The organism is Variovorax sp. OV084 (assembly GCF_900111625.1).
Classification (GTDB): Bacteria; Pseudomonadota; Gammaproteobacteria; order Burkholderiales; family Burkholderiaceae_C; genus Variovorax.
This window is the reverse complement of sequence record NZ_FOII01000007.1, coordinates 1-56,203: the sequence shown is the minus strand read 5'-3', so window position 1 is coordinate 56,203 and position 56,203 is coordinate 1. Positions and strand designations below refer to the sequence as shown.

Sequence of the window (56,203 nt, the reverse complement as noted above, 5' to 3'; positions counted from 1 at the left end):
AGCGCCTCGACACTGAGGGCCAGGTCGAGTCCGCAAGCCTTTGCAAGCAGGTAGCTTTCATCGTCCACATGCCGGCCGCCCTCGATCTCCGACAACAACGTCGGGCCGAGTTCCTCGGCTTGAGCGCTGCATCGCTCAGGCAGCAGCGATCGGCCCATTTCGTAGCGGGAGATGGTGCGATGCCAGCCGAGGGACTGCTCAAATCCAACCGGGCACCCGAAGCTGCGAACCGTCGCACCGGCGCGGCTGCATCGAGCGGCCACCTGGTCCAGCACCGCCGCAGCGGCAGGGTCCGCCCGGTTCGCAAACGGACCAGGGAAAAAGCCGATGCGGGGTGCGAGGCCAGCACATGACAGCGGTGCCGATTCCTTCCGTCCTCGCAGCACGTCGAAAAACAAGGCGACATCAGCCACACAGGTTGCAAAGGCGCCCACCGTATCGAGCGACCACGAATAGCCTTTGGTGCCCGCGGGCGAGAGCGAACCGAAGGTCGGTTTGAAACCGACCGCGCCGCAGAACGCCGCCGGACGGATGATCGACCCCCCTGTCTGCGTGCCAGTGGCCAGCAGAATCTGGCCGTCAGCAACAGCAGCCGCCGAACCGGCTGAAGACCCTCCGGGTGTGTGCAGCTTGTTGTGCGGATTTGTCGTCGCACAGGGGCGCGTCGCACCGAACTCCACGGTAGCCGTCTTGCCAAGAATCACTGCGCCCGCCGCGCGCGCCAGGGCCACGCACGCGGCGTCCATGAACGGACGATGGCCCGCATAGGCCGGCGATCCATACGCCGTTGGTAGCGCCTGGGTGTCCGACAAATCCTTGATGCCGATAGGAAGACCGTGCAACAGCCCGCGAGTCGGCTGCCGATCTCGTTGGCGCGCTTCCTCCATGGCCTCCTCCACACCGAGGCAGGCCCAGGCATGGAGCTCCTCTTCTCGAGCCATTGCTCTTTCAAGGCTTGCTCGCACGACCTGCTCGGAAGTCCACTGGCCGGACCTGATGCCGCGCACACAGTCAATGGCAGTGGAGGCAACGGCCCCAGAGGACGGAGAAGAGGCGGTGAACATGTGAGGAAGTCTAGAAATCTCGGCCTATATCCACAAATGATTTGTCGCCACACCTCTATTCGCATTTCACATACATTCGACGCATCGCCATCCCACCGGAGTTGTCATGGGCCGCCCTTTGAATTCCCGCCAGATCGAAGCCTTTCGCGCCGTCATGCTCAGCGGCACCACCACGGCCGCCGCGCAAATCTTGCACACCACACAGCCGGCGATCAGCCGCACCCTGGCTCAATTGCAGTCGGCCAGTGGGATTCGGTTGTTCGAGATCCAGCGCGGGCGGCTGCTGCCGACACCAGAAGCAAAGGAACTGTTCGACGCAGTGCAGCGGCACTTCCTCGGCCTTGAAAAGGTCGAACAGACCATTGCGTCGCTGAAGCACTCCGGCGTGGGGCTGCTGCGCATTGCGTGCACGCCGGTCCTGGGCTTGGCCGTGCTGCCTTCGGTGGTCTACGGTTTCAAACTCGACTACCCGAGCGTGCACGTCACACTGCACACCATCGGAACGCATCTCATGCGCGACGGCTTGCTCAGCGGCATGTACGACATCGCGCTGTCAACCAGTGACATCCGCACGACCGGCCTGGAGCCCGTGCTGATGCACCAGGATCGATCGGTCTGCGTCATGCACAAGAAGCACCCGCTGGCAGGCAAGTCGAACGTGCATGTGCGCGATCTAGCGCACTACCCTCTGCTCGCCCACCACGCGGACGACGCGCAACATCAGATGCTGCAGCAGCTCATGACAAAGCATGGCGTCGTGCCGCCATCGATCATCGAGACCAACTACTCAGCGACGATATGCACGCTCGCGGCAGAAAGCGCCGGCATTGGCTTGGTGAGCACCTATGCGGCTTCGGTATTCGCGAACCTCGTCCGTGCCGCGCCCTTCACGCCGGCCATCGCAGTGCAGACACACATGGCCTACGCGCCCAACGTGGCGCCGTCGAAGCTCACCACCGATTTCGTGGAGCGTCTGAAGGCTCACTTCAAGGCAATGAAAGGCTGAAGCACGCGCGGCGATTCCGCACCGCTGCTCGCGTATACCAACTTCACATGGAAGTGATGCAATAGATCATTTGTGGACATTCATCCTCACTCCTACACTTTCCTCAAGGAACAGGAGTCCACGAAATGATTGTCGATCTCTCTCATGTGTTTCACGACCAGATGCCCGGCGTGCGCTTCAAGAATGATGCCGGCGAGCCGGTGGAACTCACGGCTCGCATGCGCCCGTTCATGACCCACGCTCAGTCATGCGCGCATTACGAGGGCAAGGCATCCTTCGAGATCACCGATGTGGCTTTTCAGACCTCGGTGGGAACCAAGATGGATGCACCACGCCACCGCTTCGAGGGTGCGGCCGATATTGCCTCTATCGAGCTCGACCGCCTCGTTCTCGAAGGCGTCATGATCGATGCGCGCCATGCAGCTCCGGAACAGGCACTGGGCCTGGCAGACCTGCGGATCCCGGACGACATCGCAGGCAAAGCGGTTTTGTTCAATTTCGGATGGGACCGCCACTGGGGAAGCGATGCATACCGTGCGCACCCTTTCGTGTCGCGGGACGTGCTGACACGCCTGTGCGACGCAGGCATTGCACTGTTCGGCGTCGACTGCTCGAACGCCGATTCGACCAAGGACATGGAGCGCCCGGCCCACACATGGTTTCTTGAGAAGGACATCCTGATCGTGGAGAACCTGACTCAGCTTGAAAAGCTGCATGGCGCGTCTTTCGACTTCTTCTCGATTCCGCTGAAGGCGCGCGACGCGGCGGCCTTCCCTGTTCGCGCATTTGCTCAGCTACGTGGACAGCCGTCAGGCGACAACGCCGCGAGCGCCGGCGCGATGTTGTCATGAGCGCGTATTGGTCCACCGGCGTCGACCTGCCGAACCTGCAACAACCTGCCCTCGCGCGCTTGACCGACTTTGTCACCCCGCTGGAGCATGTCTTCTTTCTGCGCCACATGGCCATGCCCGAGATCGATAGGGCAAGCTGGCGACTTGCTATTGGCGGGTTGGTGGAGCATGAGTTGTTGCTCTCTCTGGCCGACCTCGAAGCCATGCCGCAGACCGAGATCTGTGCGGTTCATGAATGCGCGGGGCATCCGTTGCACCCCACGGTGCCGGTGCGCCGTGTGGCGAACGTTGTCTGGCGCGGCGTGCGTTTGTCCGAGGTGCTGAAACGGGCGCGCGTGGCGCCTGACGCGCGGTTCGTCTGGTCCTACGGCGCCGACAAGGGTGACTACCACGGCGTCGATATTCCTGCCTATGTCAAGGACATGCCGGTTTCGGAGCTGCATGGCGAGGCGATGCTCGCGACGCACATGAACTCGGAGCCGCTCAGCGGCAAGCATGGAGGGCCGGTGCGCCTCGTCGTGCCCGGCTTCTACGGAACGAACTCAACCAAATGGTTGGTACGACTCGCGCTGAGCGACACGAGATCTCCGGGTTACTTCACGACAGTCATGTACAACGACCGCGTCGTCAAAGACGGCCTGGAGCAGCTTTCTCCCGTCTGGAGGGTGGCACCTCACGCGGTGATGGTCCAGCCAGCTGAGCAGGCACGTCTGACCCCCGGCAAACAGAAGATCGTCGGTTGGGCGTGGGGCGCCGATGCGATCACGCGGGTCGAAGTCAGCACCGACGCGGGTGCAAGCTGGGCAGCCGCACAGCTTGATGCGCGCGAAGACCACGCATGGCAGCGGTTCGAGTTCGAGTGGACACCGCCATCTTTGGGTACTTACCAACTGCGTTGCCGTGCATTCGACAGTACCGGCGTCGGTCAGCCCGAGCATGGTGTGCGCAATGCGGTTTTCTCCATCTCCATCACCGTCGAGTAGCCGACATTCAACGCGTTCCACCCTCTAGGATTCAGAATGAAGAAACAACTATTGGCCGCCGCGCTCGCCGCGATGACAGCGGGCTGCGTGTTTGCGCAGACAGGCGACACAGTCGCAAAAATCAAAGCTTCCGGCACCGTTACGCTGGGCGTGCGCGACTCTTCGGGCGCCCTTTCGTACATGATTGGCGACGGAAAATACGCAGGCTTTCACGTGGACGTTTGCCACCGCGTTATCTCGAACCTGGAGCGCACAATTGGCAAGAAAATTGATGTTCGTTACCAGCCAGTGACCTCGCAAAACCGCATCCCGCTCGTACTTAACGGCACGGTAGACCTTGAGTGCGGCGCAACCACCAACAACCTCACTCGCCAAAAGGATGTCGCCTTTGCGCTCACTACTTACGTCGAAGAAGTACGCGTTGCAGTAAAGATCAACTCCGGCATTGACTCGCTCACGCAATTAGCGGGCAAGGTGATCGTCACTACGACAGGCACGACATCCGTTCAACTGCTGCGAAAGCACAACCGCACCGCAGAAATCAAGTTCAAGGACGTGTTGTCGGGCAAAGACATGGCGGATAGCTTCCTGCTCCTGGAGTCGGGCCGTGCGGACGCCTTCGTTATGGACCGCCAGGTGCTGGCCGGCAATATTGCAACCTCGAGAAACCCCGCCGACTACCGGATCGTCGGCGAGCCGATCAGCGTCGAGCCGATCGCGATCATGCTACGAAAGGACGATCCAGCATTCAAGATGATGGTCGACAACACCATTCGCGAATTGATCAAGACCGGAGAGTTGGCAAAGATGTATGACCGCTGGTTCATACAGCCCATTCCACCCAAAAACATCAGCTTGAACGTCGCAGCTAGTGCGGCGACACGGGCCGCATGGGCCGATCCCAACGACAAGCCGCTGGAATCATATGTGTGCAGCCCGCCTTCGTGCGTGGCCCCGGCGCCGGGCCAGTAACCCCGGCTTCCGAGCTTATGCAATGAGACGGCACGATTGAGAAACTACTTCTCGCGAGTACCTCGCCGGCCTACCCGCATTCGGACATGCTCGAAGCTTGCGGTCGGCTCAGCCAGAGGTACGATTGACTTCCCATCCGTAGGCCGTCCATGCTCCTCCACGTCGACGAAGAGATCACATTCCGCAAGCTCGAGATTCTCTTGGCATTCATGGAGACTGGCAATCTTGCCCGCGCGGCGGAAAAGCTCGAGACCAGCGCGGTGAGCGTGCACCGCGCCTTGCATTCGCTTGAGACGGGGCTGCGTTGTGCGTTGTTCCGGCACGAGGGCCGCAATCTGCACCCGACCGAGGCGGCACAAGCACTGGCGGAGGTGGCACGCGATGTCTTGCGCGCGATGTCCGAGGGCATCCGCGCAACGCGGGAAGTCGCCGGCTACTCGTCCGATCGAATCCGGATCGGCTCACTCTACTCCTTGACAAGCCGCACGGTGCCGCGGCTGATCATGGGATTGAAGCTGCGCATGCCGGACCTGCACACCGAGCTCGTGCTGGGGTCCAATGCCGACCTGCTGCAGAAGCTGCGCGATGGCGTGATCGATGTCGCCCTCATGGCGGTCCCCGAAGGGACCTCCGACGTCGAATCGGAGCCTCTGTTCGAGGACGACATCCAGTTCGCCGCACCAGTGGACTCCCCCTATTCAGCGCAAAAGGAGATCGATCTTGGGGCGTGCGCCAGCGAACGATTCGTCAGCCTGAGCGAAGGCTTCATCACGTACAGCGGTTTCGTGGAGTCGTTTCGCGTGGCCGGCTTCACGCCGAACGTTGTGATGAAGACAGGGGACATCTTCTCGCTCATGAACCTGGTCAGCGGTGGCGTCGGCTACACGCTGCTGCCGGGCAGAGTACGCGGCGTCATGCCGCAGAACGTGCGATTGATCCCATTACAGCCCAGGTACCTGATGCGCCAGACCATCGCGCTCAATTTCCTCCGCACGCGCGAACGCGACCCCAACCTGCTCGCGCTGCTGACGCTGTGCCGCACCTCGAAGGCCGAACTGTCTTAAGGGTTTACCCGCGACCGTTTCGCGCGCCGTAAGCATCGCCACCCTCGGTTAATTGATCACGAGGGACCCCGCCGATACCGTACGTCTCCAGAACGCCGCGCACCTTGCGCGGCACAAAAACAGGAGACGTACATGATCATCCTCGGAACCGCCCTGCTGGCCGTATGCCACCTGCTGGGTATTTTCCTTGGCGATCTGCTTGGGCAGGCGCTTGGCGTGAAGACTAACGTTGGCGGCGTGGGCATCGCCATGCTGCTGCTGATCTTCGCGCGGCTCTACATGCAAAAGCGCGACATCCTGCCGAAGCTCACGGAACTGGGCGTCGAGTATTGGGGCGCGATGTACATCCCCGTCGTCGTCGCCATGGCGGCGCAGCAGGACATGGTTTCGGCGCTGCGCGGCGGCCCGGTCGCGGTGCTTTCGGCCATCGCCGCCGTCGCGGTCTGCGCCTGCGTGATCGCGGTGATCAACCGCACGGAACGGCTCCCCGCTGAAACAGAGGGCCCGCCCCGGTTGCACGACAACCCTCTGCTGACCGAAGCGGAGTGAGCGACATGCTCGAAATCCTAAAAAAAGCCGCCATCGAGAATGGCCTCGTGACCGCCTTCGCGGTGGTCGGCCTGATCATCCTGCTGTCGGGCCAGATCTCGCGCCGACTGACCTTCGGCCGCGTGCACGGTTCGGCCATCGCGATCGTGATCGGCCTGGCGCTCGCCTACTGGGGCGGCACGCAGACCGGCGGCCACAAGGGGTTGGCCGACATGTCGCTGTTCGGCGGCATCGGGCTGATGGGCGGTGCAATGCTGCGCGACTTCGCGATCGTGGCCACCGCCTTCGAAGTCCAGGCCACCGAGGCGCGCAAGGCGGGGCTGGTCGGCGCGGTGTCGCTGCTGCTGGGCACCGTGCTGCCCTTCATCGTCGGCGCATGCATTGCACGCGCCTTCGGCTACTCGGACGCGGTGAGCATGACCACCATCGGTGCGGGCGCCGTCACCTACATCGTGGGCCCGGTGACGGGCGCGGCCATCGGCGCGAGCCCGGACGTGATGGCGCTGAGCATCGCCACGGGACTGGTCAAGGCCATCATCGTGATGGTGGGCACGCCGATCGCGGCGCGCTTCCTGGCGTTGAAGACGCCGCGCTCGGCCATGGTGTTCGGCGGGCTTGCGGGCACCGTGAGCGGCGTGTCCGCCGGACTCGCCGCCACCGACCGAAAGCTCGTGCCCTACGGCGCGCTCGTCGCGACCTTCCACACCGGCCTGGGCTGCCTGATGGGGCCGTCGGTGCTGTTTTTTGCCACCAAGGCATTGGTGGGTTGAGGATCTCCATGGACCACATGAACTGGAACACCAAGGCCGAGAACCGCGCGGCGCGTCTTGCGCGAGCGGCCAACGCGCTCGGGGCCGACCTGGCGGGCAAGCGTGTCGCCACCGAAGCCATCGGCAAGCTCCTGGAGGCTGTCCTGGCACCCGGCGACCGGGTCTGCCTCGAAGGCAACAACCAGAAGCAGGCCGACTTCCTCGCGCAGGCGCTGGTGAACGTGGATCCGCAGCGGGTGCACGGCCTGCACATGGTGCAGTCGGTGCTGGCGCTGCCCGAGCACCTGGACGTCTTCGAGAACGGCGTGGCGGCCCGCCTGGACTTCAGCTTTTCGGGCCCGCAGGGCGCCCGGCTGGCCAAGCTCGTGTCGGCCGGGCGCATCGAGATCGGGGCGATCCACACGTACCTTGAGCTGTTCGCACGCTATTTCGTCGACCTGACGCCCAAAGTCGCGCTGGTCGCGGCGCAGGCGGCCGACGCCGAGGGCAATCTCTACACCGGCCCCAACACGGAAGACACGCCGGCCATCGTCGAAGCCACGGCGTTCTCGGGCGGCATCGTGATTGCGCAGGTCAACGAAATGGTCGACGGCAAGACCACCACGCTGCCGCGCATCGACATTCCCGCCGACTGGGTGAGCTTCGTCGTCAAGGCGCCGCGCCCGAACTTCATCGAACCGCTGTTCACGCGCGACCCGGCGCAGATCAGCGAGGTCCAGATCCTGATGGCGATGATGGCGATCAAGGGCATCTATGCCGAATACGGCGTGCAGCGCCTGAACCACGGCATCGGCTTCGACACCGCGGCCATCGAGCTGCTGCTGCCGACCTATGCCGAGTCGCTCGGCCTCAAGGGCAAGATCGGCAAGCACTGGGCGCTGAACCCGCACCCGGCACTGATCCCCGCCATCGAGGCGGGCTGGGTGGAGTCCGTGCATTCCTTCGGATCCGAGCTGGGCATGGAAGACTACATCCGCGCGCGCTCCGACGTGTTCTTCACCGGCCCCGATGGCAGCCTGCGCAGCAACCGTGCGTTCTGCCAGGCGGCGGGCCACTACGCCTGCGACATGTTCATCGGCTCGACCTTGCAGATCGACCTCGACGGCAACAGCTCCACCGCCACGCTGGGCCGCATCGCCGGTTTTGGCGGCGCCCCCAACATGGGCGCCGATGCGCGCGGCCGCCGGCATGCGAGCCCGGCCTGGCTCAAGGCCGGGCGCGAGGCGCGCGCCGGGCGCACGGGTGCAGCCGGCACGCCGCGCGGGCAGAAGCTGGTGGTGCAGATGGTCGAGACTTTCCGCGAGCACATGCAACCGGCCTTCGTCGACAGGCTCGACGCCTGGACGCTGCAGGAGCAGGCCGGCATGGACCTGCCGCCGATCATGATCTACGGCGACGACGTCTCGCACATCCTCACCGAGGAAGGTATTGCCAACCTGCTGCTGTGCCGCAGCGATGCGGAGCGTGAGCAGGCGATCCGCGGCGTGGCCGGCTATACCGCGGTGGGCCTGGCGCGCGACAAGCGCGCGGTCGAGAACCTGCGCGACCGCGGCGTGATCCGCCGACCGCAGGACCTTGGCATCGACCCCCGCCAGGCCACGCGCAACCTGCTGGCCGCACGCAGCATGCGCGACCTGGTGCGTGCCTCCGGCGGCTTGTACCAGCCGCCCAGGCGCTTCAGAAACTGGTAGCAGGAGATTCAACGATGAGCGACGTTCCCGCAGGGCTCGAAACCCTGGACTTTTCCTTTTCCGGCGGCCGACCGGCCGGTGCCTTTGCGCCGGTGCTGGTCGGCGTGGTCGGCTCGGGCAACCTCGAGGTGCTGCTCGAGCCCGCTGGCGGCCATGACTGCGCCGTGCGTGTCGAAACCTCGGCACGCGGCTTCGGGCCGATCTGGCAGGCGGTGATGAACGACTTTCACGCGCGCCATCCGCTGGCCGGCGTGCGCGTGTCGATCAACGACATGGGTGCCACGCCCGCGGTCGTGAGCCTGCGCCTGGACCAGGCGGTGGCCGAGATCGCCGGAGGCCGGCCATGATCAGCTATGCGGAATGCTCGGCGCGCGAGCGGCTGGCCTTGCTGCTCGATCCCGGTAGTTTTCATGAATGGCTGCCTCCGGGCGAGCGGGTCATGAGCCCGCACCTGGCGCAGCTCGGCGTGCCCTGCGCGTTCGACGACGGTGTGGCAGTCGGGCGCGCGATGCTCGATGGCCGCAGCGTGTTCGTGGCCGCCCAGGAGGGCGCGTTCATGGGCGGCGGCGTGGGCGAGGTGCACGGCGCCAAGCTGGTCGGCCTGCTGCAGCGCGCCCTGCGCGACCGGCCGGCCGCCGTACTGCTGCTGGCCGAATCGGGCGGCGTGCGATTGCACGAGGCCAACGCCGGCCTTATCGCGGTGTCGGAAGTGATGCGCGCCCTGCTCGACGTGCGCGCCGCGGGCATCCCCGTCGTCGTGCTGATCGGCGGTGCCAACGGCTGCTTCGGCGGCATGGGCATCGTGGCGCGCTGTGCCGACTTCATCGTGATGAGCGATGTCGGGCGGCTGGCGATGTCGGGGCCCGAAGTGATCGAGGCCTCCCATGGCGTGGAGGAGTTCGATTCGCGCGACCGCGCGCTGGTCTGGCGCACGACCGGCGGCAAGCACCGCTGGCTGACGGGCGACTGCGACGCGCTGGTCGAAGACGATGTGGCGGAATTCCGCGCAGCGGCCATCGCAGCAATCGATGCGTCGAAGTCATTGACCCTGGCCGCGTTGGAAGAGGAGCACGCATTGCTCACGGCGCGCCTGCACGCCCTGCCGGAAGACACTGACGGCCGCGACGAGGCAACGCTGCTCTGGAGCGCACTGGGCATTGCCGATGCGCAGCGTATCCCGGACCTTCCGGTGGAAACCGTGCGCACCCTACGCACCAACTAGCCAAGGAACATCAGATGCAATGGAACTCCCTTGCCACCCAGCTCTTCGGCTCCTATCACGGCATGCGCGCGACCGGCGGCTTCCTGCAGGGCGATGTGATATTCGAAGGCGAGCCGCTCACGGTGATCGGCACCACCAACCATGCACCGATCGGCGTCCAGCTTGCCCTGGCGCAGGCCCGCGTGGTGCTCGACACCATCAAGCAGCACCCGGGCCGGCCGATCCTGCTGCTGATCGACACCCAGGGTCAGCAACTGCGTCGACGCGATGAATTGCTCGGCATCAATCGTGCGATGGCGCACCTGGGCACGAGCATCGATCTGGCGCGGCGCCGCGGCCACCGCGTGATTGGCCTGGTGTATGACCAAGCCTTGTCCGGCGGCTTCATCACCTCGGGGTTGATTGCCGACGCCTGCTTCGCATTGCCGGATGCCGAAATCCGCGTGATGCGCATCCCCGCCATGGCGCGCGTGACCAAGCTGCCGGAAGACAAGCTCACCGCCCTGTCGCGATCCAATCCGGTGTTCGCACCGGGCGTGGAGAACTATGTGGCCATGGGGGGCGTGCGCGCGCTGTGGCGGGACGACTTGCAGGCCTGCCTGCGCGACGCGCTCGCCAACACGCCGACCGACGACCTGCGCGCGCGCGATGGCGCCGAACGGGGCGGACGCCGGCTTGCCGCCGGGGTCGTGCAGCGCGTGCTGGACGCGGCCTGAACGCAAACACCGCCTCGCATCGCCGCCATGCTTCCCCTGCATCGCCATCAACTCGCCCGGCTTTCCGAGCCGGGCTGGACCGCCCTCCTCGATGGCGCATGGGACACCCAGGCGCGCGACTGCCTGACGCACTGGGCGACGCATCGGCTGCCGTTGGTGGTGACGCGCCAATCACCCGATGCCGCGGCCAACGGATGGGTTGCGCTCGGCTTGCCGTCACCCGCGCGCTGGGGCCGGCGCCGGCTGGCGCTGCAGGTACCGCACGCTGCGGTGCTGGGTCTTGACGAGTTCCCGCGCCTCACCGAAGTGCTGCAACTGCTGCCGCCGTCGACACGAGGCCCTGTGCGCGATCTGTTCGGCGCACTCGATGCGTGCCACGCAAAGCCGCGTGTGTTCGGCAGCTACGGCTGGCAAGCCATCAGCGGGCTCGACCACGTGCGGCCGGGCTCCGACCTTGATCTGTCGGTCTGCGTCGATGACATGGCGCATGCGGATGCGGTGGCCGGTTCGCTGCAGGCCTTTGGCACCGAGCGGCCGCGACTGGACGGCGAGCTCCTGTTCGGCGACGGCGCCGCGGTGGCCTGGCGCGAATGGTCCGCGTGGCGCGCCGGACGCGCGCGGGCGGTGATAGTCAAGCGCCTGGACGGCGTGTCCTTGCAGCGCGATACCGCGTGGTGCGAACACGCCAGGCTGGTGGAGGTGGCCGCGTGAGGAACTTCGCCCTTTCGCAGGCACCGTATCCACCGCCGACACCGGCAGCGATCGGACGCGCCGCCACGCTCGCGCTGTACGACGAGCTGTCGCTGGCACCCAAGCCTGGTCTGGTGACGTTGATCGACTCCGGCAGCCACGGCGACATGGACGCCCATACGTTCATGCGCAGCCTGTTCTCGTTGCGCCGCTACTTCGCCCAGATCGCCGAGGCCGGATTCGGCGGCGCGGATTTCCACGGGCTGGAGCGGCATGGCATCGCGGCGGAGGCACGCATGCTCGCCGCCACCGGCGGCGTCAACACGCACCGCGGCGCGATCTTCATGCTCGGCCTGTTGTGCGCCGCGGCGGGCGCCGCGCTGCGCGAGCACGCCGGTGCGTTGCACCCCGAGTTGCTGCGCGATGCCTTGCGCCGGCATTGGGGCGATGCGCTGGCCAGGCGCACGCGGCGTGCGCCCGTGCTGCCGGGCGGCATTGCCGCGCGGCAGCACGGCCTGCGCGGCGCATCCGAAGAAGCGGCACTGGCATTCCCGGTGTTGTTCGAGACCGCGCTGCCCGCCATAAGGCGAGCCATCGCCTGCGGCCTGACGCCTTCGCAGGCCCGGCTCGACACCCTGTTCCACATCGTCGCCGTGCTGGACGACAGCAATCTCGCGCACCGCGGCGGGCTCGCCGGCCTGCGCTGGGCACAGCGCGCTGCGCGGGAGTTTTTGGATCGAGGAGGCATCGCACAACCCGATGGGCTCCGGGAGGCGCAAGCCATTGCCGACGAATTCGTGCGGCGGCGCCTGTCGCCCGGCGGTGCGGCCGACACGCTCGCCGCCGCCTGCTGGATCGGGCGCGTGTGCCCCGCCCCATGAGCTTCGCACTGCTCTTTTCCGGGCAGGGCACCCAGCATCCGGCGATGCTGCCCTGGCTGGCCGACGACGGGTTCGTGCGCGATATGTGCGCGCGGCTCGGCGTCGACGACTGGCGGGCTGCCCTCGCCGACCCGGCCTGGGCCGAGCGCAACGACAACGCACAAACACTGCTGACCGGCCTCTCCCTGGCGGCATGGAGCCAGTTGGCGCCCATGGTTCCGGCGCCCGGCGCGATCGCCGGCTACAGCGTCGGCGAACTGGCAGCCTTCAGCGCGGCCGGCGCGATCGATCCCGCCACAGCGGCAGCGCTGGCGACTCAGCGCGCCGAGGCCATGGATCATTGCGCCGCCCATGCGCCCGGCGGCCTGCTGGCGGTGAGCGGTCTTTCCGAGCGGAAGCTCGAACAGTTGCGCGTCGAAGCCGGCCTCGAACTGGCCATTCGCAACGGCAACGCCAGCGTGATCCTCGGCGGCCCGATCGCCGCGTTGGATGACGCCGAACGCATTGCCGCAGCGCTGGGCGCGCAGTTCACGCGCTTGCGGGTCAACGTCGCCTCCCACACGCCCTGGATGCGCGAGGCTGCCGAGAGCTTCTCGCGCACGCTTGCCGCTGTGCCTTTTCACGGGCCACGGGTCGCGTTGTTCAGTAACGCGGCCGATCGCATCCGCGATGCACAGTCTGCCCGTGTTGCTTTGGCGGCCCAGATCGCGCGAACGGTTCGCTGGGACGAATGCATGGAAAACGTCCTGGCCCGACAGGTCCGTTGCGTGCTGGAAATCGGCCCGGGCCAGGCGCTGGCACGCATGTGGAATCAGCGCTACCCCACCGTTCCGGCTCGCGCTTGCGACGACTTCCGCAGTGCCGCAGCGATCGCGGCCTGGCTGAACAGCCATGCAGACCGATGAAGCCGGGCAGACCACTTGACAGCAATAGGAGATCCACCGTGAGCAAGAACGAAGCAAAGACCCCTCTGTTTCCAGTCCCGGACATGAAGGACGCCCATGTGGCCGGCATGGCCGCCTACGACAGGTTGGTGGCCGAGGCAGAGGCGGACTACAGCGGCTACTGGTCGCGCCTTGCGCGCGAATTCCTGAGCTGGAGAACGCCGTTCACCCAAGGGCTCGACGGCAGCCAGGCGCCTTTCTTCAAGTGGTTCGAGGATGGCACGCTGAACGTGTCCTACAACTGCCTCGACCACCAGGTCGAGCTTGGCCTGGGCGACAAGACCGCCATCATCTTCGAGGCCGACGACGGGCAGGTGACGCGGGTCAGCTACCGCGAACTGCTCGCGCGCACCTGTCGCCTGGCCAATGCGCTGAAGGCGCGCGGTGTCAGGAAGGGCGACCGCGTCGTCATCTACATGTCGATGAGCATCGAGGGCGTGGCCGCCATGCAGGCATGCGCGCGCATCGGTGCCACGCATTCGGTGGTGTTCGGCGGCTTCTCGGCGCAGAGCCTGCGCGATCGCATCCAAGATGCCGGCGCCGTGATGGTCATCACCGCCGACGAACAGGTGCGCGGCGGAAAGCAACTGCCGCTCAAGGCCATCGTCGACGATGCCATCGCACTGGGCGGCTGCGAGACCGTCAAGAACGTCATCGTCTACCGGCGCACCGGCGGCCCGATCGGTTGGGTTCCGTCGCGCGACCACTGGCTGCATGAAGAGACGCAAGGCCAGCCCGAAACCTGTGAACCCGAATGGGTGGGCGCCGAGCATCCCCTCTTCATCCTCTACACCTCGGGCTCGACCGGCAAGCCCAAGGGCGTGCAGCATTCCAGCGGCGGCTACCTGCTGCATGCGGCGCTGACGACGAAGTGGACTTTCGACCTGAAGCCGGACGACGTGTTCTGGTGCACCGCCGACATCGGCTGGGTCACGGGCCACACGTACATCGCCTATGGCCCGTTGGCGCTGGGAGCGACCGAGGTCGTGTTCGAAGGCGTGCCCACGTACCCCGACGCGGGCCGCTTCTGGCAAATGATCCAAGACCACCGGGTCAGCGTGTTCTACACCGCGCCGACGGCCGTTCGCTCGCTGATCAAGGCGGCCGAGGCCGACGAATCCGTGCACCCGAAGCGCTACGACCTGTCGAGCCTGCGCATCCTGGGTTCGGTGGGCGAGCCGATCAACCCCGCGGCCTGGGAGTGGTTCCACCAGCACATCGGCGGCGGGCGCTGCCCGATCGTCGACACGTTCTGGCAGACGGAAACGGGCGGCCACATGATCACGCCGCTGCCGGGCGCCACGCCGCTGGTGCCGGGCTCCTGCACCCTTCCCTTCCCCGGCATTGCGGCGGCCGTCGTGGACGAGACCGGTGCCGACGTGCCGAACGGCCAGGGCGGCATCCTCGTCGTGAAGAAGCCCTGGCCGAGCATGATCCGCACGATCTGGGGCGACCCCGAGCGCTTCAAGGCGAGCTACTACCCGCCCGAGCTCAGGGGCTACTACCTGGCCGGCGACGGCGCGATCCGCGATGCGGACACGGGCTACTTCACGATCACCGGGCGCATCGACGACGTGCTCAATGTCTCGGGCCATCGCATGGGAACGATGGAGATCGAGTCGGCGCTGGTGTCATGCACCGATCTCGTGGCCGAAGCCGCAGTGGTCGGGCGGCCCGACGACACCACGGGCGAGGCGATCTGCGCCTTCGTCGTCCTGAAGCGCGCGCGCCCCACCGGAGACGAAGCGAAGAAGATCGCCAATGAACTGCGCAACTGGGTCGCCAAGGAGATCGGCCCGATCGCAAAGCCCAAGGACATCCGCTTCGGCGACAACCTGCCCAAGACGCGCAGCGGCAAGATCATGCGCAGGCTGCTGCGGTCCGTGGCCAAGGGCGAGGCCATCACGCAGGACACCTCGACGCTGGAGAACCCGGCCATTCTGGAACAGTTGGCGCAGAGGAATTGAATCCGTCGATGCGGCCTTCGGCGCGACTGAGAATCTTCTCGCCCGTATGCCGCGTGTTCACCTCGATCCTGTATGGAAGTTCGCCAACCCATCCATCAACAACAACTCATGCCATTTGACAAGATATCCCCCGGCAAAAACGTTCCCGACGCCTTCAATGTCGTGATCGAAATCCCGATGAACGCCGACCCGATCAAGTACGAAGTCGACAAGGAATCGGGCGCGATCTTCGTGGACCGCTTCATGACCACGGCCATGTACTACCCGGCCAACTACGGCTATGTGCCGCAAACCCTCTCGGGCGACGGCGACCCGGTCGACGTGCTGGTGATCGCGCCTTATCCGCTGCTGCCCGGCGTGGTCGTGCCCTGCCGTCCCCTGGGCATCCTGCTGATGGAAGACGAAGCCGGCGTCGACGGCAAGGTGCTGGCCATGCCCACCGACAAGGTGCTGCCGATCTACAGCCACTGGAAGTCGGTCGACGACGTGAACCCGATGCGCCTGAAGGCCATCAGCCACTTCTTCGAGCACTACAAGGACCTGGAAGAAGGCAAGTGGGTCAAGGTGCTGGGCTGGGAAGGCATCGACGCGGCCAAGAAGGAAGTCGTCGACGGCATTTTCCGCAACATCCAATGCATGCCGGAGACGCCATGAAACTGATTTTGCTGGGCGCCCCCGGAGCAGGAAAAGGCACGCAGGCGGCCTTCATCTGCCAGAAATACGGCATCCCCCAAATCTCGACCGGCGACATGCTGCGTGCAGCCGTCAAGGCCGGCACGCCGCTGGGCCAGCAAGCCAAGGCGGTCATGGAATCGGGTGGCTTGGTGAGCGATAACCTGATCATCAACCTCGTGAAGGAACGCATCGCGCAACCCGATTGCGCCGGCGGCTTCCTGTTCGACGGCTTCCCGCGCACCATTCCCCAGGCCGACGCCATGAGGGCGGCGGGCGTCAAGCTCGACTACGTGCTCGAAATCGACGTGCCCTTCGGCGACATCATCGAACGCATGAGCGGCCGGCGCTCGCATCCGGCATCGAGCCGCATCTATCACGTGAAGTTCAATCCGCCGAAAGTCGAAGGCAAGGACGACATCACGGGCGAAGACCTGATCCAACGCCAGGACGACAAGGAAGAAACCGTGCGCAAGCGGCTCCAGGTCTACAGCCAGCAGACACGTCCGCTGGTCGACTACTACTCGGCCTGGGCCAAGGCCGATCCGGCTTCGGCTCCGAAGTACCGCGCCATCAGCGGTGTCGGCACGATCGACAGGACCATGTCCTTGGTTCGGGCAGCGCTCAATAACTGATTGCGCAGCAGCTCCCTCCGAACTTCACGCGCCTCGCGCTTGGATCACAACCGCCTCTTTTCGGAACTCCGCGGCAGGCGAAGGAGTGTTAGCTAGCGGCTCACCATGTATTGCGCAGCTCGCGAAGCTTGACGAACACGGTCTTCGGGTCCGGCTTCTCGGGCAGATCGGGAAAGGCCTTGCGAAGCGCCGCAATGACACTCGGGCTCGACAGGCGGAGGAAGGTGTTGATCTGCTTTTCCTCGCGCATCGTCGTGACGCGGGCCGTGACCGGGTCGTGTCCTGCCATGCCGGACAGCAGCGCCTTGGCGGCTGCGTTGTCGGGCTCGCGCGCGAGCGTGAAGCGCAGGTTGTTCTCGATGTAGTCGTGGCCGGGATAGACACGGGTGTCGTCGGGCAGCTTGGCGAGTTGCTTGTCGAAGGTGGCGTACATGTCTTCTGGATTGCCGCCGTTGTGGCAGTTGCCCGCGCCGGCGTTGAACAGCGTGTCGCCGGAGAACAGTGCCGGACGCTCGGTATGAGAGCGCAGGCAGATGTGGCACATCGTGTGGCCGGGCGTGTCCATGCATTCGAGTTCGACGGTCTTGCCGACCTTGATCACGTCGCCGGCTTTGACGCCGCGATCCACGCCGGCAATGCGAGAGCCCGACTGATGGTGCGCAATCACCTTGGCGCCGGTCGCCGCGACGACGGCGTCATTGCCGCCGGTGTGGTCGCGATGCTCGTGGGTATTGAGGATCTGCGTGATCTGCCAACCCTTCTCCTTGGCGGCCGCAAGGCATTTCTGGTGGTCCAGGGGATCGATGGCAAGAGCCTCGCCGCTCTCGGGGCAAACGATCAGGTAGTTGTAGTTGCGATAGGCGTTGCCGGTCCAGATGCGTTCGACGATCATGCGTTGCTCCAGGTGTCAGATACGAATGGCATTTGCTCAGGGCCCATGGGGTCGAGCAAGTCCCTGCAGTTGAAGAAGAAGGGAGGTGGCTGGCCAGGGGTTTGATGAATGGCTGCGTGGTGCCGCTCAGGATTTACAGTCTTCCGGACTGCGTGCGTATCCATGCAGGGACTTGCAACTCGAGCAGGATATCTCGTTGGGTTGGGCGCGATGAGCGCAGCACGTCCTGCGATAGGCCTTCGTTTCAACGCGTGCTTCGTTCAGCGGCTCTGCCAGGCTTCGAGTACACACGGAGCGGCTGCATCCAAGCAGCCTCTTCCATTGCGCCCGAGCGAACGACCAGTTGATGAACAAACGATCCAGCACGTTGCAAGAATCGACACAGCCGATCCTTCATACCGCCACCGGCCAGGGCGCTCTGCACACCCTTTTGGATTGCTGCCCGGTGCCAGGCAACAGCAGCTTGCCAAGCAGATAGCTCATCGTGGCTGAGCCTCGCGGCGCGAGGTTGATCGGCTTGACCTTGGATCCGGTCATCACGTCAGCAGTCGAGTTGAATGGCATGCCCCTGTGCAAACAGGACCGGAGGCGTCTCGACGGAGGCGAAATGCCTCGAAGCCTTGAAGAGGTCATAGACGCGTAGATGCTTCGTCCTGATGGCCAATGTAGCTTCATGAAGAAAAAATTCCTTGGCTATTGACTGGAACATTGATCAATGCTCGCCTATGACCTTGCAATGCACCCATAACGCCAATTCGCCCGTTTCACTACCAGGCAGATTTTCGGTCGATCAACAACGGAATTTTCACCCCAAGGTGGTGGCATTGATAGGCTCGCGAAGCCATGAAACATGAAAGTTCTGCCGCGCTAACTGACGATGTCGCAATCATCCAAATCCAGACGCAAATTTGTCCTATTGCACCGGTTGAGACCGCGATATCGTTCTAGGCTAACCGTTGGCTGAAAGTATCTTCATGCGTTTCCTAGCAAAGTCCATCAACTCCACTGACATGGGGGAGCCTATCAATGGGGTTAACCGCCCTCGGGAAGCGGCATGACACGCGACGCCGCCCTAGCCCAGGCTGCCGGTCATTTCGATAGCGGCGACTTCGTGCGCGATCTATCGCGCCGTGTCGCCTTCCGCACCGCCAGCCAGGAGTCAGATTCGGGGCCCGCCCTGGCTGCCTACCTGCAGGACGAGATCGGCCCTTCATTGGCCAGGCTGGGCTTCAGCTTCGGCATCCACCCCAACCCCGAGCCTGCCTACGGACCGTTCCTGGTGGCCAGCCGCCATGAAGGCGACGATCTGCCCACTGTGCTGATGTACGGCCACGGCGACGTCATCCGCGGCCAGGACAAGAGCTGGACCTGCGGACAGGGCCCCTGGACGCTGGCGGTGGATGGTGAGCGCCTTTATGGCCGGGGCACGGCCGACAACAAGGGGCAGCACAGCATCAACATCGCCGCGCTGGCCGCCGTGCTGGCGCTGCGCGGCCGACTGGGCTTCAACATCAAGTGGCTGCTGGAAACAGGCGAAGAGACCGGCTCGCCGGGCTTGGCCGCGTTCTGCTCCGCGCACCAGGAACTGCTGGCCGCGGACGTGCTGATCGCCAGCGACGGCCCGCGCGTGGGCCGGGACCAGCCCACCGTCTTCCTGGGCTCGCGCGGTGTGGCGAACTTCAGCCTGACGCTGAGCCTGCGCGGCGGTGGCGGCCACCACAGCGGCAACTGGGGCGGCCTGCTGCGCAACCCCGGCACGGTGCTGGCCAACGCCATTGCCAGCATGGTGGACGCCCATGGCGTGATCCGTGTCCAGGGCCTGCGCCCGCCGCCCATTCCGGCCAACGTGCGCGCTGCGCTGCAGGGCCTGCGCTTCGGCGGTGACGCCGGAGACCCGGAAGTCGACCCCGGCTGGGGCGAGCCCGGCCTGACTCCGGCCGAACGGGTGATCGCCTGGAACACACTGGAAGTGCTGGCCTACAAGACCGGCAATCCTGACTTCCCGGTCAACGCCATCCCGCCCGCCGCGCAGGCCTTCATGCACATGCGCTTCGTCGTCGGCACCGACGTGAGCCGGCTGCGTGAGGTCGTGCAGCAGCACCTCTCGATGCAAGGTTTCGAAGGCATCGAAGTCAGCGAACCCGAGATCATGCACGCCACCCGGCTGGACCCGGACAACGCATGGGTGCACTTCACGCTGGCCAGCATCGAGCAGAGCACCGGCAGGAAGCCCGTGCTGCTGCCCAACCTGGGCGGCAGCCTGCCCAACGATGTGTTTGCCGACATCCTGGGGCTGCCCACCGTGTGGGTGCCACACAGCTACGCGGCATGCCAGCAGCACGCACCAGACGAACACCTGCTGGCACCGGTGGCACGCGAGGCACTGCAGTTGATGACGGGCCTGTTCTGGGATCTGGAGTCAGCCGCGCCTGGACTCCCGCGACGCTGAACGCGCTGTTTTCCACAACCCGCCCCAGCGTAGGGCGTAGTTGTGCGCAGGCCGCGCTCGCCAACGAAGGGGCACGCATCAGGCATGCTTTATGCACAGGTGGCATGACCAATTCAAGTGTGCGCGAGCGCGCCTTGACGGCTACTATGTGACTACTTTATGGCAGGAGATTCACCATGATGCCAGTACCTGATTTGAAGGCCGAACCCGCCAAGCTGGCGCGCCGGCGAGTGAAGGTCGGCTTCATCCTCCTTCCGGGCTTCACGATGTTTTCGTACTCGGCCCTGGTTTATATTTTGAAGCACTGCACCGACCCGGCAGCCGCGGTTGGGATCGACTTCGAATATGTAGTCCTAGGACAAAAGCCGGCCCAAACGACCTGCGGTGTCCAAGTACCTCCCACAGCGCCACTGCACGCCGCCCGCGACTGCAACTACGTTTTCGTGATAGGTGGAAAGACCGCAGCCCCTGTCGAGGACCGCAGATCGATTCTGGAGGCGCTAACCAGCGCCGACATGAATGGCGCGACTCTCGTGGGAACAGGTTCGGGACTGTTTGCGTTGATCGAAGCTGGATTTTTCGATCGATTGCCCTGCGCGACGGATTGGTATCGCGGCGCCGACCGAGACACCCGTTTTGCGGAGGTGCAGCAGATCTCAGGCATGAACCTGGTGGTGAGCGGCAGGCGAGTGAGCTGTGCCGGCGGCCTGGCTGCACTGGAACTCGGTTCATGGCTATTGGAACGTCACTATTCCGCCATCGGCGCGGAGATTCCCGCACCGCAAGAGCTTTCGGCTTCTGCCATCGAAACTGGAGAGAACTCTGGAACGAGGGAGAATCCGCTCGACTCAAGAGTGGTTCGCGCACTCAAGATCATCGAAAACAATCTTGGACGGGAGCCGGTGAAGGTTGAATCTCTTGCTTCGTCCTTGGGAATTTCCAAGCGGCAGATAGAACGACTTTTCCAGCAGGAAATGAAGCAACCGGTCCAGCAATATTGCCGCAACTTTCGACTCGCTTATGGCTATTGGCTTCTTCTGAACAGCTCCAAGTCCATCACCGACATTGCGACGATCACCGGTTTCTCCGATAGCTCCCACTTCAATCGATGTTTCCGAGCTCAATTTGCAACGACTCCCTCGCTGGCCCGGCAATCGAAGGCAAGCTTGGATGACGTCATCTCGCCGCAATGGGCTTCTCTCTACGAAAGAATCGTAAAGAGCGATCAGGATTTGGAACTGTCGCGCTCGAGGAAGTCGGTTTACACGAATCTGGCCCACTCAGTGGTTGGTTCCTCCAACAGGATGAACCCCGATAGCGGCTTGGCCAAGGCAGAAATCCACTAGCGACAGTCCCTCTCCAACAGTTGCTCGGCGAAGCAGCTTGTTCAGGTTCGACCTCGAGTTTCTCCAGGCGCTTCGCTTCGAAGAACCTTGTTCTGTCGTCACGGCCTTCCACCCCTGCAGCGTGCCGCTTTCGGGAGTCGTGCAGGCTTGGCACGCTCCATCAGTCGGTCATTTTCCAAGCTGGCGGACTTCACCGCCATTGTGTGGGCAAGGCCGGAGAGAGAGCAGATCACTCGTCTCTCCCCTGCCGTCTTGAACGATACGCCCTCGCCCCGCATTGCCGCCTGTCGGGATCGACAGGCCGGCCTCCGGCTCACAATGAAGCGATCAGATCGCCGCTGTGACGATGAACTCGACCTTGTATTTCGGCAAGGTGAGTTTGGCTTCGCTGGTGGCGCGCGCCGGCGGATTGGCCGGATCGATCCAGGCTTCCCAGACGGCGTTCATTTCGCCGAAATACGCGATGTCCGAGAGATAGATGATCGTCTGCAGGATCTTCGACTTGTGGCTGCCGGTGGTAGCGAGCAGTTGGTCGACCTGGGCAAGCGCGCTCTTGCATTGGTCAGTGACGCTCTCGCCTTCGCCGACCCGGCCGGCGAGATAGACGATGTTGCCGTGAACGACGGCGTTGCTCATGCGGACGCCTGGTTCGATGCGTTGAATACTCATGGAATTCTCCTGGGAATTAAGTTGCGGGAAACGGGGCCCCCGCGCGAAAAGCGGGGCAAAAAAATCTTTGGCTGCGAAGAGCAGCTCTTCTGAATGCGACTGTGACGCCTAGGAAGATTTAGGCAGATCACCCTCGCCGCGCATGATGGACTGCGCGAATGTGACAAGGACAGCCGCGGCCTCGGAAACCTTTTCAGGAAGAAGTGCGTGGCCGGAGCCGTGAATGATCTCCATCGTCGTTCGATGGCCAACACGATCTCGCAAGAAGTCCTCCTCGGGCACGGGTGCAATCTTGTCAAATTCCGGTGCGACATACAGCACCGGCAGGTTCTTGCCTACTTCGGTCCAACTGCTATCGGACGTTGCATTTGTCGCCGCGAGCTGGAATTTGGAGACCTCTGTATGCCATCCCGCCAGCCAGACGGAAGCATCGTGCCCTGGAGCGAAGAAGTCGCGCTCCAAATAGAACAGGCGTTCCGCATCCGGCTTGGAATTGTCAGACACGACATTCACGGAAATCAACAGCTCGGGTGAAATTGTGCTGCCAATAATTGCCGCGAGAAGCGCGACAGATTTTGTCGTCGATGGCCAATGATGGGCGAGAACCCGTGCGACCCAGTTGCCAAACGCGTGCCCCACCACACACAAGACTTCAGGCTTATCCGGCGCGCAATCAGCCTCGATCGCAGCAACAACGTCGGCGGCGAGATCGATCAACGTGATGCCCTCGGTCGGCCCCGAACTCGCACCGATACCGCGTGGCTGCGGTCGCAAAACGCGAAATCCGGCGGCAGCAATTATTGGCGCAATTTCGTCGAAATCAGTGGCACCTCTCGCCAGCGATGGAAGCAGAACAATACGCGGGCCCTTACCTTCCACCAAAAGTTCGACCTGACCTTCAGATGTTGGAATCAGTTTGCGTTCAAGTGTTGACATTTTTATCTCCTAATTTAGCGATAGCTTGCCGAAATCGAAAACCGCAGTCCTTGCAAAAAACACCGATATGGACCATTTCATTGCCGTGGACAGAAATCTCGTATCAATCATCAAGGCCACTATAGCGCGGCTCATCGGCAACGATCCACACTTTTCCTCACTGAGGTTTCAAGCCATCGAAAAATTTGGAGGAAGTCAAAGACGGGCGTGACTGAATCGATTGGTGCCAGTCAGAGAGTGCCGGGAATTTCTCCCGCCAGCCGAGCCTCGGAAACCGAAAATCGGCGTATTCGGCAACGATGGCCAGCGTAATTGACGACAACCCGAAAGGCCGTTGCGAGACGCGTTCGACGGCCTGCTCCAGTTTTGCCCAGATCATGCCCGACTTCAAGTTGAATGCATTGATCAGTGCAATCTGCTTCGTATCTTTCATTGATTCGATGCGCCATTGCACCAACAAGTCGAGGAAGCCATTACACAGCGCGTGCAATCGAAGCTCTTCCATTCGCGCCTCGGGCGACGACGGAATGATCTTGCCGTCGCCTGCCATTCGATCGAGGTGCTCGATAATCACGAGACTGTCGTAAAGCGTGGTTCCGTCATCCAGAACGAGCGTCGGGAGTTGTCCAAGCGGGTTGTATTGCAACAAGGCCAGGTCGGGCCTGTTCGGTGCGACGCGGGTCGGAATCGTTTCCAACCTTGCGCTTAGCCCCAGCTCGTGGGCACTCACGATGACTTTCCTGACGAATGGGGATGTTGATGACCAATATAGTTTCATGGAGAAGAATTCCTGGCTATTTATCTGAACATTGGCCGATGCTCGCCTTTTGAACCGGACGCAGCTCGAACTCACCGTCGTCCAATCCGAACCGCAGGCAGCAGGGCCGACCAATGGCGCAATTTTCGCTAGGGCGTCGGGGCATCGATAGGATTGCGAAGCCGCCGAAACATGAAAACCTCGCCGCCGCGATTACTGATGTCGCAATCGTCCAAATTCAGGTGCATATTTGTTCTATCGCAGCGGGTTGAGTGAGCGATATCGTTCTACGCAGTCAATTTAAAGGGAAGCGTCTCATGCGCTTGCTAGGAAAGTGCATCACCGCAAGTCGCCGTATTCGAGCGTCGATAAATTGACCGACTTCTTGTTTCGGTATCTGCTCTCGTTTTGCACAACCATCATGAAAAACCTCGTACAAATTGCACTTTCCCTTGCCGTTGTTGCCTGTTCGCACAGCGTCGTTGCCCAGACTTTTCCTGCCAAGCCGGTGACCATCGTGGTTCCTTATGCCCCGGGCGGCCCGGTGGACAACCTCTCCCGGTCCTTGGGCATCAGGCTGACCAAGGAGTGGGGCCAGCCGGTGCTGGTTTTGAACAAAACGGGCGCCAACGAAATCATTGGTGCCGAATTCGTCGCCAAAAGCCCGCCCGACGGCTACACCTTGTTTGCGGCGACGGAGGCGGCCCTAACCATGAATCCGCACCTGTACAAGAAATTGCCCTACAACGCCGAAAAGGACTTCGCGCCCATCTCGCGGCTGATCACAGTGCCGATGGTGTTTTTGGTGCCGCAGAGCTCGAAGGCCAATACCCTTAAGGAGTTTGTGCAACTGGCACGGAACGCCAAAGACAAGCCCATGACCTACGGCTCTTCCGGCGCCGGCGGCATCGTCCATTTGCCCCTCGCAATGTTCGCCAAGCAGGAAAACCTGGAAATGGTGCACATACCCTACAAGGGCGCGGCACCTCTGATCCCCGACATCATTGCCGGTCAAGTGGACTCGGCGATCCTCGGCGTTTCAGTCGTCGAGCAACATGTCAAATCGGGCAAGATGAAGGCGCTGGCTATTTCCGGTGACAGTCGCAGTGTTGCCTTGCCGGAAGTGCCGACATTCAAGGAGGCGGGCGTCAAAGACATCAACGGAGCCTTCAACATTGGGCTCGTCGCGCCTGCAGGAACGCCTGCGGCTGTGGTGGACAAAATCGCCAGCGACGTTCGCAAGATTCTGATGGAGCCGGAGTTTCGTAAAACTCAAATCGACGCCTATTCCTATGTCGCTATTGGCTCCACGCCCGCGGAGTACAAGAGCTTTTTGGCACAAGACTTCAAGGTGCAGGCTGAACGGGTGAAGATATCCGGCGCCACGCTCGACTGACGCCAGCTTTCTTCAATCGGCGCGCGGGTCGCAAACTACGTGAAAACAATCTGAGCAAGGCGCCGGGGGTTCTTTCATGATCGCGTTTGCCTCGCCGCCGTTGCTCCGCCACCAGGCAGTGCGTAAGTCCGCACTTTGACCTGCCTTTGTCGGGCTAAGCAGTCGTTCTTTCGGTCAGATAGGTCCAGAGCACATCTGCGGCAGTTGCAGGCCGTGACGAAAGCGCATGGCCCCGGCTGAACCACCCGCTTCCAACTCCTCCTTCCCAGTGTCGGTTGCGATACACGCGCACTTCAAGGGGCTTTCCGATGCTGTCGCGCCTCACCCGGCCTTCAGGCAAGGTGCGTCCGGCTTTGCGTCTGCGTGGCTATGCAGCCAACGCCCAGGACAAGGCCTGTGCCAGATCTTCCCGCAGATCATCAACGCCCTCCAGGCCGATCGAGAACCGCAGCAGATGTCCGGCATAGCTCTGCTTGCCGCTTCGGATGCTTCCCATGTCATAGGGCATGACCAGACTCATGGGACCGCCCCAGGACAGACCAATGCCGAACAATTTGAGACGGTCGCAGAAGGCATCGACTTGTGCGGGGGTGCGGGACTCGTCGATAAGCACCGAGAAGAGGCCGGCGGCTGCACTGCAGTGTGTCGCCCAGCATTCGTGCCCCGCGCATGATTCCAGGGCTGGGTGCAGGACCCGGTGAACTCCCTCTTGCTTAGCCAACCATGAGGCGAGTGCTCGAGCCGTGGCGTCGTGCAGGTCGTAGCGAGCCTTGATGGATGCCAAGCCCCGCAGCACCAGTTCTGCATCGTTGGCGCCCACGCCCATGCCCAGGTCCAGGTATGCCACGCGAAGCTTGTCATGCAGCCTGTCGTCATTCGTGATGATCGAGCCCATCAAGACATCGGCACCGCCTGAAGGGTACTTTGTCAGCGCGTGGACGCTGATGTCCACGCCCGTTTCGAAGGGAGCGAAAGCTATGCCTGCACCCCAGGTGTTGTCGAGCGCGACGATCGCACCGGCGTTCTTGGCCGTCGCCACCAATGTGCGAAGGTCCGGAAATTCCATGGTGATCGAGCCTGGCGCCTCGACCCAGACGAGTTTGGTATGCACGCTGAGCTTGGCCTGCAGGTCAGCGACGTCCATGGGGTCGTAGCACTGATGCGTGATGCCCAACTGCGAGAGCGTCGCGCGTGCATGGCGCAGCGAGGGTCCATACACGTTGGTGGGCAGAAGCACCTCGTCACCGCTCGACAGCAAACCGAGGTTGACCGCGGCAATGGCGGCCTGCCCACTCGGACAGAGCAGGCAGTGCCGCCCGCCTTCGAGCGTGCACAGACGCTGTTCAAGGGTGTACGTCGTAGGCGTGCCGTAGAGGCCGTAGCTGTACCCGTCGCGGTGGCCGAATGCCTTGGCACGCTCGCGCACCGTTGCCGCGTTCGGAAACAAGACAGTGGACCCCTTGAACACCCCAGGGGGAACCGCCTGGTAGCCGGCGGGCGGGACGTAGTGGTGGTGGATCAGTTGGGTGCTGATGTCTTGAGACATGGCGAGAGCTCCTCTGCAGGTCAGGAGCTTCAATGTATCGGAACACGAGGCCGTTGCCGCTGCGGCCGCCCTGGGAAAAACCGCACACTGGGTTGCGCCGAAGTGGCATGGCAGCCTTGCGCAACTCTGCACGCGCCATTGCGCAGATTCACATTGCGCATGTCCCGGCCTGGTCCCCATACTGCAAACCCCGCCGGAATTCCGCTGTGCGGGGGGTGGGCCTCTCTTTGGCGGCATCGACAAAAAAAGACATGACAGCAAAGCTCATCCAGACCGCGCCGGCAGAAGCCTACGGCCCGTCAGAGCGCAGGTTTCCCTTGCGCAGGCGCGAAGGCTTCGTTCCCCAAGTGCAGCGCTGGTCATTCCAGCTGCCGCCCGACTGCATGCAGATGCGCGTGGGCTTCCTGGCGGTGCAGGGAGTGGACGACGCAGCGCTTGAGCGAAGTGCGTTCTTCCGGTGGGCGCAGGATGCACTGTCGCATGCCGCCGGTCCGACGACCTTCGATCACGCCCGCTTCACCGACATACAGGGATTGCGCAACCATGTCGTCGCCGCCTACTGGGTTGACGAGGGCCGGTTTGAACGCTGGCGATCCGACGACGTACTGCAATCGTGGTGGGCCTCCAAAGAGCGCCTGCACGACACGACGGGTGTGTGGCGCGAAATATTGCGGGTACCGCGAGAGCGCCAAGAGAGCATCTACTGGCCGGACTACCCCGCAGGCTTGACGTCGAGCGATGAGGTTGCGATCTACCCTACTCCCTACTGCGGCTACTACGGTGCAATGCGCGACCGGATCGCGCTGGCTGCGCGCGATCCCTTGGATGCACCGGAAGGCTCGGTACTGAACACGCAGTCCGGGCGTGCGGGCTACGGCGAGCGTTGGCGAATCACGCCGCCCCACAACCTCGCCGTGATCCGATCCGCCAATACGTGGGGACGCATGGACGAAGAGCAACTGGCCGACTACGAGAGGAATCTCCAGCAGCCGCTGCAAGACGGCATGGCGTATCTGCGCGAATCACCGTTACCCGCAGGCTGCGCTTCGCTGCGCATGCAGCGCAAGTCCGATGCGCAGGGGCGACAGTTGCCCGAAGATCATGCGCTCGGGCATTTTCTATCGCTGCGGCACATGGAGGCGTGGGCGGAGAACCACGCAACGCATGCGGCCATCTTCAATGCCGCGATCTCTCGCTACCAACGCTACGGCAAGGACAACCAGTTGCGCACCTGGCATGAAGTCTACGTACTCCCCGCCGGCGATCAGCTCTTCGAGTACGTCCATTGCGGCCCGCAGACCGGTCTGCTGCGATGGTTCGACGGCGAGCGTGTGGGCTGAGCAGGCCCTTCACGTTGGCAGCCCATTTCGAAGGGGGCCATTCTCTTCATATTCGCTGAGATCCACAGGTAGACGCGCAGCGCTGTGCCGCTACGAGACGGTATCGAACCACTTGGCGTCGCCGCCGAAAAGGTCGGTCAGCTTGCGTGCCCCAGTGAAAAGCGCCTGAAGCATCGGCGCCTGATCGACGTTCTCGAAGCGATAGCGCGGTCCGGAAATTGTCAGCGCGCCTACCAACTGTCGATTCACGCTCAGCACCGGCACCGACAAGGCCGCGATCTCCGCGTCGTATTCGCCGAACGAGGCACAGAACATTTCGGCGCGGACGCGGTCATATCTCTTTCCGGTCTTTTTCTCACCGAAAGCCAAAAGCACCTGCGGGGCGGCGCCCTTGTCGATTGGCAAGCGGTCGCCTTCACGGATGGCATCCCGAATCATGCGGGCCGAATCGACCCGATGGAGACACACCGCGTGCTCACCGTCCCGGATATAGAACGATGCGCACTCGTAGGTAGCCTCGACCACTTCGCGCAGTACCTCGGGGACGTGCTCCGAGGTGCGGCATTGTCGCTGGTAGATCGCACCGAGCCGCAATGGTGCGGCACCCAACTGAAAGGAACCATCGGCCAAGCGCTTGAGATAGCCCGTGCGTTGCAGAGACTCGGCCAACCGCAGGATCGTGCTCTTGTAGAGTCCGGTACGCCGGGCAAGATCGGCGAGCGTCAACGCATAGTCCAACTCGTTGAAGGCGTCGAGCAGGCTCAACGCTCGTTCCACCGCGCTCACCCCGGAATCATCAGCCATCGAATGCCACCCTGAAGAAGATCGATCAAGTTTAGCGCGACCCTCGCGGACATCGCGCGCACGTTGACCACTCTCAACGTGCGTCGACGTCCAGGCCCAGGAAGCGTTCGAGCAACGAGCCATCGGCATCGAGATCTTCGGTGCGGCCTTCGTAGACGACAACGCCTTCCTCGAGGATGTAGTGCCGTCGGCAGAGCGCGCGGCAGACCGCAAAACTCTGCTCCACCAGTACGATTGGAATGCCCGATGCACCGACGCCGCGAATCAGTTCAGTGAGCTCGCCCACGATCACAGGCGCCAGGCCTTCCGTCGGTTCGTCGAGCAGCAGCAGCCTGGGCCCCTGCACCAGTGCGCGCGCAATGGCGAGCATCTGCTGCTCGCCGCCGGAGAGCGCGCCGCCGAGGTTGCGGCGACGCTCACGCAGACGCGGAAACTCGTCGTAGACGCGCTCCAACGTCCATGCCGCGTGCCTTCTCTGCGCGATCTGCAGGTTTTCCTGCACCGACAGCAAGGTGAAGATGCCGCGGTGTGCGGGCACCAGCGAGATGCCGCGGCGCGCAATGTCGTCGACCGCCATGCCGGCGATATCGACGCCTTCAAAGCGCACCGAGCCCGCATGTGGACGCAACAGCCCGACGATCGTGCGCATCGTCGTCGTCTTGCCCATGCCGTTGCGCCCGAGAACGCTCACGATTTCGCCCGCATTCACGTGCATCGAGACGCCATGCAGCACATGGCTCTTGCCGTAGGACGCATTCACCCCCTCCAGCACCAGGACGGCTTCGCTCATGACTGACTCCCCAGATAGACCCGCCGCACCTGGGCGTTCTCGCGGATTGCCGCCGGTGCACCTTCGGCAATCACGTTGCCCTGGAACATGACGGTGATGCGATCGCTGATCCCCATGACCACGCGCATGTTGTGCTCGACCAGCAGCACCGAGTAGCGGGCCTTGAGTCGCTGCAGTAGTTCGGCAATGCGGGGCACGTCCGCCAAGCCGAGTCCGGCCAGCGGCTCATCCAGCAGCAGCAGGCGCGGTCGGGCGGCAAGGCACATGCCAATTTCCACCACGCGCTGCACGCCATGCGCGAGTGAGGCGACCGGTGTCGCAGCATGGCGCGTCAGTTCCAGCTCACGCAGAACGTCCATGGCAACGTCGAGCCTTTGCGTCTCGCGCGTCCAGTTGCTCCAGAACCTGTAGGACCGCGACGGGGCGACGCCCATTGCCGCCATCTGCAGGTTGTGCAGCACGCTGCCTTCACCGAACAGGCTCGTCACCTGGAAACTGCGCGCCATGCCGAGCCGGGCTCGCCGATGCGCTCCGGAGCGCGTGATGTTCCGCCCCTCGAAGATCAAGCTGCCGCGGCTGGCCGGCAGGCGGCCACTCACGATGTTGAAGAATGAGGTCTTGCCCGCGCCGTTCGGGCCGATCAGCGAGTGCAGACCGGTCGTGCCCAGCTCAAGGTCGATCTTTCCGACCGCCGTAAAGCGGCCGTAGTCGAGCCCAAGCCCGCGCGCACTGAGGAAGGGGTTGCCCGCGGTCATGCGTGGTCTCCCGCGCGCGCGCTTCGTCGAGTCCGCCAATGCACCCAGACACCGCCGAGCCCTCGGGGCGCGAACAGCACCACGGCAATCAGCACAAAGCCGACGATCATCTGCCAGCGCGGCCACCACTGAGACAGCTGCTCGGCCATCAAGGTCATGGCGAGCGCGCCGAAGGCCGCGCCAAGAAGCGATCGACGTCCGCCGAGGATTGCCATGATGAGGATAGTCTCGGACGTCATGAGGTCGATGTTGGAAAGCGGGGCCGAGCGCAGCTGCAGCGCATAGAGCGCGCCCGCCAGCGCGGTGATGCCTCCGGAGAGGCAGAAAGCCAGCAGCTTGAGCTTTTGGACGTCGTAGCCGGCGGTCTGCGCGCGCACCTCGTTCTCGCGCACTGCATCGAGTGCGCGGCCGAAGGGCGAGCGCACCACGAGGCGCAAGAACGCGATCGCAAGCACGAAAACCACGGCGATCAACCCATACTGGCCAGCGCCTTCGCCGACGATGCCCTCGAGGCCCGTGGCGGGGCGCGGGATGTCGAGCAATCCGTTCTCGCCACCGGTGAGCTGGGGGAAGGACAGCGCGGCAAAGTAAGCGAGCTGCGCCATCGCAAGCGTGATCATCACGAAATAGATGCCACGCTGGCGAATGCTCAGCATGCCGATCGCCAGGGCCACGATCATGCCGGCCCCCATGCACACCAGCAGCGCCGCCATGCCCATGCCCGGTGCCGCCTTCAGCACCATGCCGACGGCGTAGGAGCCCACGCCGAAGAAGCTGCCCTGCGCGAAGCTCAACAGGCCAGCGTAGCCCAGCAACAGGTTGCAGGCGGCCGCCGCAATCGCGAACACCAGCACCACGCCGGCCGTGGCCGTCGAGCCCATCACCAGCGGCATGGCCAGCGCAAAGGCAGCGAGCGCCAGGCAGAACAGGCCGGAAGAATGTTTTATTTTTTCAAGCACGGCCGAACAACCCCTTGGGCATGACGAGAAGAATAGCCGCCATGACGATGAAGATGGCGAGGCGTGCGCCCTCGGGCCAGATCGCACTCATCATGCTTTGCGTGACGCCGATGATCAGTCCGCCCACCAACGGCCCACTGAAGCTGCCGATGCCGCCGAGGACAACGACGACGAACGCGATCACGATCGCCTCCGCGCCCATTGAGGGATCGGCCCCGCGCAGCGGTGCGGCGAGGCCGCCCGCCAGCCCCGCCAGACCGGTTCCCAGTGCGAAGGTCAGGGCATACACCCTGCTGACCCTGATGCCGAGCAGGTTGAGCATCTCGGACGATTCGTTGCCTGCACGCACCCGCGCGCCGAACAGCGTGCGTTCGAAGAGAAACCACAGCCCCAACCCCACCACTGCGCAGACCCCGAAGATGAAGACGCGGTAGACCGGCACCGGATAGGCGCCGAGCATGAACACCCCGGCGAGCATGTCGGGCATGGGCACCTGCTGCGACTCGGGCCCGAAGATCATCACCACGCCTTCGGTGAGGATGAATGTCAGGCCGACTGTGATGAGGATCTGCGACTCGTGCGGCATGCGATAGGTGCGCCGCAGCAGCCAGCGCTCCGCCACCACCCCGATGACGGCCACAGCCGCGAACGACGCGGCAAGGCCGAGCAGGAAGCTGCCGGTCTGCGCAGTGACAAACATCGCGGTGTACGCCCCGATGAGGAACAGTGCACCATGCGCGAAGTTCACGAAGCCCAGCAGCCCGAAGATGATGCTCAGGCCCACGGACAGCAGGAAGTAAACCATGCCGACTCCGAGCCCATTGAGCGCCTGGAACAGGTAGATGTTCATGGCCCGCTCACACCAGCTTGCAGTCTGATTCGGCCTGGGGAACCAGCGCGCGCGACGAGGACAGGATGTCGGCGTAGTCATCCGCGTCTTTCATCGCCGCTTTCTTTTTGCCGCGCACCAGCAGGTAGTTCTTGGACACCTGGTGATCGAAGGGGCGGATCTGCTCGTCACCGGTGAGGCCCTGGTAGCTGTGGCCTTCCAGCGCCTTCACGATCGCAGCAGGCTCGTCGCTACCGGCACGCTTGGCGGCGTCGAACATCAGCGTGGCGACCTGGTAGTCGGCGGCCGAGTAGAAGCGCGGGTTCTCCTTGAACTCACCCTTGTAAACGCGCACGAAATCCTTGTTCGCGGGGGTGTCCAGCGTATGCCAGTACTGCAATCCGAAGTACATGCCGTCGGTCACGTCGGCGCCGAGCGCCTGGAAGGTGTCGAGTCCCGAGAACCACACGACCACCACAGCCATGCGCTGCTTCAGGCCGAAGGTCGCGGCCTGGCGCAGCAGGTCGAGCGTGTTGGCGCCGAAGTTCAGTACCACCAGCACGTCGGCCCCGGACCCCATGGCGTTGCCGAGGTAGCCCGAGAACTCCTTCTCGGCCAGCGAGTGATAGCTGTTGCCCACGTGTTCCAGCTTCGTTTCCTGCATCACCGCCCTCGCATTGCGCAGCAGCGCTTCGCCGAACACGTATTGCCCGGTGATGGTGTAGACCTTCTTCCACTTGGGGTTCTGCTGGATCAGAGGCCGCATCACCGTGTTGACCGCGCCGTAGGTCGGCAGGCCCCAGCGGAACGTGGAGCGGTTGCAGTCCTTGCCGGTGACTTCGTCTGCACCGACATAGGTGATGTAGACGCCCTTGCTCTTGTCGATCTCCTTCATGATCGCCAGGGCCTCGTTCGACAGCGCGGCACTGCCGAAGTGGCGCGCCTTGTCCTGGTCGATTGCCTGCTGCACCTTGCGTACGGCGATGGCGGGGTTTCCTTCGCTGTCGATCTTGCGGTAGTCGATGGGCCGGCCCAGCCCGTTGCCGAAGGCCGTGACAGCCGCGCGCACGCCAAGATCGCTGTACTTGCCGCTGGTGGCGAAGTTGCCCGAGAAGGCGTTGACGCTGTAGTAGCTGAAAGGTCTGGCCTGTGCGATGGCAAAGCGCGGCAGCATCAACGAGCCGGTCGCGGCGCTGCCCGCGACGGTGAGGAAGGAACGACGGTCCATGGTTTGTCTCTGTTGGGGTTTTTGTAGGGAATGTGCGTGCCACTGCGCGGCTCAGGCCGGTTGCCTGGCCGCGGCATGCTGGCCCGCGCGGCGGCCGAAGACCAAACCTCGCAGCACTGAGGTCGAGCCTGTGTAGACCTGGTGATAGATGCCCATGGTTTCGCCTGCGGCATACAGCCCTGCGATGACCCGACCGTCCTGGTCGAGCACCTGCGCGTCGCTGTTGACCTTGAGGCCACCGAAGGTGAAGCAGTTGGTGGAAATGATCGGATAGGCCTGAAACGGGCCCTTGTCGATCGGGCGCGACCAGTGGCTCTTGCACACCGCCAGACCGGTGGTGGCGCGGTGGTCGACGTGCAGCGGATCGAAGTCGCCCTGGTCTTTCGGACAGGCCGCATTGAACTCGTTGACGGTGCGCGCGAGGCTGTCCGCGGGCACGCCGATCTGGGCGGCCAGTGCCTCCAGTGTGGGGGCGCTGATGGAGGGCTGGTCGGAGCGGATGCTGGTTCGCCAGCGCGGGATGTCCTCGACCTTCGCGTCGAAAATCACGTAGCTGATGCCGTCGGGTTGGTCGGCAATGCAGCGTGAGATGTTGTCGTAGTGCGCATCCACCGTACCAGGAGCCTCGTCGGTGAAGCGGTGCCCGTCCTTGTCGACCAAGATGCCGTAGGGATAGATGAAGACCACCGCTTCGGCCATCTTCGAGCGTGGGTCCACCGGCTCCGCGTGGTACGAACCGTACTCGCCGGCGGGCGCCGCGCCGGCATCCAGTGCCATGCGAATGCCTTCGCCCTTGTTGTAGTAGCCGCCGATGGCCACAGGGCGGATGTGCTTGCTGCGAAGTCCTACGTAGCGGGTCATCATCTCAGGGTTACCCTGAAAGCCGCCGCTGGCGAGCAGCACCCTCTTGGCGCGCAGCACCTCGCGCACGCCGTCGGGACGGATCGCGACGACGCCATTCACTGCGCCCTCCTCCCCGCGCACCAGGTCGATCGCAGTGGTCCGATAGCGAATCTCGCCGCCCAGCGCGAGTGCCTTCGCGCGCAGGGTTTCTATCAGCGCCAATCCCCCGCCCATTGCCGCGATGCGCGTGGTGTTCTGGGTCAACAGATAGATTGGCTGGGGGCCGAACTTCATTCCCAGTTCTTTCAGCCACGCCAGCGTCGATGGCACCGACTGTGCGAAAGCCGAGATCACTTCCGGATCGGGCAGCGAATGCGCTTTTGCGAATGCCGGCTGAAGCGCCGCGTCGTCCGTCAATGCGTTGAGCACGTTGGGATCGATGTTCCAGCCAGCGTTGTGAGCGAAATGCTCCTCGAAGTCGTCCGAGACTTCCGAGTCGTTCTTCATGCGCATGTAGGCTTCGGTCCAGCGCGAGTTGCCGCCGAAGTGCTCTTCCTCCGAGCGCTCTAGGTTGACGACCTTGAGGCCCGCTTCCAGGGCAGTGACCGCGGCCGAGAGGCCCGCGACGCCGCAGCCGACGATCAGCAGGTCGGCTTCCATCTTTGAATTCATGTTGTCTCCGGTGTGGCGCACAGGCGCCGGGTTGTGGGTCAGCCGAGCACGAACGCGTTGGTGCGCGACGGTTGCGTGGTGATCCAGACGCTCTTGCTTTGCAGGTATTCCTTGATCGCATCGACGCCGCCCTCGCGCCCGATGCCGCTGCGCTTGTAGCCCCCGAAGGGCGTGGTGAAACTGGTGGCGCGGTAGTTGTTGACCCACACCGTGCCGGCCTTCAACCGGTCCGACATGTGGAACGCACGATGCAGGCTCTGCGTCCATACGCCGGCTGCGAGACCGAACTGGGTGTCGTTGGCAATGCGCAGCGCATCGGCCTCGTCGTCGAAAGGAATCACCGAAAGCACGGGTCCGAAGACTTCTTCCTGGGCAATGCGCATGTCGTTGCTGACGCCGGTGAAGATGGTGGGCGCCACGAACTGGCCTTGTCCGTAGCCTTCGCCGGTGAGCGCATGGCCGCCGAGCACGCACTTGGCGCCGCCGTCTTTGGCGATCTCAATGTAGTCCAGGATTTTCTGGAACTGCGCTTTTGTAGCGATGGGCCCGACCTGGGTTTCCATCTTTGCCGGATCGCCCACGATGGCTTTGCTTGCCACATCGATGAGCATCGCAACGAAGCGGTCGTGAATGCCGCGCTGTACCAGAAGCCGCGAGCCGGCCATGCAGGTCTGCCCGGCCGCACCGAAGATGCCGGCCACCGCCCCCATCACGGCCTGGTCCAGGTCCGCGTCGTCAAACACGATGTTGGCGGACTTGCCTCCGAGTTCGAGCGTGACTTTCTTGAAGTCCCTGGCGGCAATCTCGTTGATCTTCTGGCCGGCGGCGTCGCCGCCAGTGAAGGCCACCTTGGCCACCAGGGGGTGGCTCACGAGCGGCTCCCCGACTTCAGCGCCGAAACCGGTGATGACGTTGAAGACCCCCGGCGGGAAGCCCGCCAACTTCACCAAGGCCGCCAGTTCCAACAACGAGCTCGACGTGTACTCTGAAGGCTTGATCACCATGGTGTTGCCTGCGGCAAGCGCCGGGGCGATCTTCCATACCGTCAGGGCGAGCGGAGAGTTCCAAGGTGTGATCGCCGCGACCACACCCAGGGGTTCGTGCTTTACGTAGTTGAAGACGCCGGTCTTGTTGATTGGCACCACCGCGCCCTGAACCTTGTCTGCCAGGCCCGCGTAATAGTGGAACCACTGCGCAACGTTCTGGACTTGCCCGCTGACCTCTGCGATGAGCTTGCCGTTGTCGCGCTGCTCGGTCTCTGCCAGAACCTCTACGTTCTGGCTCACCAGGTCGGCGAGCTTGCGCAGCAAGGCGCCACGCTGCGTTGCCGTCAGATCGCGCCAAGCGGGTGCTTCAAGCGCGTCATGCGCAGCGCGTACCGCGAGTTCGACATCCGCCACCCCGCTTCTCGGAACCTCGGCCCAAGCTTTGCCAGAGTAGGGCTCGGTCGATTCGAACCAGGCGCCGGAGGCCGGGTCGATCCATTCGTTGTTGATGAACAGCTGGTATCGCTTCATGCGCTTGTCTCTCGTGTGTCGATGGCCGAAAGTCTAGGACAATTCTAAAATAACAGCAAGCATTCTGTACAGCAGAACACTAAGGCCGTGATAACCGTGGCTGCGCTTGACCTAGGCGTTGCCATTGATCGTCGTGTTCTCAAAGGAAAGCGCTTGGCTCACGCTGGCGCAACTTGCCAGACATGAGGATCAGCCGACGCTGCCACCGTGGCCGTCATTGGGGGATCTGCATTAGCGCCACCGCAGCGTTCGCTGAAGGCCGCCTTGCAAGCGAGGAACGCTTGTCAACAGGCTTCTATCTCACCACCTTAGCCGCGTGGCTCCGCGTCCGCAGGGCCGTTGAGCCATTCCTGCTTCGACTCGAAAAGCCGCCGAAGATACTCGGTGACGGCCCGGATCCGGGCCGAGTATTGGAGGTCATGGTGCACGCTCACCCAGAGCGTTCGCATCACCCTTGCCGTGTCGGCAAGCACGGGCACCAGCGTGTCCTCCTTCACCACGGAAAACTTGGGAAGCAGCACCAGGCCCAGCCCGGACGCAGAGGCCGTCATCTGCGCCAGCATGCTGTTGGACTGAAAGCTCATTTGAGGCCGGGTGATCAGTTCATCGAGCCAGCGTACGGCGTCGAGTTGGATCAGGTCGTCCAGATATCCCACGAACTGATGCTTGGGAAGGTCAGCCAGACTCGCAGGTGTTCCGTGCTTCTCCAGATAACTCCGGGAGGCATACAGATACAGCGCGAACGAGCCCGCTGTCTCGCATGCCAACCCTTGGCCGATCGGTTTAAAAAAGCTGACGAAGACATCGGCTTCTCTGCGGCTCACATTGACGATGGAAGAAGAAGTCACCAGTTCCACCCGCAGCTTGGGGTACTTGCACAGCAGCGATTCGAGATGCCGAGCTACAAAGGTGGTGCCGATCCCCTCCATCATGGCCACACGCACACTGCCTGAAGGCTCTCTGTCGGTTCCGCCGAGTTCCTCCTGCAGCGACAAGACCGCTCGCTCCATGTTCTCGGCCTGGAGGGCGAGGACATGCGCCAGCTCGGTGGGTTTGAGTCCGGCGCGGTGACGCTCGAAAAGTGGGCCGCCCAGACACAGCTCCAGCTGCGAGAGCCGGCGGCTGACCGTGGAATGATCGATGTGAAGCTGCCTGGCCGCCTGGGAGAGGCTCCCGGTACGGCTGATATGCAGGAACAGGCGCACATCGTCCCAATCAAGGTTGGCGAGGGGTACCTTCTTGGTCGTCATGCGGCCTTCTCGTGCGTTGTCGTATGCAATCCTCCATCGGCCTGGCCGGTCGGTGGCTCCTGGATAGCATTTCACATCGAGATGCGCAATACAAGGGAAAGCGCGGCCGAGCGTGGCCGCTTCTCAGTCCGGGCACAGTGCCTTGGCGATGGAAGATTGCCAAGTTGAATTCAGTCCGTCAGCTGCTCGACGTGCGCCTGGCGCCGGTACAGAAAGTCCATCAGTGCGCGCCGGCACTCTGCATAGGTCGAGTCGGTCGCCAGGCTGACGCGATCGCGCGGGCGCCCGATGGGGACGTCCAGGATCTCCCCGATCCGTGCCGCGGGACCGTTGGTCATCATGACGATGCGATCCGCAAGGAGCACCGCCTCGTCCACGTCGTGCGTGACCATGACGACGGTGCTTTCGGTTTTCTCGACGATGCCGAGCAGCTCGTCCTGCAACTTGGCGCGCGTGAGCGCGTCGAGCGCGCCGAAGGGCTCGTCCATCAGCAGGACCTGCGGTTCCATCGACAGTGCCCTGGCGATGCCGACGCGCTGCTTCATGCCGCCTGAGATTTCGCTGGGCTTCTTGTGCGCGGCATGCGCCAGGCCGACCATCTCGAGCGCCGCCTCGGTGCGGCGATCGACCGCGGAAGCAGACTCGGCACGAAACACACTGCACACGGCCATGCGCACGTTGTCGAAGCAGCTGAGCCACGGCAGGAGAGAATGGTTCTGGAACACCATCGCCCGCCGAGGTCCCGGTCCCCGGATGACCTCCCCGTCGCATGAGACGGTTCCCGCGGTCGGCGATGCCAGCCCGGCGAGCAGATTGAGCAGCGTGGATTTGCCGCAGCCGGAGTGGCCGATCAACGCGACGAACTCGCCTCTGCGGATCTCCAGATTGATCTCGCTGAGCGCAGGAAATTCGCCTTTGGGCGTGCTGAAGGTCTGCTGCACACCGCAAACCCGCAGGAACCCGGGCGTTGCGGTCGAGGCAGTCGAAACAGTTGAGAAAGCTGGCCGCAACATCGTCTGACCTTTCATTCACGGAAGCTCAGCTGCTTCATCAATGCGCCCAGCAACTGGTCGAGCACCAGGCCAACAATGCCGATCATCACGATGGCGACGATGATGCTGGAGATCTGCAGGTTGTTCCATTCGTTCCACACGAAGAAGCCGATCCCACTCTGGCCCACCACCATCTCCGCCGCCACGATCACTAGCCATGCGATGCCGATCGAGATGCGCATGCCCGTGAGGATCATGGGAACTGCTGCCGGAAAGACGATCTTGCGCGCGCGCTCCAGCGGCGTGAGTCCGATGACGCGGCCGACGTTGGTCCAGTCCTGGCGCACGCTCGCGGTGCTGTACAGGGTGTTGATCAGGATGGGCCAGATCGAACAGATAAAGATGATGAAGATCGCCGAGGCGCCGCTGTCCTTCAGCGTGTAGAGCGCGAGCGGCATCCAGGCCATCGGGGAGACGGGTCGCAGCAGTTGGATGAAAGGATTCAGCGCCTGGCCCAGCCATGGAACCAGCCCCAGCAAGAAGCCCAGGGGAACGCCGACCAGCACGGCCAGGGCGTAGCCGCTGAACACGCGCCTGAGCGAGTCGAGCAAGTGCCAGGCAATGCCCAGGTCGTTCTCGCCATTGCGGCGGAATGGATCCGCAAACAGTTCGCCGGCGCGCTTGAACACATCGATTGGCGTCGGAATGGCCGAACGCTCCACAGACGCACCCGGGCTCTTGCCCATCAGCTTGTCGTAGTCGGAAAGCTCCGCCGGCGCGCTGCTGCCCCCGCTGGAGGCGAGCGCCTGCCAGATCGCCAGCAAGAGCAAGCCGATCACCAAGGTAGCGAGCCAGGAGCGTGAGGTCGAGATCGCGCCCTGCATGGTCAGGCCCTGCCCAGCGATTTTAGGTACTCGGCGGGATGATCGGAGTCGAAGCTCTTGCCCAGAATCGTTTCCTTGCGGAACCCGACCTCCGGCGCCCTGCCGCCGCGCTCCTCGATGAGGCGCTTTGCATCGGTGGCCAGCATGACCTGGCGAGCAAGCCCCTTGTAGTCCAGGTCCTCCTTGATCATGTTCCATCGGCGCATCTGGGTCAGAAGCCAGACGGCGCTGGAGTAGTGGGGAAAGGGCTGAAAGTCGATGCGGCGCGGCAGCGTCTTCACGTTGCCCAGGCCATCGGCATACCGGCCGGTGAGGACCTGGTCCACCACCGTTTCGGGTTGGTTGAGGTACTGCGGCTGGGCAAGGATCTTGGCCATCCCCGCGCGATTGGCGGGCTCGGACACATGCAGGCTCGCGGCGATGATCGCGCGATAGGCGGCCATGAAGCTGTTCGGATGGGCCTTGATCCAGGCCTCGGTTGCGGTCACCGAGCAGCAAGGATGCTCCGGCCAGATCTCGCTCGAGACCAGGTGGATGAATCCAGCCCCTTCGTACACGGCGCGCTGGCCGCCCGGCTCGCCGCCGAAGAAGCCATCGATGTTGCCCACGCGGAGGTTGGAAACGTATTCGGACGGAGGAACAACGCGGTAGGACACGTCGCGGTCCGCATCCAGCCCTGCCGATGCGAGGTAGTGGCGCAGCTGAAGCATCTGGTGAGACTGCTCGAACGGCACGGCAAACTTGAAGCCCTTCCAGTTCTTCGGATCGCGGTTGCCCTTGTGCTTCATCGCAAGGACCAGCGAGTTGCCGTTCTGGTTGAGCACCGTCATCACGCGCGCCGGAATGGGAGCGCCGCCGATGCCGGCGGACATGGCCAGTGCAACGGGCATCACCTGCTGGGAGATGTCCAGTTCGCCGTTGACCATCTTGTCGCGGATCAGCGCGATTCCGGCGATCTTCTGCAGGCTCAGTTCCAGCCCCTCGCGCGGAAATAGTCCGAGCTGCTCCGCATAGATCAGCGGCGTTGCGCAGGTGATGGGCAAAAAGCCGACGGCGAGCCGCTTTTTCTCCGGCGCGCCCTTGCTGCTGCGCTCCTGCGCGACGGCGGCAAGCTGGGTCAGCGGCGTGAGCGCCGTGAGTGCGGCCAGCGCCCCTGCCCTCCCCAGCGTCTTGACGAATGCACGCCGCAGGCCGCGCTCGGGAAAGAGGCCGTGCAGCATGCCCTGGGCCATGGCGCCAGCCAGCGCATCGTCGGCATTCGCAGCCGTGTTCTCCGCGAGGCACTCCTCATCGTCACCGTGGGTACTGCCGCATGCGCAGGGGCCGGTGCGGGAAAGGCGAACATACTCGTGCGATGGGTCCATGGGCCCTCCAGGCTGGGTTGAACGGATCAGGTCCGCGACCCGGCAATGGTGAGCATGTTCCGCACAAATAGCCGCCGGGAAATTCACAACCCGCTGTGCGCAGATGCTCCATGGACCCGAGGAGCCCGCAAAAACGCACCCCTTGTTGCGTTTTTCGAGCATCTGTGCGGCTGTACCGGCAACTATCCTGTGGCCCTCAGCAACGCACAGCGAGTACCTGACATGAGTTCATTGCCCCGGGTGAAGGTTGCCGCCGCCCACGCAGCGCCGGTGCTGCTCGACAAGACCGCCACGGCCGAAAAGGCCGTGTCCATCATCAAGGAAGCCGCCCTTCATGGCGCGCAGGTGATCGCGTTTCCGGAGACGTACATTCCGGCGTTCCCCGTGTGGGCGGCCCTGTGGGCGCCCATCTACAACCACGATCTGTTCGAGGCCATGGTCGAGAACAGCGTCTACGTGCCCGGGCCCGAGGTGGCGCTGATTGCCGCGGCCGCCAAGCGCTTTGGCGTGTGCGTGTCGATGGGCATCAGCGAACGCAGCACTGTGAGCGCAGGCTGCATCTGGAACTCCAACATCCTGATCGGCGAGACGGGCGAGTTGCTCAACCACCATCGCAAGCTGGTGCCGACCTTCTACGAGAAGCTGGTCTGGGCTGCGGGAGACGGACAGGGGCTGCGCGTCGCGCAGACGCGATTCGGGCGCATCGGCGGCTTGATATGCGGCGAGAACACCAACCCGCTCGCGCGCTTCTCGCTCATGGCGCAGGCAGAGCAGATCCATGTCTCCAGCTGGCCGCCGATGTGGCCCACGCGGAAGCCCTCGGGCGGTGGAAACTTCGACAACGTTGCGGCAAACCGCATCCGGGCGTCCGCCCACTCGTTCGAAGCCAAGGCGTTCGGAATCATCTGCGCGAGCTTCATGGACAAGGCAATGCGTGACTTCCTGGTAGACCGCGATCCGGCGGTGGCGGAAGTGATCGACGGCACCTCGCGCGCCGCGTCGATGTTCGTGGACCCTACCGGCACGCAGATCGGCGACACGCTCCAGAACGAAGAAGGGATCGCATATGCCGAGTTCGACCTGAACAAGTGCATCGAGCCAAAGCAGTTCCATGACGTGGTGGGCTACTACAACCGATTCGACGTCTTCTCGCTCGGTGTTGAACGCCGCCGCCACGAGCCGGTCGCATGGTCGGGGCCGTCAGATCCGAAGTTTCCGCGGCTGCTCGACGATGAGATGACCGCTAGGGTTCTGGATGAATAGCTCCGCGTTCCTGCCACCGCTGCCTGAAGGAGCGGGGCGCTCGGTCGTCATTGGCCGGTCTCCAGGATTCCATCTGAAGCCGCCACCCGCCCCTGCGGCGCTGCGCGACTTCATCACGTCCGATGCGCAGCTCTTCGAGACCATCCACATGGGCGCCGTCGAAGTCGATGCCAAGCGCTGGCGACTGCAAGTGGACGGGCTCGTCCGAAGGTCTTTCTCGATCGACCTGGACGGTCTCAAGCGGCTGCCTTCTGTCACCCTCACCGCCTTTCACGAGTGCTTTGGCAGCCCCCTGATACCGGCCGATAGCAATCTCTGGCGGGTGGGCAACGTCCAGTGGACGGGTGTGCCGCTGGCTGTGCTGCTCGAGCAAGCGCAGCTCGAGCCGAATGCCACCCATGTCTGGTCGGACGGTTTGGACAGCGGCGAGTTCGGCGGCCGAAGGATGAACCGGTATCGCAAGGATCTGCCGATTTCGAAAGCGCTGTCGCACGAGGTGCTCGTTGCTTACGAGATGAATGGCGCACCACTGACCCGCGAGCGGGGCGGGCCTGTTCGCCTGGTGGTTCCAGGCTGGTTCGGCACCAACATGACCAAGTGGCTCTGTCGGCTGTCGGTCCAAGGCAGGCGTGCGGACTCCCCCTTCACGACCCTTTGGTACAACCGCGACAGCGAGCATGAAGGCAAAGTCGATCGAGAGCCGGTGTGGGCTGTCGAGCCCAATTCGATGATCACCCATCCGGCACCCGGCGACACCGTCTCCACAGATGCTGTGGAAGTCAAGGGCTGGGCCTGGAGCAACAACGGCATCGGCGGCGTGGCGCTCAGCGCCGATGGCGGGGCAACCTGGCAAGAGGCCGAGGTCCGGCCCCGCCGAGAATTCGAATGGCAGCAGTTCGCGGCGACGCTTCCGCTGCCGCGAACGCCCGGCCCGATGAGCCTTGTCGCAAGAGCCCGTGACGCCGATGGATCTATTCAGCCATTGAGCGGGACACGAAACACGGCCCATTCGGTCCAGATTAACCGGCTGCTACCGGGCCCTGGAACAGCGGACACTGGAACCTAGGCTCCGGATCGGCATTTGCGCAATGCGGCGACGTCGGCCCCGTCGTCTCCAAGATCCCACCAAATTCCGGCCATCACGGCCAAGGCCTCACGCGCCACGGAGCCCAATAGGTGTTCATTCGGCGCGTGCTGCGAGCACGCGGCATAGGAATGGGGAACCCATACCGTAGGCAGGCCAAGGGTTTCAGCGAAGATCGCATTGGGAACGGTGCCGCCGATATTCGGCAGCAGTGCAGGCTTCTTCCCCGTACTCGCTTCGATGGAGCGAAGTGTCCATTCGACCCAGGGATCCTTCAGATCCAGGCGCGTTGCGGTTCCGGCGGGCTGCACCGTGACCTTCACGGATGCAATCCCCTTGGCGGCAAGGTGCTCTTCGAGGTGCCGGTGCGCGCTTTCCCAGTCCGTGCCGACGACGTACCTCAATTGGCAGTGCGCCCGTGCCGTTGGTGGGATCGCACCGACGGGTGCGTCAGGGTTGCCCGCCTTGAACCCGATCACCTCCAGCGCGTTCCATGCCCAGACCCTTTCGGCGGGGGTCAACCCAGGCTCGCCCCAAGATGGATCTACCGCGGGGGCATGCTCGTCGCCTCCGAGCACGAGATCCGAAATTGCGGCGCGTACAGCGGGAGAGAGGGGCGGAGGAAGGAGCCCTTTCACAAGAATGCGGCCATCCTTGTCGATCAGCGTCGCAATCGCATGCGACAGAACGACGGCGGGGTTGCGTAGCGCGCCTCCCCAGTTGCCGGAGTGATGTGCGCCGTCCCGAAGATCGACCTCGAGCTGGAAGTTGAGCTCGCCGCGTGAGCCGAGAAAAACGGTCGGCCTGTCCGCGGCAACGCGGGGTCCGTCGGACGCCAGGAAGAGATCCCCCGCCAGAAAGTCCTTCTCGGCTGCGCAAAGGGCACCGAGCCCGGGCGAGTCGATCTCCTCGCCGGTTTCGAATATCAGCTTGATGTTGTAACCGATCCGTCCGCTTCGGGCCGCGATCACCGATTCAAGCGCGGCGATGTTGATCGAATGCTGCCCCTTGTTGTCGGCGGTGCCGCGTCCATACCAGCGATCTCCTTCGACGACCACCTTCCAAGGCTCGAGACCCTTTCGCCATTGATCGTCATAGCCACGGACAACGTCTCCGTGCGCATAAGTGACGACCGTCGGCAGGCTCTCCTCTTCGATCCGTTCTGCCAGAAGAATTGGAGCGTCGACACCCGCCGGGTTGGCGACGATCCGGAATCTGAAGCCAAGGCGACCGAGAGTCGGCGCGATCTCGTCCCGTAGGTACGCATGAAGTTGCGAGGCGCTGCTTTCGACCTGGCTTTCGGTGCGGTACGAGACACGGCGATTCAAGTCGGCGAGGAATCGGCCCGAGTCGAACGTTTCCAGCGCCGCTGAAATCGCCGATTCCCGCGTGGAGTGGTTGGGATGATGCATATCAGGTCAGCCCCTATTCGATCGGATAGACCATCGCGTGCGCCGTGTCGAGATCGACTTCAACGCGCTGGCCGGCATGAAACAACTGCCTGTCCGGTGTCATCTGCGAGCGGGAGAGAAGCCGAACGTCACCAACCTCGACGAGCACCACCTGGGTCGTTCCGGCGTACGCGGATTCAACAACGCGAGCAGGACCATCCTCCGACAGTCGCAGTTGCACGTTCTCCGGGCGAATTGCAAGGCGGCCAGAGGTTGAACGGGTGAGGACTCGTTCAACGGGTATCGACCTGCGAATTCGCAGAGAGGCGATTTCTGCGTTGATTTCCGCTCCAGCCGGCGACAACACCACGGGCAGAAAGCTGGTTTCCCCGATGAAGTCCGCCACGAACGCGCTCGCGGGGCTCTCATAAAGATCTCGAGGCGATCCAAACTGCTGTAAGCGGCCTCCTTCGAGAACCGCGACCCGGTCTGCCATCGACAGCGCTTCTTCCTGGTCATGGGTCACGAAAATGATCGTGCTTCCGATCTGCCTGTGGATCTGCTTGATCTCCAGCTGCAATTGCTGGCGCAGCTTGCGGTCCAGCGCTCCCAAGGGCTCGTCCATGAGCAAGAGGGGCGGCTTGAATACCAGGGCGCGCGCGAGAGCCACCCGCTGCTGCTGGCCACCGGACAGTTGGGCTGGAAGCCTGTTCCTCAAGGTCCCAAGTGCCACCAGGTCCAACGCCTTGGCGACCTCTGCCTCAACCTCCTTGCCCCTCAATCCGCGACGAAAGAGTGGGTACGCCACATTTTCAGAGACCGTCATGTGTGGAAACAGTGCATAGCGCTGGAACACCACTCCGAAGCCGCGTTTGTACGCGGGCTGATCGTTGACGCGTATCCCCTTCACCAGAAGGTCGCCCGAGCTCGGGGTTTCGAAACCCGCGATCATCATGAGCAAGGTCGACTTGCCGGAACCACTGGGGCCCAGAAGCGCGACGAACTCCCCCGGTTCGACAGTGAGCGAGACGTCGTCGAGCGCCTTGAACGCTCCATAGGACTTCGAGACATTCGCAACGCTGACCCCAGCGCTTCGCCTCCCCACCTGGGCCTCGGGAATGTCCCGAACCGATTCCATGCGGCCAGTCATCATGCTTTCACCCCAGTTTCAAAAATCTTGCGGGGCGTGCGAGTCAATCGCTCGGCGCCGGATTCGGTCACCAGGACCGTCTCGCTGACGGCCAGGCCTCGAGCGGAGGTGTACATGTGGAACACCATGCCTTTCTCAAGTCGCCAACTGGCTGTCGGTACAAAAGACCTGTAGAGATCGCTCACGCGCTGGGACGAGGGTGCCGAAAAGCCCAAGGTGTAACCCGTGATGTTTTCGTAATCGGGTCTCAGGCCCGCCGATAACACGCCCTGCCGCACGATGGCGTCGACATCGGCTGCTATTGCGCCGGGGCGCATGGCTCTGAACTGCTCATCCTGGAGCGCGCAGAGCGTCGCATACGCCGACTTTTGGTCTTCTGTCGCTTGCCCCACAGCCACGGTGCGCATGATCCGGGCAGAGTAGCCCTTGAGCTTCGGCAGCAACTCGACGTGAACCAGCGCACCGTCTCCGATCGGCTCGTCACTCAGCGAGCTATGCAGACAATCCCAGTCGGAAGCAGCCGTCACGTAGCCGACGAAACCATCGTCGAACCCTAGCCGGTAATACTCGGCAGCGGCCACGCCTGCGACAAGTCGCTGAGAGGCTTCTGGCCGAATGGCATCGACCACTTTCAAGACTGCGCGATCCAGCAGTCTCGCAGCCGCGCGAAGGTGTTCAACCTCCTCGTCCGATTTGCATCGACGCGCGTCCCAGACCGCCCGTTCCAGGTCGCAGAAACTCGATTGAGGAAGGGCGTGCGCGAGGAGGCCTTGCCGCTGACGAGTAAAGGAGTGGGACTGGAAGTCGACACCGATTCGCGCATGTGCTCCCCGGGACCTCAGCGCAGCGGCCAGAACCGAGACAGGCTCCTCCCAGTCAGAGAAGGCAACGATGTCTTGCAGCCAGCTCTTCGCACGCGCAGGCGCCACGTCGAGTTTTCGGATCAGGAGGAAAGGTTCACCGACCACCGGGACGAGGCACGCGCGCCACAGGTTCTCTCCGACTGCGTAGCCGGAGAGCCAGCCCATGGTCTCGGGCTCGTCAAGGATCGCCCAGTCGAGATGACGAGCGCGCATCACGTCTTGCACCATGCAGAGGCGGCGACGGTACTCCTCAATGGAGAAAGCAAGGGGTCCAATGCTGCTCATCTTCAGGTGTCCTTCAAGTGCGAGCGATGGTGGAGTGCCGCCGACACAAACGTCTTGACCGCGACGAGCGCCGCCAGGCTCGCCAGAAAGAGCACGGCGACGACGGCGATCTGCGGACTGATTTCGAGGCGGATGTCGTCCCACATGCGGATCGGCAAAGGCGTTGCGGACGGACCGCTCACAAACAGGCCGTAGACCACGTCGTCGAATCCCGTGATGAACGCGAACACGAGCGCACTGGCCAGCGAGGGAAGCAGCAGCGGAAGCGTCACGGTACGCAGCGCAGTGAGGGGATGCCCGCCGAGGCTGATTGCGGCCTGTTCCAGGCGCCGATCGAATTTCTTGAGGCCTGCGATCAGGATGACGACCACGTAGGGGGTTGCAATGATGGTGTAGGCGAGCACGAATGCAGTCGCCGTGCCGATGAGCGGGGTCTTTGCAAAACTGAAGAAGAAGGCCACCGCCATGACTACATGGGGAACGATCATGGGAGAAATCAGCAGAAGATAGAGCGGAACCCGGCCAACGAAGCGAAAGCGTACGAGCGCAAAGGCGATGGGTACGCCGATCGTGATGGCCAGAAGCGAGGCCAGAAGCGCCGTACGGCCGCTGAACGAAAGCGCGCTCAGCCATTGCGAGTTGCTGAAGAACTTGCTGAACCAGCGCAGCGAGTACCCGGGCGGAGGAAAGCTCAAGTAGGCGGCGTCGCTGAACGCAAGCGGAATCACCACGACAAACGGAAGGACGAGCAGGGCCAGCGTGAATGCTGACAGCAGCACGAGCAGCGGTGAGCGAACCGAAGAAATCACTTCCAGCGCGCGTTGAAGCCCCTTTGCAAGAGGTGCAGGTATACGCGTAGTTGCGGAAAGATCTCGAACCTTCTTCGCCGATTGGCTGGACTGCGATTCGTCCTCCAGCTCCGTCGCAACCTTGGTGCGAAAGATCACGAAGACCGTTGCAACCATGGCGAGCAAGACTGTCGCCTGAGCGGCAGCAGCCTCGAACTCACCGAGGGTCAGGACTCGGATGGTGATGCCCTGCGCAATCATGTAATCGTTCGGACCGCCAAGAAGTGCGGGCGTGATGTAAAAGCCCAGGCAGGAGAGAAACACGAGGGTGCAGCCGCTGACAATACCGGGCATCGAACTGGGGAGCGTGATGCGCAGGAAGGCATCTGCCGGAGAACTTCCCAAGCTTTGCGCGGCGATGCTCAGTTTTCGATCGAAACGAGCGAGTGCGGCATACAGCGGAAACACCATCAGTGGCAGTTGCACCTGGATCATTCCGATATACACGCCGATCTTGTTGAAGACCAGTCGCAGCGGCTCCGAAACGATCCCAAGGTACAGCAGCAACTGGTTGATCAGGCCGGCAGGACTTAGCAGGACGGTCCATGCGTATGTCCGGATCAAGATACTGGTCAGGTATGGGAGAGTGACCAGCACCAAGAGGAGGCTTGCGAGCCATGGAGGGCACCGAGAGATTGAATATGCGAGCGGATAGGCCAGGATCAGGCAGGCTAGCGTCACCACGACCGCCAGCAGCAGCGTCTGGAACAGGACCCAGACAAAAACCCCTGAGCTCGCGATCTCCTGGTAGTGCAGCAGCGACCAAGTGCTCTCGTTGCGAAAGCTCTTGAGTACCAGTTGGGCCACTGGGAAGAGATATCCCGCCGCGAATATCGCCAATGCAGGCACGACCAAGAGCAGGATCATTGGCGCACGGCTATGGCGTGCGCTTTTCCAACCAAGCTTCATGAGAACTTCCGAATGGCTCTAGAGCCGTGTGCAACCGACGATTCGATGCGCCAGATGGACCGTTCAGCGCGCACCGACCAGCCACCGCTCCCATTCCGCCACCGCGGTGAGGTTGTTGGGGCGACCGTTCTTGCCCAGCGCGTTCCAGAAGGCGTAGTCCTGAACGATCTGCTGCTTTTTGAATTCGGCGTACGTCGGCAGCATCTTTGCGCGTTCCGCAGGGATGAAGTCGTAGGCGCGCGAGTTCGGCGGCGCGTACAGAATGTGCTTGGAGAAGGTCGCCTGCACCTCTGCGCGCGACATGAAAGCGAGCAGCTTGTTCGCGTTGTCGACGTTCTTGGAACCCTTGAGCACCACCCAGCTGTCGTATTGCAGGACGCCTTGGTTCCAGGTGAAGCCGATCTTCTGGCTCTTCTCGTTTGCAGCGTAGATTCGCCCATTCCATCCGCTGCCGGCGGTCACCTGTTTGTCAATTAGCAGCTGTGGTCCCTCGGCACCGCTGTTCCACCATTTCACGATCTCGGGCTTGATGCGGGAAAGACTCTTGAATGCGCGATCCCAATCGATCGGATAGATCTTGGCGGGGTCCACGCCGTCTGCCAGCAGAGCCGCCTCGAAGACAGCACCGTCCGGCCCGCGTGTGCCCGTACACAGGGTGCGGCCGCCCGGAAACTTCTTCGTGTCCCACACGTCGGCCCAGGAAGAGATCGAGTTGCTGCCGAACTTTGCGGGATCGTAGGCAATCAGCAGGGAATAGATGATGTGCGGAACGGTGAACTTGCCTGTAGCAACAGGATTGAAGGCATCCAGATCGGCCCTGTTGAAGTACCCGTAGTCGATCGGAACCAGGAGGTTCTCGCGCTCGAAGGCCGTGGTATTGCCGCCCGTCAAAATGGTTACGTCGTACCGCGGGGAGCCAGCCAACGCGCTGGCGCGAACAGCGCCCAGGTCAGTACGCGGTTGCGCGATGACCTTGATCCCGGTCTCCTTCTCGAAGGGGTCGAAAAGTGCCACTCGCTTTGCCTCTCCCCACGATCCACCGCCGTCGTACACGACGACCTCGCCGCTGCCCTTGAGACTTTGGGCCAGTGCCGGTACTGCGAGGAACGACGGTGCAATGGCTGCACCCCCGGCTCCTGCCACACCCTTCAAAATTTGGCGGCGATTGATGGTCATGAGCTTGTTCCTCTAAATGGTCAGTCTGCTGAACTTTGTGAGCCCCGGTGTGATGAAGTAGGTTTTACGCCCATCGCCGCCATCGGTGAGGAGAATTCTGGTGCGCACGGGGCGGAGAAAATCACCGATCCCGCTTGTGGTTGCGGAGGATCGGCGCGTTGTGGCCCGGTTTTTTGCACGTATGGTGCAAGGCACTGTCCTGGAGCGGCATGCCCTCTTTAGAAGCGGCTCAGTGCCCTCTTCTGGTCACTTTTCGGCGAGGGGAACGTTCAGTGTGACCTTGACCCGCTGCATGGCGACATAGGTCCTGAACCCCTTGACGTTCCCAGAGCTGAAGAAGAGGTCGCGGGTGAGTTGCTCGTACTCCGTCATGTCCTTGACGACCATCACAAGAACGAAGTCGTACTCCCCCGTGACGTAGTAAACCTGCTGCACCTGTGGACAGGCGGCAAAACGTGTCTTCACCTCGTCGAGTAGGTCAAGCCTCTCGCTCTCTAGCTTGACCTCGACGAGGATCGTGATGAGGTGACCTACTGACATCGGATCGACGATGCACACGGTGGCGGCGATCACCCCCGCAGATTCCAGAGCAGCAATCCGACGATTGACCGCGGATGGAGACAGATTGACGGCCTCCGACAATTCGCGCTGGGAGATTTTGCTGTCCCTCTGGAGCAAGCCCAAGATCTTGACGTCGTAGTTATCGAGATGCATGCCAGCCATTATCTGCGCCGCAATGGCCAAGGAGAGGCGCGCCCGAGCACGCAACAGCCTTCCATTGTCTCCCCTGAATGTGGTTCGTTCTCCTGTTTTTGGCATCCAGATCGCGCCAAGCAACACCAGAAGCGGTCCTAGGATTCATGAACTCCTGGCGTTCAAGCCAAGGGGGCGAAAACAACCAACGGAATCCAAGATGCTGATTGCCAATGAGCGCGTCACGCGCAGTGCCTATCCCAGTGAACTCCAGTCGGTGATGTCCATCGCCAAGGCCCAGGAAAGCCGCGACTGGATCTCGTCATGGAACAGTTTGAATCCGGGGTCCACGCCGTTGTACGAACTCAATGGCCTGGCTCGCAGCCTCGGGATCGGAAAGCTTTATCTGAAGGATGAGTCCGTCCGATCCGATCTCGGGAGTTTCAAGGCGCTTGGGGCGCCGATCGCTTTGGCTCGGCTGATTCTTCGCCTGTGGCCGGATCACAACCTGGATCCGAAGCTGCTTTTCAAGGGCGGCTACAGATCGTTGCTGGAAGCCTTCACGGTGATCAGCGCGACAGATGGCAATCACGGCAAAGGCCTTGCGGCGGCAGCGCAGACCATGGGCTGCCGTTGCGTGATCGTCCTCCATGCGAATGTGAGCGAGGAACGGGAGCAGGCGATCGCCAAGTTTGGCGCCAAGGTGATGCGCGTCCAGGGGAACTACGACGCTTCTGTCGAGGAAGCCGCTCGTCTCGCCAAGGCCAACGATTGGCATGTTGTTTCAGACACTTCATACGACGGCTACGAAGAGGTCCCGCGGGATGTCATGCAAGGGTACGGGACTGTCGCTGCCGAAATTGTTGAAGCCTCGGGTAGCGACCAATCGGTGCCGTTCACGCATGTCTTTCTTCAGGGTGGGGTTGGCGGCCTCGCGGCAGGAATCCTGAGCTACTTTTGGGAGTGCTATGGGGAGCGTCGCCCCACGGTGGTAATCGTCGAGCCGGTACAGGCTGACTGTCTTTTTCAAAGTGCGTTGCGCGGCGTTGCGTCCAAGGCAACGGGCTCGGTCGACTCGGTCATGGCTGGCCTGGCCTGCGGCGAAGCATCTCCACTTGCATGGAGATTTCTTGTGTCCGGGGCTGACTACTTCATGACCATCACCGACGACGATGCGGTCGCTGCGATGCGGCTCCTGGCGATCGGCAATGCACTGGATCTCCCTGTGGTTTCTGGCGAGTCAGGCGCAGCCGGCCTCGCAGGCCTCGTTGAACTCCGAAGCCACGCGGCACAAGCTGCCACGGTTGGGCTGGGGCCCGATGCGCGCGTGCTGCTGATCAGTACCGAAGGTGCCACTGCCCCCGCCGCCTATCAGGCCCTAGTCGGACAGTCTGAAGCGCAGGTGCTGGCACGCCAAAGAAGTAGCGTGATGCTCAGCCGCAGCACCTGATCAAGTACCGTATTCGCCCGGCGGAGGGCGCATTTCAGCACTCGGCCATCATGGCCGCCAACACACGCACCTCGGCCGCAGGGATGCATCGCGGTGGACGGCCGCTGATACGCTTCGATGAGTATGCCGGGTTTGCCTTCGGCCTTCTCGCAACCCCCCAAAGGTGACCGGCGAGTTGTCTGCGACTTTCAAGGCCGCTTTGCAGCCGGTCGGTGTCCAGACGCGCGCTGGGGCTGGGTTTTTATGCAAGCCACCGTGCAAGTTTACGGGTGCCGGCTTGCATGCTTCTCGCATGCAGCGATGGGAATCTCAACCCGTTCTGCTTTAGGAGTTTTCATGTCCATCCCCCGGAGAACCGTTCTCAAAACGGCATGCGCATCGGCCATCGGCTGCATGAGCGCCACACCCTGGATCTTGGCGCGCGCCAACCAAGCGCTCAAGATCGTTTCGCCTTTTAACGCGGGCGGGGTTAATGACGTATTGGCACGAGGCTTGGCTAAACCACTGGGCGACCTGCTGCACCAAAACGTCATTGTGGAGAACAGACCTGGTGCGGGCGGCAGCATCGGTGCCGGCTATGTCGCTCGGTCGGCACCTGACGGCAACACCTTGCTTCTGGGCATCGTCGATACGCAGTCGATTATTCAGTTCATCTACCGCAAGCTGCCCTACAACCCCGAAACCGATTTGCGCCCGGTGAGTTTGGTCTCCCATATTCCCATCGTGCTGACAGTGGGCCAATCACTGGACCAGATCCGCAATGTCGCGGATCTGACCCGGCTGGCCAAGAGCCGGCCCGGCGCGATCACCTATGCAAGCTGGGGCGTGGGCAGCATCGTCCATCTCGCCATGGAACGGCTGGCAACGGCCTTGGGCCTTGAACTGCTCCACGTGCCTTTTTCGGGCCAAGCACCCGCCGTGCAAGCTGTGCTCAGCAAACAGGTGGACATGATGTTCGTCCCTGCCGGCGCCGCCGACGCCGCATCCAAGGATGGCCGGGCCAGGATTCTGGCGAGTGCAACGGCCACTCGCCTGGACCTGTTGCCGCAGGTTCCTACACTCAAGGAGCTGGGCATCGACCTGTCGATGGCGCTCTGGCAAGCGCTGTATGCGCCGGCCGGCACATCTGCTGCAAAGGTGAACGAACTGACGAGTGCCGTGCACAAGGCCATGCAGGACAAAGCGTTTGTCGACGTACTGCGTGTGCAAGGCGCTAAGCCTGATCCCACTTCCGCCGACGGATTGCGCAAGCTGCAGAGCGAAGAGCGACAGGTGTACGGCGCACTGGTCAAGCGACTCGACATCCGGATCGACTAGGTGTGATGCCTCAATAGGTTGTTCACCCCGAAAGGTTCGGGAGACGGGCGAGTTTGCCAAAACTTGCCCATCCTTGGGCATCAAGCACTCATTCACCAGGCCCGCGTGCGCTGATTCTCGGCCTGCTGTGAGTGCGATTTAAGGATGGCCTTTAACCTGCGGCGTGGACCCGGTCGCCGCCGCTAGCAGTGGCACTAGGTCCAACACCATCGCATTCGAGCCACCTTCATCAAGCGCTTGAGAAAAGGTTTGATGGACAGCCTCAGCGATGAGGCTTACTGCCCCGGTGTCGTTGGCCATTGTGTTGTAGTACCCCAGGTCCTTTTTGGCGTTCGACATGGCGAAACGCAATGCTGACGAATCGCCAGAGGCGAGGTATGGCCTCAGGCGTTCCAATGCCGCCCCTCCCCCTCCGCCCTTCGCCAAGATGTCCACGAATACTTCGGATGCGATACCGGAGCGCTGAGCACAAGCGGCGGCTTCGCACAGGAGAGCAACGAATCCGAGAGAAACGTAGTTATGAAGCAGCTTCATGCGATGACCCGCGCCGATCGGCCCTGCATGGTTGATGTTTTCGGCGAACGTCGCCAGCAGTGGACGGCACTGATTGAACAAATCCTCATCTCCGCCGACCAGCAGATTGAGCCGACCCTCGGCAGCCTCCTTCGGTGTTCGGGTCATTGGCGCGTCAAGGAATAGACCCCCGGCGGCCTTCACCGCCTCCGCAATCCGCTCGGTGGACGAAGGCACGGCCGTCGAACAGTCAATGATTACCGTTTCTTGGCGAAGCCCCTGCAACACGCCCCCGTCGCCTAGCAATACCGCTTCCACCTGCGGCGTACCCGTCACGCAGAGGATGACGACTTCCGAGGCCGCTGCCAGTTTCGCGGCGCTGGTCTGCGTCGTCGCCCCCGCCGCCTTCAGCTGGTCCAAAGGCTGGTTGCCGGAGTGTTCGAGCACCGTCAGGGCATAACCGTGCTTGAGGATGTTCTGGGCGACGCCATGCCCCATCAAACCGATGCCGATCATTCCAATGTTCTTCATGTCAGTTTCCTAGTGCTAAAAAAACGATGCGGGGCTGTTGCCACATTTGTGCGAGGACCTTGCTCGGGAAGTGTTGTTGAACACCGTCGAGAAGCATTGAAGTTCGTGTTACTCAACAGCCTTGCCCATGTCCTCAACGATCTTCCTGGCATCCCCAAAGACCATCATCGTCTTGTCCATGTAGAACAGCTCGTTGTCCAGGCCCGCATAGCCCGCCGCCATGGAGCGCTTGTTCACGATCACCGTCTTGGCCTTGTAGGCCTCCAGGATGGGCATGCCGTAGATCGGGCTGCCCTTGGTGTGCGCGGCCGGGTTCACCACGTCGTTGGCGCCCAGGATGATCGCCACGTCGGCCTGGCCGAACTCGCCGTTGATGTCTTCCATCTCGAACACCTGGTCGTAGGGCACCTCGGCCTCGGCCAGCAGCACGTTCATGTGGCCCGGCATGCGGCCCGCCACCGGGTGGATCGCGTACTTGACGGTGATGCCCTTGTCGGTAAGCTTCTGCGCGAGTTCCTTCACGGCGTGCTGTGCGCGTGCCACGGCCAGGCCGTAGCCCGGCACGATCACCACCGTCTCGGCATTGCCCAGCACGAAGGCCGCGTCGTCGGCGCTGCCGGTCTTGACCGGGCGCTGCTCCTTCGCGCCGCTGGCCGCGCTGACCGCCTCGCCGCCGAAGCCGCCCAGGATCACGTTGAAGAACGAGCGGTTCATGGCCTTGCACATGATGTAGCTCAGGATCGCACCCGAAGAGCCCACCAGCGAACCGGCCACGATCAGCATCGCGTTGTTCAGGCTGAAGCCGATGCCCGCGGCCGCCCAGCCGGAGTAGCTGTTGAGCATCGACACCACCACCGGCATGTCGGCACCGCCGATCGGGATGATGATGAGCACGCCCATCACGAAGGCCAGCGCCAGCATCGCGAAGAAGGCCGGCCAGCTTTCGGTGAAGACGAACACCAGGCCCAGCCCGATCATGGCCAGGCCGAGCACGAGGTTCAGCAGATGCTGGCCCGCGAACTGCACCGGCGCGCCCTGGAACAGCCGGAACTTGTAGGTGCCCGAGAGCTTGCCGAAGGCGATGACCGAGCCGCTGAAGGTGATGGCGCCGATGGCCGCACCCAGGAACAGCTCGAGCCGGTTGCCCGCCGGAATGGGCGCACCCTTGGCGATGCCTTCGAGCATGGCTGCGGGTTCGACCACGGCCGCGATCGCGATGAACACCGCCGCCAGGCCGATCATGCTGTGGAAGAAGGCCACCAGCTCGGGCATCTTGGTCATCTCGACCGTCTTGGCGCGGTAGGCACCGTAGCCGCCGCCGACCACCAGCCCCAGCAGCACCCAGGCCAGGCCCCTGAGGTTGCCGCCGGCGATGTTGTAGATCAGCGCACCGGTGGTGACCACCGCGATGGCCATGCCGGCCATGCCGAAGGCGTTGCCGCGGATCGAGGTGGTGGGATGGGAGAGGCCCTTCAAGGCCTGGATGAAGCAGACGCTGGCGATCAGGTAGAGCAGCGTGACGACGTTCATGCTCATGGGGTGGCTCCTGCGTCGGCCTTGGGTGCTGCTGCCTTCTTTTCCTTCTTCTTGAACATCTCGAGCATGCGCCGCGTGACGAGGAAGCCGCCGAAGATGTTCACCGCCGCCAGCGCGACGGCCAGCACGCCCATGGTCTTGCCCAGGGTGGTTTCGGTGAGCGCGGCCGCCAGCATGGCGCCCACGACCACGATGGCCGAGATGGCGTTGGTCACGGCCATCAGCGGCGTGTGCAGCGCGGGCGTGACGGTCCACACCACGTGGTAGCCCACGTAGATGGCCAGCACGAAGATGATGAG

General features: G+C 62.9%; 52 protein-coding genes (1 of these 52 cut by a window edge). 25 read left to right on the top strand and 27 right to left on the bottom strand.

Annotated features, from left to right (window positions below):
* Window positions 1–1,064: the 5' portion of an amidase gene (locus BMW87_RS19115; protein WP_093078030.1), read on the bottom strand. 262 nt of this gene lie to the left of the window's left edge; the window shows 1,064 of its 1,326 coding nt (coding positions 1–1,064); it begins with the start codon at window positions 1,062–1,064; its stop codon lies beyond the left edge, outside the window.
* 106 nt (window positions 1,065–1,170) lie between these two features.
* Between BMW87_RS19115 and BMW87_RS19110 the strand changes: the two genes are divergently transcribed.
* The 17 genes from BMW87_RS19110 to adk all read left to right on the top strand — a co-directional run bounded on the left by BMW87_RS19110 (window position 1,171) and on the right by adk (window position 16,677).
* Window positions 1,171–2,070: a LysR family transcriptional regulator gene (locus tag BMW87_RS19110; protein WP_093078028.1), complete on the top strand. Its 900-nt coding sequence runs from the start codon at window positions 1,171–1,173 to the stop codon at window positions 2,068–2,070.
* A gap of 125 nt (window positions 2,071–2,195) precedes the next feature.
* The gene (locus BMW87_RS19105; protein ID WP_093078027.1) at window positions 2,196–2,921 is read left to right on the top strand and encodes a cyclase family protein; all 726 of its coding nucleotides are present in this window, start codon (window positions 2,196–2,198) and stop codon (window positions 2,919–2,921) included.
* Complete coding sequence (locus tag BMW87_RS19100) at window positions 2,918–3,904, top strand: molybdopterin-dependent oxidoreductase (RefSeq protein WP_093078025.1); 987 nt, start codon at window positions 2,918–2,920, stop codon at window positions 3,902–3,904. Before BMW87_RS19105 ends, BMW87_RS19100 begins: the two co-directional genes overlap by 4 nt.
* 36 nt (window positions 3,905–3,940) lie before the next feature.
* Entirely contained in the window at window positions 3,941–4,876 is a 936-nt protein-coding gene (locus tag BMW87_RS19095) for an amino acid ABC transporter substrate-binding protein (protein WP_093078024.1), read from the top strand.
* Between the two features lie 149 nt (window positions 4,877–5,025).
* Complete coding sequence (locus BMW87_RS19090) at window positions 5,026–5,940, top strand: LysR family transcriptional regulator (protein ID WP_093078022.1); 915 nt, start codon at window positions 5,026–5,028, stop codon at window positions 5,938–5,940.
* A 132-nt stretch (window positions 5,941–6,072) separates the two neighbouring features.
* Entirely contained in the window at window positions 6,073–6,489 is a 417-nt protein-coding gene (madL, locus tag BMW87_RS19085; protein ID WP_093078021.1) for a malonate transporter subunit MadL, read from the top strand.
* 5 nt (window positions 6,490–6,494) lie between these two features.
* Window positions 6,495–7,259 (top strand): malonate transporter subunit MadM, encoded by a 765-nt coding sequence (gene madM, locus BMW87_RS19080; RefSeq protein WP_093078280.1) that lies wholly within the window; start codon window positions 6,495–6,497, stop codon window positions 7,257–7,259.
* Between the two features lie 8 nt (window positions 7,260–7,267).
* Window positions 7,268–8,950 carry a malonate decarboxylase subunit alpha gene (mdcA, locus tag BMW87_RS19075; protein ID WP_093078019.1) on the top strand — a complete coding sequence of 561 codons (1,683 nt, stop codon included), beginning with the start codon at window positions 7,268–7,270 and terminating at the stop codon, window positions 8,948–8,950.
* 14 nt (window positions 8,951–8,964) lie between these two features.
* Window positions 8,965–9,297, top strand: a complete 333-nt coding sequence (gene mdcC, locus BMW87_RS19070; protein WP_093078018.1) for a malonate decarboxylase acyl carrier protein — start codon at window positions 8,965–8,967, stop codon at window positions 9,295–9,297.
* On the top strand, window positions 9,294–10,172 hold the full coding sequence (locus BMW87_RS19065; protein ID WP_093078016.1) for a biotin-independent malonate decarboxylase subunit beta: 879 nt from the start codon (window positions 9,294–9,296) through the stop codon (window positions 10,170–10,172). The genes mdcC and BMW87_RS19065 overlap by 4 nt, the downstream gene beginning before the upstream one ends.
* A gap of 14 nt (window positions 10,173–10,186) precedes the next feature.
* Complete coding sequence (locus BMW87_RS19060; RefSeq protein ID WP_093078015.1) at window positions 10,187–10,888, top strand: biotin-independent malonate decarboxylase subunit gamma; 702 nt, start codon at window positions 10,187–10,189, stop codon at window positions 10,886–10,888.
* A 27-nt stretch (window positions 10,889–10,915) separates the two neighbouring features.
* Window positions 10,916–11,599 carry a malonate decarboxylase holo-[acyl-carrier-protein] synthase gene (gene mdcG, locus BMW87_RS19055; protein WP_256216831.1) on the top strand — a complete coding sequence of 228 codons (684 nt, stop codon included), beginning with the start codon at window positions 10,916–10,918 and terminating at the stop codon, window positions 11,597–11,599.
* Window positions 11,596–12,459 (top strand): triphosphoribosyl-dephospho-CoA synthase MdcB, encoded by an 864-nt coding sequence (gene mdcB / locus BMW87_RS19050; RefSeq protein ID WP_093078012.1) that lies wholly within the window; start codon window positions 11,596–11,598, stop codon window positions 12,457–12,459. Before mdcG ends, mdcB begins: the two co-directional genes overlap by 4 nt.
* On the top strand, window positions 12,456–13,364 hold the full coding sequence (locus tag BMW87_RS19045) for an ACP S-malonyltransferase (RefSeq protein ID WP_093078010.1): 909 nt from the start codon (window positions 12,456–12,458) through the stop codon (window positions 13,362–13,364). The genes mdcB and BMW87_RS19045 overlap by 4 nt, the downstream gene beginning before the upstream one ends.
* Window positions 13,365–13,447: 83 nt before the next feature.
* Window positions 13,448–15,370 carry an acetate--CoA ligase gene (acs, locus tag BMW87_RS19040; protein ID WP_177192815.1) on the top strand — a complete coding sequence of 641 codons (1,923 nt, stop codon included), beginning with the start codon at window positions 13,448–13,450 and terminating at the stop codon, window positions 15,368–15,370.
* Between the two features lie 108 nt (window positions 15,371–15,478).
* Entirely contained in the window at window positions 15,479–16,024 is a 546-nt protein-coding gene (gene ppa, locus BMW87_RS19035; protein ID WP_093078007.1) for an inorganic diphosphatase, read from the top strand.
* Entirely contained in the window at window positions 16,021–16,677 is a 657-nt protein-coding gene (adk, locus tag BMW87_RS19030; protein ID WP_093078279.1) for an adenylate kinase, read from the top strand. The genes ppa and adk overlap by 4 nt, the downstream gene beginning before the upstream one ends.
* A 100-nt stretch (window positions 16,678–16,777) precedes the next feature.
* Here the strand turns inward: adk and BMW87_RS19025 are convergent, their stop codons facing one another.
* On the bottom strand, window positions 16,778–17,569 hold the full coding sequence (locus BMW87_RS19025) for a hydroxyacylglutathione hydrolase (RefSeq protein WP_093078006.1): 792 nt from the start codon (window positions 17,567–17,569) through the stop codon (window positions 16,778–16,780).
* A 1,054-nt stretch (window positions 17,570–18,623) separates the two neighbouring features.
* On the opposite strand from BMW87_RS19025, the gene BMW87_RS19020 reads away from it, so the two are divergent.
* Together BMW87_RS19020 and BMW87_RS19015 are read left to right on the top strand one after the other, a co-directional pair.
* The gene (locus BMW87_RS19020; RefSeq protein ID WP_093078004.1) at window positions 18,624–20,018 is read left to right on the top strand and encodes a M20 family metallopeptidase; all 1,395 of its coding nucleotides are present in this window, start codon (window positions 18,624–18,626) and stop codon (window positions 20,016–20,018) included.
* A 176-nt stretch (window positions 20,019–20,194) separates the two neighbouring features.
* Window positions 20,195–21,364, top strand: coding sequence for a GlxA family transcriptional regulator (locus BMW87_RS19015; RefSeq protein WP_093078003.1), 1,170 nt, complete (start codon window positions 20,195–20,197; stop codon window positions 21,362–21,364).
* A gap of 327 nt (window positions 21,365–21,691) precedes the next feature.
* Here the strand turns inward: BMW87_RS19015 and BMW87_RS19010 are convergent, their stop codons facing one another.
* The 3 genes from BMW87_RS19010 to BMW87_RS19000 form a co-directional block, all read right to left on the bottom strand.
* Window positions 21,692–22,033 (bottom strand): RidA family protein, encoded by a 342-nt coding sequence (locus BMW87_RS19010; protein WP_093078002.1) that lies wholly within the window; start codon window positions 22,031–22,033, stop codon window positions 21,692–21,694.
* A 108-nt stretch (window positions 22,034–22,141) separates the two neighbouring features.
* On the bottom strand, window positions 22,142–22,969 hold the full coding sequence (locus BMW87_RS19005) for an alpha/beta fold hydrolase (protein WP_093078000.1): 828 nt from the start codon (window positions 22,967–22,969) through the stop codon (window positions 22,142–22,144).
* Between the two features lie 157 nt (window positions 22,970–23,126).
* Window positions 23,127–23,747: a glutathione S-transferase family protein gene (locus BMW87_RS19000; protein WP_093077999.1), complete on the bottom strand. Its 621-nt coding sequence runs from the start codon at window positions 23,745–23,747 to the stop codon at window positions 23,127–23,129.
* Between the two features lie 400 nt (window positions 23,748–24,147).
* Between BMW87_RS19000 and BMW87_RS18995 the strand changes: the two genes are divergently transcribed.
* On the top strand, window positions 24,148–25,122 hold the full coding sequence (locus BMW87_RS18995) for a Bug family tripartite tricarboxylate transporter substrate binding protein (RefSeq protein ID WP_093078277.1): 975 nt from the start codon (window positions 24,148–24,150) through the stop codon (window positions 25,120–25,122).
* Window positions 25,123–25,489: 367 nt separating this feature from the next.
* On the opposite strand, the gene BMW87_RS18990 is transcribed toward BMW87_RS18995, so the two are convergent.
* On the bottom strand, window positions 25,490–26,668 hold the full coding sequence (locus tag BMW87_RS18990; protein WP_093077997.1) for a PLP-dependent transferase: 1,179 nt from the start codon (window positions 26,666–26,668) through the stop codon (window positions 25,490–25,492).
* A gap of 251 nt (window positions 26,669–26,919) precedes the next feature.
* On the opposite strand from BMW87_RS18990, the gene BMW87_RS18985 reads away from it, so the two are divergent.
* The gene (locus BMW87_RS18985; RefSeq protein WP_093077996.1) at window positions 26,920–28,008 is read left to right on the top strand and encodes a phenylacetaldoxime dehydratase family protein; all 1,089 of its coding nucleotides are present in this window, start codon (window positions 26,920–26,922) and stop codon (window positions 28,006–28,008) included.
* A gap of 90 nt (window positions 28,009–28,098) precedes the next feature.
* Here the strand turns inward: BMW87_RS18985 and BMW87_RS18980 are convergent, their stop codons facing one another.
* The 12 genes from BMW87_RS18980 to BMW87_RS18925 form a co-directional block, all read right to left on the bottom strand.
* Window positions 28,099–28,812 (bottom strand): IclR family transcriptional regulator, encoded by a 714-nt coding sequence (locus BMW87_RS18980; RefSeq protein ID WP_256216830.1) that lies wholly within the window; start codon window positions 28,810–28,812, stop codon window positions 28,099–28,101.
* 73 nt (window positions 28,813–28,885) lie between these two features.
* Window positions 28,886–29,602 carry an ABC transporter ATP-binding protein gene (locus BMW87_RS18975; protein ID WP_093077994.1) on the bottom strand — a complete coding sequence of 239 codons (717 nt, stop codon included), beginning with the start codon at window positions 29,600–29,602 and terminating at the stop codon, window positions 28,886–28,888.
* Complete coding sequence (locus BMW87_RS18970; RefSeq protein ID WP_093077993.1) at window positions 29,599–30,357, bottom strand: ABC transporter ATP-binding protein; 759 nt, start codon at window positions 30,355–30,357, stop codon at window positions 29,599–29,601. Before BMW87_RS18970 ends, BMW87_RS18975 begins: the two co-directional genes overlap by 4 nt.
* Entirely contained in the window at window positions 30,354–31,316 is a 963-nt protein-coding gene (locus BMW87_RS18965) for a branched-chain amino acid ABC transporter permease (protein ID WP_093077991.1), read from the bottom strand. The genes BMW87_RS18970 and BMW87_RS18965 overlap by 4 nt, the downstream gene beginning before the upstream one ends.
* Complete coding sequence (locus tag BMW87_RS18960) at window positions 31,309–32,166, bottom strand: branched-chain amino acid ABC transporter permease (protein ID WP_093077990.1); 858 nt, start codon at window positions 32,164–32,166, stop codon at window positions 31,309–31,311. Before BMW87_RS18960 ends, BMW87_RS18965 begins: the two co-directional genes overlap by 8 nt.
* Before the next feature lie 7 nt (window positions 32,167–32,173).
* Complete coding sequence (locus BMW87_RS18955; RefSeq protein WP_093077988.1) at window positions 32,174–33,373, bottom strand: ABC transporter substrate-binding protein; 1,200 nt, start codon at window positions 33,371–33,373, stop codon at window positions 32,174–32,176.
* Between the two features lie 51 nt (window positions 33,374–33,424).
* Window positions 33,425–34,888: an FAD-dependent oxidoreductase gene (locus BMW87_RS18950; RefSeq protein ID WP_093077987.1), complete on the bottom strand. Its 1,464-nt coding sequence runs from the start codon at window positions 34,886–34,888 to the stop codon at window positions 33,425–33,427.
* A 38-nt stretch (window positions 34,889–34,926) separates the two neighbouring features.
* Window positions 34,927–36,405: an aldehyde dehydrogenase gene (locus BMW87_RS18945; RefSeq protein ID WP_093077985.1), complete on the bottom strand. Its 1,479-nt coding sequence runs from the start codon at window positions 36,403–36,405 to the stop codon at window positions 34,927–34,929.
* A gap of 308 nt (window positions 36,406–36,713) precedes the next feature.
* Entirely contained in the window at window positions 36,714–37,655 is a 942-nt protein-coding gene (locus tag BMW87_RS18940) for a LysR family transcriptional regulator (protein ID WP_093077984.1), read from the bottom strand.
* A gap of 170 nt (window positions 37,656–37,825) precedes the next feature.
* Window positions 37,826–38,668 (bottom strand): ABC transporter ATP-binding protein, encoded by an 843-nt coding sequence (locus BMW87_RS18935; RefSeq protein ID WP_093077982.1) that lies wholly within the window; start codon window positions 38,666–38,668, stop codon window positions 37,826–37,828.
* A gap of 11 nt (window positions 38,669–38,679) precedes the next feature.
* On the bottom strand, window positions 38,680–39,531 hold the full coding sequence (gene ntrB, locus BMW87_RS18930) for a nitrate ABC transporter permease (protein WP_093077981.1): 852 nt from the start codon (window positions 39,529–39,531) through the stop codon (window positions 38,680–38,682).
* 2 nt (window positions 39,532–39,533) lie between these two features.
* Window positions 39,534–41,057: a CmpA/NrtA family ABC transporter substrate-binding protein gene (locus BMW87_RS18925; RefSeq protein ID WP_256216829.1), complete on the bottom strand. Its 1,524-nt coding sequence runs from the start codon at window positions 41,055–41,057 to the stop codon at window positions 39,534–39,536.
* 60 nt (window positions 41,058–41,117) lie between these two features.
* Here BMW87_RS18925 and BMW87_RS18920 point away from each other — a divergent pair, with 60 nt between their 5' ends.
* Window positions 41,118–42,158, top strand: a complete 1,041-nt coding sequence (locus tag BMW87_RS18920; protein ID WP_093077978.1) for a carbon-nitrogen hydrolase family protein — start codon at window positions 41,118–41,120, stop codon at window positions 42,156–42,158.
* Window positions 42,151–43,224 (top strand): molybdopterin-dependent oxidoreductase, encoded by a 1,074-nt coding sequence (locus tag BMW87_RS18915; protein WP_093077976.1) that lies wholly within the window; start codon window positions 42,151–42,153, stop codon window positions 43,222–43,224. Before BMW87_RS18920 ends, BMW87_RS18915 begins: the two co-directional genes overlap by 8 nt.
* Here BMW87_RS18915 and BMW87_RS18910 read toward each other — a convergent pair.
* The 6 genes from BMW87_RS18910 to BMW87_RS18885 all read right to left on the bottom strand — a co-directional run bounded on the left by BMW87_RS18910 (window position 43,221) and on the right by BMW87_RS18885 (window position 50,578).
* A complete protein-coding gene (locus BMW87_RS18910) occupies window positions 43,221–44,654 on the bottom strand; it encodes a M20 family metallopeptidase (RefSeq protein ID WP_093077975.1) in 1,434 nt (477 codons plus the stop codon). The two genes, BMW87_RS18915 and BMW87_RS18910, sit on opposite strands and share 4 nt — an antisense overlap.
* 13 nt (window positions 44,655–44,667) lie before the next feature.
* Window positions 44,668–45,786 carry an ABC transporter ATP-binding protein gene (locus BMW87_RS18905; RefSeq protein ID WP_218149757.1) on the bottom strand — a complete coding sequence of 373 codons (1,119 nt, stop codon included), beginning with the start codon at window positions 45,784–45,786 and terminating at the stop codon, window positions 44,668–44,670.
* Window positions 45,783–46,931, bottom strand: a complete 1,149-nt coding sequence (locus BMW87_RS18900) for a M24 family metallopeptidase (protein WP_093077973.1) — start codon at window positions 46,929–46,931, stop codon at window positions 45,783–45,785. The genes BMW87_RS18905 and BMW87_RS18900 overlap by 4 nt, the downstream gene beginning before the upstream one ends.
* A 2-nt stretch (window positions 46,932–46,933) precedes the next feature.
* Entirely contained in the window at window positions 46,934–48,688 is a 1,755-nt protein-coding gene (locus BMW87_RS18895) for an ABC transporter permease subunit (RefSeq protein WP_093077972.1), read from the bottom strand.
* Window positions 48,689–48,751: 63 nt separating this feature from the next.
* Window positions 48,752–49,864: an ABC transporter substrate-binding protein gene (locus tag BMW87_RS18890; protein ID WP_093077970.1), complete on the bottom strand. Its 1,113-nt coding sequence runs from the start codon at window positions 49,862–49,864 to the stop codon at window positions 48,752–48,754.
* 246 nt (window positions 49,865–50,110) lie between these two features.
* Window positions 50,111–50,578, bottom strand: a complete 468-nt coding sequence (locus BMW87_RS18885; protein ID WP_093078272.1) for an Lrp/AsnC family transcriptional regulator — start codon at window positions 50,576–50,578, stop codon at window positions 50,111–50,113.
* A gap of 199 nt (window positions 50,579–50,777) precedes the next feature.
* Between BMW87_RS18885 and BMW87_RS18880 the strand changes: the two genes are divergently transcribed.
* Both BMW87_RS18880 and BMW87_RS18875 read left to right on the top strand, forming a co-directional pair.
* Window positions 50,778–52,007 carry a diaminopropionate ammonia-lyase gene (locus BMW87_RS18880; protein ID WP_093077968.1) on the top strand — a complete coding sequence of 410 codons (1,230 nt, stop codon included), beginning with the start codon at window positions 50,778–50,780 and terminating at the stop codon, window positions 52,005–52,007.
* Between the two features lie 336 nt (window positions 52,008–52,343).
* On the top strand, window positions 52,344–53,324 hold the full coding sequence (locus BMW87_RS18875; protein WP_177192808.1) for a Bug family tripartite tricarboxylate transporter substrate binding protein: 981 nt from the start codon (window positions 52,344–52,346) through the stop codon (window positions 53,322–53,324).
* Between the two features lie 138 nt (window positions 53,325–53,462).
* Here BMW87_RS18875 and BMW87_RS18870 read toward each other — a convergent pair whose 3' ends face one another.
* From BMW87_RS18870 to BMW87_RS18860, 3 genes are all read right to left on the bottom strand, one after another.
* Window positions 53,463–54,368 (bottom strand): NAD(P)-dependent oxidoreductase, encoded by a 906-nt coding sequence (locus BMW87_RS18870; RefSeq protein WP_093077965.1) that lies wholly within the window; start codon window positions 54,366–54,368, stop codon window positions 53,463–53,465.
* Window positions 54,369–54,476: 108 nt separating this feature from the next.
* Window positions 54,477–55,904 carry an NAD(P)(+) transhydrogenase (Re/Si-specific) subunit beta gene (locus BMW87_RS18865; RefSeq protein ID WP_093077963.1) on the bottom strand — a complete coding sequence of 476 codons (1,428 nt, stop codon included), beginning with the start codon at window positions 55,902–55,904 and terminating at the stop codon, window positions 54,477–54,479.
* The coding region (locus BMW87_RS18860) for an NAD(P) transhydrogenase subunit alpha part 2 (RefSeq protein WP_143062595.1) at window positions 55,901–56,203 on the bottom strand (303 nt) is incomplete at its 5' end. The genes BMW87_RS18860 and BMW87_RS18865, both read right to left, overlap by 4 nt.

Excerpts from the sequence above, each read along its gene's own strand:
- mdcC (WP_093078018.1), top strand. The coding sequence starts at position 8,965 with ATGAGCGACGTTCCCGCAGGGCTCGAAACCCTGGACTTTTCCTTTTCC.
- BMW87_RS18900 (WP_093077973.1), bottom strand. The coding sequence starts at position 46,931 with ATGAGCAGCATTGGACCCCTTGCTTTCTCCATTGAGGAGTACCGTCGC.
- BMW87_RS18935 (WP_093077982.1), bottom strand. The coding sequence starts at position 38,668 with ATGTTGCGGCCAGCTTTCTCAACTGTTTCGACTGCCTCGACCGCAACG.
- BMW87_RS18945 (WP_093077985.1), bottom strand. The coding sequence starts at position 36,405 with ATGAAGCGATACCAGCTGTTCATCAACAACGAATGGATCGACCCGGCC.
- BMW87_RS18960 (WP_093077990.1), bottom strand. The coding sequence starts at position 32,166 with ATGAACATCTACCTGTTCCAGGCGCTCAATGGGCTCGGAGTCGGCATG.
- mdcA (WP_093078019.1), top strand. The coding sequence starts at position 7,268 with ATGGACCACATGAACTGGAACACCAAGGCCGAGAACCGCGCGGCGCGT.
- BMW87_RS19100 (WP_093078025.1), top strand. The coding sequence starts at position 2,918 with ATGAGCGCGTATTGGTCCACCGGCGTCGACCTGCCGAACCTGCAACAA.
- BMW87_RS18925 (WP_256216829.1), bottom strand. The coding sequence starts at position 41,057 with ATGCTCGAAAAACGCAACAAGGGGTGCGTTTTTGCGGGCTCCTCGGGT.
- BMW87_RS19015 (WP_093078003.1), top strand. The coding sequence starts at position 20,195 with ATGATGCCAGTACCTGATTTGAAGGCCGAACCCGCCAAGCTGGCGCGC.
- acs (WP_177192815.1), top strand. The coding sequence starts at position 13,448 with ATGAAGGACGCCCATGTGGCCGGCATGGCCGCCTACGACAGGTTGGTG.
- BMW87_RS19005 (WP_093078000.1), bottom strand. The coding sequence starts at position 22,969 with ATGTCAACACTTGAACGCAAACTGATTCCAACATCTGAAGGTCAGGTC.
- BMW87_RS18910 (WP_093077975.1), bottom strand. The coding sequence starts at position 44,654 with ATGCATCATCCCAACCACTCCACGCGGGAATCGGCGATTTCAGCGGCG.
- BMW87_RS19010 (WP_093078002.1), bottom strand. The coding sequence starts at position 22,033 with ATGAGTATTCAACGCATCGAACCAGGCGTCCGCATGAGCAACGCCGTC.
- BMW87_RS18995 (WP_093078277.1), top strand. The coding sequence starts at position 24,148 with ATGAAAAACCTCGTACAAATTGCACTTTCCCTTGCCGTTGTTGCCTGT.
- BMW87_RS18955 (WP_093077988.1), bottom strand. The coding sequence starts at position 33,373 with ATGGACCGTCGTTCCTTCCTCACCGTCGCGGGCAGCGCCGCGACCGGC.
- BMW87_RS19060 (WP_093078015.1), top strand. The coding sequence starts at position 10,187 with ATGCAATGGAACTCCCTTGCCACCCAGCTCTTCGGCTCCTATCACGGC.
- BMW87_RS18915 (WP_093077976.1), top strand. The coding sequence starts at position 42,151 with ATGAATAGCTCCGCGTTCCTGCCACCGCTGCCTGAAGGAGCGGGGCGC.
- madL (WP_093078021.1), top strand. The coding sequence starts at position 6,073 with ATGATCATCCTCGGAACCGCCCTGCTGGCCGTATGCCACCTGCTGGGT.
- BMW87_RS18880 (WP_093077968.1), top strand. The coding sequence starts at position 50,778 with ATGCTGATTGCCAATGAGCGCGTCACGCGCAGTGCCTATCCCAGTGAA.
- adk (WP_093078279.1), top strand. The coding sequence starts at position 16,021 with ATGAAACTGATTTTGCTGGGCGCCCCCGGAGCAGGAAAAGGCACGCAG.
- BMW87_RS18990 (WP_093077997.1), bottom strand. The coding sequence starts at position 26,668 with ATGTCTCAAGACATCAGCACCCAACTGATCCACCACCACTACGTCCCG.
- madM (WP_093078280.1), top strand. The coding sequence starts at position 6,495 with ATGCTCGAAATCCTAAAAAAAGCCGCCATCGAGAATGGCCTCGTGACC.
- BMW87_RS19105 (WP_093078027.1), top strand. The coding sequence starts at position 2,196 with ATGATTGTCGATCTCTCTCATGTGTTTCACGACCAGATGCCCGGCGTG.
- BMW87_RS18950 (WP_093077987.1), bottom strand. The coding sequence starts at position 34,888 with ATGAATTCAAAGATGGAAGCCGACCTGCTGATCGTCGGCTGCGGCGTC.
- BMW87_RS19065 (WP_093078016.1), top strand. The coding sequence starts at position 9,294 with ATGATCAGCTATGCGGAATGCTCGGCGCGCGAGCGGCTGGCCTTGCTG.
- mdcG (WP_256216831.1), top strand. The coding sequence starts at position 10,916 with ATGCTTCCCCTGCATCGCCATCAACTCGCCCGGCTTTCCGAGCCGGGC.
- BMW87_RS18885 (WP_093078272.1), bottom strand. The coding sequence starts at position 50,578 with ATGCATCTCGATAACTACGACGTCAAGATCTTGGGCTTGCTCCAGAGG.
- BMW87_RS19045 (WP_093078010.1), top strand. The coding sequence starts at position 12,456 with ATGAGCTTCGCACTGCTCTTTTCCGGGCAGGGCACCCAGCATCCGGCG.
- BMW87_RS18865 (WP_093077963.1), bottom strand. The coding sequence starts at position 55,904 with ATGAGCATGAACGTCGTCACGCTGCTCTACCTGATCGCCAGCGTCTGC.
- BMW87_RS18890 (WP_093077970.1), bottom strand. The coding sequence starts at position 49,864 with ATGACCATCAATCGCCGCCAAATTTTGAAGGGTGTGGCAGGAGCCGGG.
- BMW87_RS18985 (WP_093077996.1), top strand. The coding sequence starts at position 26,920 with ATGACAGCAAAGCTCATCCAGACCGCGCCGGCAGAAGCCTACGGCCCG.
- BMW87_RS18905 (WP_218149757.1), bottom strand. The coding sequence starts at position 45,786 with ATGATGACTGGCCGCATGGAATCGGTTCGGGACATTCCCGAGGCCCAG.
- BMW87_RS19020 (WP_093078004.1), top strand. The coding sequence starts at position 18,624 with ATGACACGCGACGCCGCCCTAGCCCAGGCTGCCGGTCATTTCGATAGC.
- BMW87_RS18940 (WP_093077984.1), bottom strand. The coding sequence starts at position 37,655 with ATGACGACCAAGAAGGTACCCCTCGCCAACCTTGATTGGGACGATGTG.
- BMW87_RS18975 (WP_093077994.1), bottom strand. The coding sequence starts at position 29,602 with ATGAGCGAAGCCGTCCTGGTGCTGGAGGGGGTGAATGCGTCCTACGGC.
- BMW87_RS18875 (WP_177192808.1), top strand. The coding sequence starts at position 52,344 with ATGTCCATCCCCCGGAGAACCGTTCTCAAAACGGCATGCGCATCGGCC.
- ppa (WP_093078007.1), top strand. The coding sequence starts at position 15,479 with ATGCCATTTGACAAGATATCCCCCGGCAAAAACGTTCCCGACGCCTTC.
- BMW87_RS18870 (WP_093077965.1), bottom strand. The coding sequence starts at position 54,368 with ATGAAGAACATTGGAATGATCGGCATCGGTTTGATGGGGCATGGCGTC.
- BMW87_RS19000 (WP_093077999.1), bottom strand. The coding sequence starts at position 23,747 with ATGAAACTATATTGGTCATCAACATCCCCATTCGTCAGGAAAGTCATC.
- BMW87_RS18920 (WP_093077978.1), top strand. The coding sequence starts at position 41,118 with ATGAGTTCATTGCCCCGGGTGAAGGTTGCCGCCGCCCACGCAGCGCCG.
- BMW87_RS19110 (WP_093078028.1), top strand. The coding sequence starts at position 1,171 with ATGGGCCGCCCTTTGAATTCCCGCCAGATCGAAGCCTTTCGCGCCGTC.
- BMW87_RS18970 (WP_093077993.1), bottom strand. The coding sequence starts at position 30,357 with ATGACCGCGGGCAACCCCTTCCTCAGTGCGCGCGGGCTTGGGCTCGAC.
- ntrB (WP_093077981.1), bottom strand. The coding sequence starts at position 39,531 with ATGCAGGGCGCGATCTCGACCTCACGCTCCTGGCTCGCTACCTTGGTG.
- BMW87_RS19025 (WP_093078006.1), bottom strand. The coding sequence starts at position 17,569 with ATGATCGTCGAACGCATCTGGACCGGCAACGCCTATCGCAACTACAAC.
- BMW87_RS19090 (WP_093078022.1), top strand. The coding sequence starts at position 5,026 with ATGCTCCTCCACGTCGACGAAGAGATCACATTCCGCAAGCTCGAGATT.
- BMW87_RS18980 (WP_256216830.1), bottom strand. The coding sequence starts at position 28,812 with ATGGCTGATGATTCCGGGGTGAGCGCGGTGGAACGAGCGTTGAGCCTG.
- BMW87_RS19095 (WP_093078024.1), top strand. The coding sequence starts at position 3,941 with ATGAAGAAACAACTATTGGCCGCCGCGCTCGCCGCGATGACAGCGGGC.
- BMW87_RS18895 (WP_093077972.1), bottom strand. The coding sequence starts at position 48,688 with ATGAAGCTTGGTTGGAAAAGCGCACGCCATAGCCGTGCGCCAATGATC.